Annotated in this window: 47 protein-coding genes and 2 pseudogenes (2 of these 49 only partly in view); 10 read left to right on the top strand and 39 right to left on the bottom strand. The window is 34.2% G+C overall.

The window, feature by feature from the left end; translation table 11 throughout:
* Positions 1–2,484: the 5' portion of a SusC/RagA family TonB-linked outer membrane protein gene (locus tag FHR29_RS25260; protein WP_260293015.1), read on the bottom strand. 567 nt of this gene lie to the left of the window's left edge; the window shows 2,484 of its 3,051 coding nt (coding positions 1–2,484); the start codon lies at positions 2,482–2,484; the stop codon falls past the left edge of the window.
* Positions 2,485–3,243: 759 nt separating this feature from the next.
* Positions 3,244–4,047, bottom strand: a complete 804-nt coding sequence (locus FHR29_RS25255; protein WP_183918138.1) for a LytTR family DNA-binding domain-containing protein — start codon at positions 4,045–4,047, stop codon at positions 3,244–3,246.
* Between the two features lie 130 nt (positions 4,048–4,177).
* Here FHR29_RS25255 and FHR29_RS25250 point away from each other — a divergent pair, with 130 nt between their 5' ends.
* From FHR29_RS25250 to FHR29_RS25240, 3 genes are all read left to right on the top strand, one after another.
* A complete protein-coding gene (locus tag FHR29_RS25250) occupies positions 4,178–4,438 on the top strand; it encodes a hypothetical protein (RefSeq protein WP_183918136.1) in 261 nt (86 codons plus the stop codon).
* 86 nt (positions 4,439–4,524) lie between these two features.
* A complete protein-coding gene (locus tag FHR29_RS25245) occupies positions 4,525–5,130 on the top strand; it encodes a Crp/Fnr family transcriptional regulator (RefSeq protein WP_183918134.1) in 606 nt (201 codons plus the stop codon).
* A 396-nt stretch (positions 5,131–5,526) separates the two neighbouring features.
* Positions 5,527–5,841: a hypothetical protein gene (locus FHR29_RS25240; RefSeq protein WP_183918133.1), complete on the top strand. Its 315-nt coding sequence runs from the start codon at positions 5,527–5,529 to the stop codon at positions 5,839–5,841.
* A gap of 63 nt (positions 5,842–5,904) precedes the next feature.
* On the opposite strand, the gene FHR29_RS25235 is transcribed toward FHR29_RS25240, so the two are convergent.
* The 3 genes from FHR29_RS25235 to FHR29_RS25225 are packed head-to-tail and all read right to left on the bottom strand — an operon-like array spanning position 5,905 to position 11,325.
* A complete protein-coding gene (locus FHR29_RS25235) occupies positions 5,905–7,284 on the bottom strand; it encodes a RagB/SusD family nutrient uptake outer membrane protein (protein ID WP_183918131.1) in 1,380 nt (459 codons plus the stop codon).
* 2 nt (positions 7,285–7,286) lie between these two features.
* Positions 7,287–10,466, bottom strand: a complete 3,180-nt coding sequence (locus FHR29_RS25230; RefSeq protein ID WP_183918129.1) for a SusC/RagA family TonB-linked outer membrane protein — start codon at positions 10,464–10,466, stop codon at positions 7,287–7,289.
* Positions 10,459–11,325, bottom strand: coding sequence for a hypothetical protein (locus FHR29_RS25225; RefSeq protein WP_183918122.1), 867 nt, complete (start codon positions 11,323–11,325; stop codon positions 10,459–10,461). The genes FHR29_RS25230 and FHR29_RS25225 overlap by 8 nt, the downstream gene beginning before the upstream one ends.
* A gap of 800 nt (positions 11,326–12,125) precedes the next feature.
* Between FHR29_RS25225 and FHR29_RS25220 the strand changes: the two genes are divergently transcribed.
* The 3 genes from FHR29_RS25220 (at position 12,126) to FHR29_RS25210 (ending at position 16,609) form a co-directional block, all read left to right on the top strand.
* A complete protein-coding gene (locus FHR29_RS25220) occupies positions 12,126–12,662 on the top strand; it encodes a hypothetical protein (protein ID WP_183918120.1) in 537 nt (178 codons plus the stop codon).
* 108 nt (positions 12,663–12,770) lie between these two features.
* Positions 12,771–13,181 carry a hypothetical protein gene (locus FHR29_RS25215; RefSeq protein ID WP_183918119.1) on the top strand — a complete coding sequence of 137 codons (411 nt, stop codon included), beginning with the start codon at positions 12,771–12,773 and terminating at the stop codon, positions 13,179–13,181.
* 617 nt (positions 13,182–13,798) lie between these two features.
* Complete coding sequence (locus tag FHR29_RS25210; RefSeq protein WP_183918116.1) at positions 13,799–16,609, top strand: TonB-dependent receptor; 2,811 nt, start codon at positions 13,799–13,801, stop codon at positions 16,607–16,609.
* Between the two features lie 292 nt (positions 16,610–16,901).
* Here FHR29_RS25210 and FHR29_RS25205 read toward each other — a convergent pair whose 3' ends face one another.
* Complete coding sequence (locus FHR29_RS25205) at positions 16,902–17,051, bottom strand: hypothetical protein (RefSeq protein WP_183918114.1); 150 nt, start codon at positions 17,049–17,051, stop codon at positions 16,902–16,904.
* A gap of 1,323 nt (positions 17,052–18,374) precedes the next feature.
* Between FHR29_RS25205 and FHR29_RS26905 the strand changes: the two are divergent.
* A pseudogene (locus FHR29_RS26905) lies at positions 18,375–18,629 on the top strand (ORF6N domain-containing protein).
* Between the two features lie 261 nt (positions 18,630–18,890).
* On the opposite strand, the gene FHR29_RS25195 reads toward FHR29_RS26905, so the two are convergent.
* A complete protein-coding gene (locus FHR29_RS25195; protein ID WP_168127765.1) occupies positions 18,891–19,280 on the bottom strand; it encodes an MmpS family transport accessory protein in 390 nt (129 codons plus the stop codon).
* A 457-nt stretch (positions 19,281–19,737) separates the two neighbouring features.
* On the opposite strand from FHR29_RS25195, the gene FHR29_RS25190 reads away from it, so the two are divergent.
* The 3 genes from FHR29_RS25190 (at position 19,738) to FHR29_RS25180 (ending at position 23,944) form a co-directional block, all read left to right on the top strand.
* Positions 19,738–20,907 carry a homing endonuclease associated repeat-containing protein gene (locus FHR29_RS25190; protein WP_183918111.1) on the top strand — a complete coding sequence of 390 codons (1,170 nt, stop codon included), beginning with the start codon at positions 19,738–19,740 and terminating at the stop codon, positions 20,905–20,907.
* 123 nt (positions 20,908–21,030) lie between these two features.
* Positions 21,031–22,677 carry a gliding motility protein RemB gene (locus FHR29_RS25185; protein WP_183918109.1) on the top strand — a complete coding sequence of 549 codons (1,647 nt, stop codon included), beginning with the start codon at positions 21,031–21,033 and terminating at the stop codon, positions 22,675–22,677.
* Positions 22,678–22,843: 166 nt separating this feature from the next.
* Entirely contained in the window at positions 22,844–23,944 is a 1,101-nt protein-coding gene (locus FHR29_RS25180; protein ID WP_183918106.1) for a nucleotidyltransferase family protein, read from the top strand.
* A 115-nt stretch (positions 23,945–24,059) separates the two neighbouring features.
* On the opposite strand, the gene gldN is transcribed toward FHR29_RS25180, so the two are convergent.
* From gldN to FHR29_RS25020, 32 genes and pseudogenes are all read right to left on the bottom strand, one after another.
* The gene (gene gldN / locus FHR29_RS25175) at positions 24,060–25,010 is read right to left on the bottom strand and encodes a gliding motility protein GldN (RefSeq protein ID WP_084825435.1); all 951 of its coding nucleotides are present in this window, start codon (positions 25,008–25,010) and stop codon (positions 24,060–24,062) included.
* Between the two features lie 13 nt (positions 25,011–25,023).
* Entirely contained in the window at positions 25,024–26,316 is a 1,293-nt protein-coding gene (locus tag FHR29_RS25170; protein ID WP_183918104.1) for an SUMF1/EgtB/PvdO family nonheme iron enzyme, read from the bottom strand.
* Between the two features lie 44 nt (positions 26,317–26,360).
* Positions 26,361–27,044, bottom strand: coding sequence for an outer membrane beta-barrel protein (locus tag FHR29_RS25165; RefSeq protein ID WP_183918102.1), 684 nt, complete (start codon positions 27,042–27,044; stop codon positions 26,361–26,363).
* Between the two features lie 254 nt (positions 27,045–27,298).
* Positions 27,299–29,698, bottom strand: coding sequence for a polysaccharide biosynthesis tyrosine autokinase (locus FHR29_RS25160; protein WP_183918100.1), 2,400 nt, complete (start codon positions 29,696–29,698; stop codon positions 27,299–27,301).
* 8 nt (positions 29,699–29,706) lie between these two features.
* Positions 29,707–30,489 (bottom strand): polysaccharide biosynthesis/export family protein, encoded by a 783-nt coding sequence (locus FHR29_RS25155; RefSeq protein ID WP_183918098.1) that lies wholly within the window; start codon positions 30,487–30,489, stop codon positions 29,707–29,709.
* 354 nt (positions 30,490–30,843) lie between these two features.
* Complete coding sequence (locus tag FHR29_RS25150) at positions 30,844–31,980, bottom strand: DegT/DnrJ/EryC1/StrS family aminotransferase (protein WP_183918096.1); 1,137 nt, start codon at positions 31,978–31,980, stop codon at positions 30,844–30,846.
* 5 nt (positions 31,981–31,985) lie between these two features.
* A complete protein-coding gene (locus FHR29_RS25145) occupies positions 31,986–32,588 on the bottom strand; it encodes an acetyltransferase (RefSeq protein ID WP_183918094.1) in 603 nt (200 codons plus the stop codon).
* Between the two features lie 11 nt (positions 32,589–32,599).
* Positions 32,600–33,205 carry a sugar transferase gene (locus FHR29_RS25140; protein WP_183918092.1) on the bottom strand — a complete coding sequence of 202 codons (606 nt, stop codon included), beginning with the start codon at positions 33,203–33,205 and terminating at the stop codon, positions 32,600–32,602.
* Positions 33,198–34,400, bottom strand: coding sequence for a glycosyltransferase family 4 protein (locus tag FHR29_RS25135; protein WP_183918090.1), 1,203 nt, complete (start codon positions 34,398–34,400; stop codon positions 33,198–33,200). Before FHR29_RS25135 ends, FHR29_RS25140 begins: the two co-directional genes overlap by 8 nt.
* 6 nt (positions 34,401–34,406) lie before the next feature.
* Positions 34,407–35,546 (bottom strand): non-hydrolyzing UDP-N-acetylglucosamine 2-epimerase, encoded by a 1,140-nt coding sequence (gene wecB, locus FHR29_RS25130; protein WP_183918088.1) that lies wholly within the window; start codon positions 35,544–35,546, stop codon positions 34,407–34,409.
* A gap of 14 nt (positions 35,547–35,560) precedes the next feature.
* Entirely contained in the window at positions 35,561–36,679 is a 1,119-nt protein-coding gene (locus FHR29_RS25125) for an NAD-dependent epimerase/dehydratase family protein (protein WP_183918086.1), read from the bottom strand.
* Complete coding sequence (locus FHR29_RS25120; RefSeq protein WP_183918084.1) at positions 36,676–37,098, bottom strand: WxcM-like domain-containing protein; 423 nt, start codon at positions 37,096–37,098, stop codon at positions 36,676–36,678. Before FHR29_RS25120 ends, FHR29_RS25125 begins: the two co-directional genes overlap by 4 nt.
* Positions 37,099–37,107: 9 nt before the next feature.
* Positions 37,108–38,145: a polysaccharide biosynthesis protein gene (locus FHR29_RS25115; protein WP_183918081.1), complete on the bottom strand. Its 1,038-nt coding sequence runs from the start codon at positions 38,143–38,145 to the stop codon at positions 37,108–37,110.
* 62 nt (positions 38,146–38,207) lie between these two features.
* Positions 38,208–38,390 (bottom strand): annotated as a pseudogene (locus FHR29_RS26725) (type B chloramphenicol O-acetyltransferase); the annotation flags it as partial.
* Positions 38,391–38,686: 296 nt separating this feature from the next.
* The gene (locus tag FHR29_RS25105) at positions 38,687–39,748 is read right to left on the bottom strand and encodes a glycosyltransferase (RefSeq protein ID WP_183918077.1); all 1,062 of its coding nucleotides are present in this window, start codon (positions 39,746–39,748) and stop codon (positions 38,687–38,689) included.
* Between the two features lie 73 nt (positions 39,749–39,821).
* Entirely contained in the window at positions 39,822–40,742 is a 921-nt protein-coding gene (locus tag FHR29_RS25100; RefSeq protein ID WP_183918075.1) for a hypothetical protein, read from the bottom strand.
* Positions 40,743–40,769: 27 nt separating this feature from the next.
* On the bottom strand, positions 40,770–41,891 hold the full coding sequence (locus FHR29_RS25095; RefSeq protein WP_183918073.1) for an EpsG family protein: 1,122 nt from the start codon (positions 41,889–41,891) through the stop codon (positions 40,770–40,772).
* 41 nt (positions 41,892–41,932) lie between these two features.
* Positions 41,933–43,135 (bottom strand): hypothetical protein, encoded by a 1,203-nt coding sequence (locus FHR29_RS25090; protein WP_183918071.1) that lies wholly within the window; start codon positions 43,133–43,135, stop codon positions 41,933–41,935.
* A complete protein-coding gene (locus FHR29_RS25085; protein ID WP_183918070.1) occupies positions 43,135–44,292 on the bottom strand; it encodes a polysaccharide pyruvyl transferase family protein in 1,158 nt (385 codons plus the stop codon). The genes FHR29_RS25090 and FHR29_RS25085 overlap by 1 nt, the downstream gene beginning before the upstream one ends.
* Positions 44,292–45,758: an oligosaccharide flippase family protein gene (locus tag FHR29_RS25080; RefSeq protein ID WP_183918068.1), complete on the bottom strand. Its 1,467-nt coding sequence runs from the start codon at positions 45,756–45,758 to the stop codon at positions 44,292–44,294. Before FHR29_RS25080 ends, FHR29_RS25085 begins: the two co-directional genes overlap by 1 nt.
* Before the next feature lie 8 nt (positions 45,759–45,766).
* Entirely contained in the window at positions 45,767–46,984 is a 1,218-nt protein-coding gene (gene wecC, locus FHR29_RS25075; protein WP_183918066.1) for a UDP-N-acetyl-D-mannosamine dehydrogenase, read from the bottom strand.
* Between the two features lie 3 nt (positions 46,985–46,987).
* The gene (gene wecB, locus FHR29_RS25070) at positions 46,988–48,106 is read right to left on the bottom strand and encodes a non-hydrolyzing UDP-N-acetylglucosamine 2-epimerase (RefSeq protein ID WP_183918064.1); all 1,119 of its coding nucleotides are present in this window, start codon (positions 48,104–48,106) and stop codon (positions 46,988–46,990) included.
* Between the two features lie 26 nt (positions 48,107–48,132).
* Complete coding sequence (locus tag FHR29_RS25065; protein WP_183918062.1) at positions 48,133–49,419, bottom strand: nucleotide sugar dehydrogenase; 1,287 nt, start codon at positions 49,417–49,419, stop codon at positions 48,133–48,135.
* 57 nt (positions 49,420–49,476) lie between these two features.
* A complete protein-coding gene (locus tag FHR29_RS25060; RefSeq protein ID WP_183918060.1) occupies positions 49,477–49,983 on the bottom strand; it encodes an ArsR family transcriptional regulator in 507 nt (168 codons plus the stop codon).
* A gap of 550 nt (positions 49,984–50,533) precedes the next feature.
* Complete coding sequence (locus tag FHR29_RS25055) at positions 50,534–51,502, bottom strand: glycosyltransferase family 4 protein (protein ID WP_183918058.1); 969 nt, start codon at positions 51,500–51,502, stop codon at positions 50,534–50,536.
* Between the two features lie 396 nt (positions 51,503–51,898).
* Complete coding sequence (locus tag FHR29_RS25050) at positions 51,899–52,810, bottom strand: NAD-dependent epimerase/dehydratase family protein (RefSeq protein ID WP_183918056.1); 912 nt, start codon at positions 52,808–52,810, stop codon at positions 51,899–51,901.
* A 163-nt stretch (positions 52,811–52,973) separates the two neighbouring features.
* Entirely contained in the window at positions 52,974–53,798 is an 825-nt protein-coding gene (locus FHR29_RS25045; protein WP_183918053.1) for a glycosyltransferase family 2 protein, read from the bottom strand.
* A gap of 151 nt (positions 53,799–53,949) precedes the next feature.
* Positions 53,950–54,774, bottom strand: a complete 825-nt coding sequence (locus FHR29_RS25040; protein ID WP_183918051.1) for a 2OG-Fe(II) oxygenase — start codon at positions 54,772–54,774, stop codon at positions 53,950–53,952.
* Between the two features lie 44 nt (positions 54,775–54,818).
* Positions 54,819–55,412, bottom strand: a complete 594-nt coding sequence (locus tag FHR29_RS25035; protein WP_183918049.1) for an acetyltransferase — start codon at positions 55,410–55,412, stop codon at positions 54,819–54,821.
* Between the two features lie 217 nt (positions 55,413–55,629).
* Entirely contained in the window at positions 55,630–56,442 is an 813-nt protein-coding gene (locus tag FHR29_RS25030; RefSeq protein ID WP_183918047.1) for a glycosyltransferase family A protein, read from the bottom strand.
* 17 nt (positions 56,443–56,459) lie between these two features.
* Positions 56,460–57,557 (bottom strand): EpsG family protein, encoded by a 1,098-nt coding sequence (locus tag FHR29_RS25025; protein ID WP_183918045.1) that lies wholly within the window; start codon positions 57,555–57,557, stop codon positions 56,460–56,462.
* 1 nt (position 57,558) lies between these two features.
* On the bottom strand, positions 57,559–57,671 hold the end of the coding sequence (locus FHR29_RS25020) for a hypothetical protein (protein WP_183918043.1). 1,033 nt of this gene lie beyond the right edge of the window; 113 of the gene's 1,146 nt are visible here — the last part of the coding sequence; its start codon lies off the right edge, out of view — the gene reads right to left on this strand; its stop codon occupies positions 57,559–57,561.

Raw genomic sequence — 57,671 nt, 5'->3', positions numbered from 1 at the left:
GAACAACCATTTTCCGTCGTCGTCAAAGCCTGCAAATCGTTTTCCAAAAAATTGGCCAACACGCTGCCCCTCGTAAGTCGTAAAAGCATCACCCAAAGCTCCAGCACCACCAATAGATCCGAATGTTTTATATTTCACGGTAAACACATCATTGGAATAAGAATCCAATACATTTTTCAATGTACTTGCCGTAAAATCCATGTTCCATTTAAAATTATCGTGATCAATGGCGCGATAGCTCAATGCCAATTCAATCCCTTTTGAGGAAAGGGTACCTACATTTGAATATATATTATTTCTAATATATGGCGGCTGCGGGGTGGTATAAGTATCTAAAAGATCGACTGTTTTTCGTTGAAATACATCAATAGACCCTGAAAGTTTATTGTTAAACATCGTAAAGTCAACTCCGATATTCGTCTCTTTTTTTGTTTCCCATCTTAGATTCGGATTTGGGTTGCGATCGGGTCCATAGGTTTCCCGATAGGTTTCATCCGGGAACAAATATTTTCCGCCACCGCCCAAAGTCAGCCGAGATGCGTTATTGGCAAAACCCGTATTTCCGGTTTCACCATATCCGGCGCGCAATTTCAAGTTATTGATAAAATCGACATCCTTCATAAAATCTTCATTGCTGATATTCCACCCAACAGAGACTGCAGGAAAGCTTCCCCATTTGTTATTCGCCCCGAATTTGGATGATCCTTCACGTCTAAGAATAAACTGAGCCATGTATTTATCTGAGAAAGTATAGTTTATCCTTCCAAAAAAAGCGATCAGCGTATTGTCATTCTTATAGCTGTCCATATTGGCACGGCCATCCCTGAGTGCCTGTCCCTCCGATAGATTATCCTCATGAAAATTATCGTTTATAAAACCCCTATTATCAGCACTTTGCCCCTCCTCTTTTTCATAGCGATAACTGTACCCGGCCAAAGCAGTCAAGCCATGCTTATCTGCAATTTTTGTATTATACTGTAATGTGGGTTCAAAAGCATACCGCTCATTCAGCAAATTGGATTTGGAAGCATATCCACCACCCGGATAATCTTGATCTTCTAATGACGCCTCACTGTCTAAGGCACGGTAGGCGCCGTCGATATAAGAATTACGTTGCACCGAACCAAAAACACTAGCCTTTAGTCCCTCCATAATATCAAGATCTGCTTTTCCATCCAACGACGACGTTTGTTGTTTCCGATAGCTCGTTTCGGTAAACAATCGTGCAAATTCGTTTGTACTTGTCCGGTCATAACGATAAGATCCATCGTCATTAAAATTTGAAAGTGTCGGGTTTTTGGTAACTTCACTCTCCCATCCTCCACCGCCCAGCAAGTTCGCATTATTGGTATTGGTAGCCATATTGAGCAAAACATTCAATCTGTCGTTAAATCCCTTTTGATTTATACTGGTCCTAACTGTATATTCCTTTCTTGAATTTTCTTTTGCAATACCTTCCAGATTTCGAAAATTGACACTACCACGATAGGTCGTTGACTCATTTCCACCGGACATGGACAGATTATGATTTTGTGAAAAGTTATCCTTGTTGATTAAATCATCAAAAAAATCTGTTGAATGTCCGAAATCCGGTTGTTTTATCTCTCCCGATGCGATCTTGTCCCTAAACTCTTGGGGAGTTAAAAAATCAGGCCTATTATAGACATACTCTTTTCGAAGATAATTGGAATAATTAAATTTAGCCTTGCCAGGCTTTCCTCTTTTTGTCGTAATAAGTATGACGCCTGCATTTGCACTTGTTCCGTAAATTGCAGCACCAGAACCGTCTTTTAAGACATCGACAGATTCAATATCATCCTGTTGCAGCAGATCGGGATTACCCCCCGGTATTCCATCGATAACAAATAAGGGACTCGCACTACCCGTAACAGAAATCGCACCCCGCAGCTGGGTCGCTACTCCAGAATTTGGATTGGATCCACTCCTGGAAACTTGTAGACCAGCTACCTTACCCTGTATCAAATCCAGAGGATTTCTTGCCCCGCTTTGGCGAAATTGATCTGCGCTGACGTGTGCGACGGATGATGTTACTTCTTTCAATTTTTGCGTACCATAACCGACAACAACCACTTCATCCAATTGACTTTGATCTGCTTCCATTCGTATGGAGACATTGGAACCTGTAACAGTGACTTCTTTCGCTTTAAAGCCGATGGAAGTCGCAACCAGCACCTCTCCAGACTTAGCCTCCAAGGAGAAATTACCCGATGCGTCTGACTGGGTACTTTTGGAAGTCCCCTTTACAGCAATTGTAACTCCTGCAACTGGCTTACCGTCACTATCAACTACTTTACCTTGAAGCTGTTGTTGGTTTGTAATTGATTCCTTAAATAAACTGTTCTCAAAAACAGTTTTAGAATTAGCCTGGGCTTGCTTGATGGTAGAAGCCAGGACAATAAGCGAGAAAAACAGCTTGGATTTTCCTTTCAAATGCGCCATTGTTTTTAAATCTACTTTGGTCATATATCTAGTTATTGAATTAGTAAAACGATTTAGCAAATTGACACAATCGTTCGATTTATAATTAATATTTCAAAATTATTACATTGGTATGGAGGTGCGTTTTGAATGAATATAATATCAGATTAACCGCGCCAATTTACAGATTCACGAAAATAAAAAACACGAAAAAAATGACATTTTAATTTAGCAAAATCGTTTTTATGTTTTAAACATAAATTACTCGAAATCAAATTGGTTTGCTATGCTACTTTAGTGTATTTTTAGTTTAGTGTGTAATTCTTACTTGAAAGTACGTAATAAAATGCAAGAGTCAAAAAAAATCATATCAATAGGATAATATCAGAAAAGCATAATTAAAAGAAAAGACCCATTATTACAGTTATCATAATCAATAGTGCTTAACTGTAGGATCTGTTTTCCATGTATGTTTTGATATTTTATCAATAAGTGTATGTAACAAGATACCTAATTCATGGTCTATTGAGTTAAGACCATCAGCGCACAGGTAGGGCAATTTCTTAGACCTAGAAAGCAAAAAAAGTTCAAAGGTCCACCAAGCCCCTAAAAACAATGGAAATATCCCAACGGGATGGTAAAGTTTATAATTACCTTTAAGATAATAATTAAAAACTAACTATCTTTCTAACATTTAGACAAGAAACACATTCAGGAAGAATTAAGACACAATAAGTAATACTAAAGTAGCAGTAACGAGCTAAAAATGCCATTAAACAATACGATTCTAGTAGTTATACTTCTTCACTTTATATAATCGGGCATCACCTTTTTAAGATATCTGTCGACAAATGGGCGACCAATATCCGTAATACTCAAATACTTACTTCCCACCACAATTCCATTCTTCTTAATCTTCTTGATATAACGTTTATTTACAATAGCCGATTGATTAACGGGAAATAATTGATCGATAGCACTGTATTGAGCATAAAATTTACTTAATTCCCAATTGACGGCCCCTAAAACGACGAACTGCTCATCAAGGCCCAGTCCATAAAAATTAAGATAATTGCCACTCCGGGCAATAAGGGCGACATCTTTCACCTCGACTCTTTTCCAGTATTTACCTTCCTTTTCATCATCTTTTATCACATTGCCCTCTTCATCCCGCTTGGATGGCACAGGCAGGTCTGCCAACATAAAATGGTCCATGACATCTTCCCTCTTCTTATTCTTTATGATGTTTCGCATCATCTTTTCAGTCAGTTCCATCACTTTCAATGGATCAATCGGTTTGAGCAGATAACCATCTACCAGTAGCTGATAAGCTTCCCATGCATATTGTTCAGATCGGGTACAGAACACCAAATGATGGCAATAAGACTGTAATAGCTTGACCGCATCAAGTCCGGAGCAATCAGGCATCTGGATGTCATAGAAAATTACGTCCACCTTTTCTTTTCTTTTGATCAAAAATTTTTGTGCCTCAGCAACAGAACATACGGAAGCCTGGATATCAAACAATCCGACATCGGTCAATACAGTTGCAGTGTGCAACAAAGCCTGCTTTTCATCATCAATCAATAAAGTAGATAATAATTTCATATCAGTGTTTTTAAAAAAATAGGTTAGTAAAGAAATTAAATATTCAAAACTTGGAAATAAATAAACTTCCGAGATTTTAAGGGTTAATTTTTTGAAATTAACCTTTAAAGTAATAATTAAATTTCATATAATGAAAAAAATAAAATTATTTTCAGCAATAGGGCTATTAGCATTCCTATCTATTGCAGCGGATTTTAATAATCAAAAATCAGACATACTCGGTAATAATCCAATCCAGATCTTTAAACTGCAGGAGCTGAGCACCCCGAGAGAATTACCCCATTTAAGAATTGCCAAGCCAAATATAAAACCTCTTGAACGCTCCAAGCCAAAGCTGCAGGTGCCCATCGCGACAGAGACAATCAATACAACGAAAGGAGGTACGAAGTAACGCAGTAATCTAACATTCTAACCACTTAACCTTCTAACTCTAACCACTTAACCTTCTAACTCTCTAACCAACTAACAACCAAAACAATGAAAAACGCTACAATTCTACATCAACAGGCCATTGAGCTTCTTCTAAAACATTGGAGTAAGTATGCTAAAATAAAAAAATCACATTTCAACTGGCTTTTAAACAATAGCACCTATCATCAACTTTCTGCCAGGGGAGTTTTATATGAAGCAGGAAGCCGAGACAAATTTGTCTTTATTGTTTGTGACGGATTGATTGCTCGGATTTATGAAGATGAAGAATCTGAAAAAACTAAAATCTTTTCGGTAGCTCTTCCCGGCATGGCCCTGATGACAACAGAGCATCTCTACTCAGATAGTCCCAGCCAGGGACATATCGTTGGTATAAGATCTAGCCATATCCTTGCATTGCCCTATGCCACAGTACATAAACACAAGAAAAAAGATGCTAAAGTAGAGACTTTAGTCGATGTCCTCAACAGTAAAAAGAAAAAACAGCTGGTGCAACTGCGCCGGTTGTCACTCATCCTAAATCCATCAGAGCGTTACCTCAGTTTTTACACACACATGCCAACTTTAAGAGCTATCCTTTCACAACGGGAAGTTGCGATGCTTTTATCGATCTCGCGCAGTACAATCCAGCGTGCAAATCGACGAATTCCTTAAAAGCTTCATAAATGAATCCATTAATACTGAAAACCAAGGATAATATGTAGCAGTAGCGCATCCAGCTGACCTCAACATAATTCTAGAAATTTGAAATATAAACAGATGCGGTATTCAACTGGCCTTCAGAAGTTCTAAAAAAGAAGAAGAATAGAACTTAGAAAGTGGTATTACCTCTCGGAATTGCAACATACCAGATATACAAATTCCATTGCGGAATTATACTACGAAAAGAGCATTTGCCGAGACATAATAAACCAACAGTTGAAATTGTAGATGTCTATTAAAAAAAGACGTATGAGAACATTATTAAAAAGAGCCATCGGCATAACAAGTGTGTGTGCCCTGGCAGTAGGAATGGTATTAGGAGCAAATGCCTTTACGAAAAAAGATCGTGTGAAGTTACACAAGGTCGTCGAGGAAGTATTACAAAATGAAACTTGGTACTTTACCGGCGGTTCTAGTGATAACCCAACAGACCCTAATTTATACACACAGACTCCCCCTACAGATGGTTGCTTAGCACCATACCAAAAAGTTTGTGAGATACAAGCTCCTAATGATGGGTCGGATAAACCAAAAATGGATGCTCCTATCAACCCATCAAGTTCTGAAACCGTCGAAGAACAAATAGAAAGTGCACATAGTTCGCTCTCTTCTCCTTCAGGTCCGCAGACCAACAGCACAGTGACTGCGTTTAGATCTAACTAAAATTTATGATCGATACGTAAATAACCAGGAAGCATCAAGAGTCTTCCTGGTTATATTAAACAATTATTGTCTTGGATTTTGCTTCAATCCTGACATCAAAACCACATCTTTAGGTATTGGATAAGTAAATCTTAAATCATTAGGTTTCAATTCATATTGCTTCACAACGCCAGTAACAGCACTGGTGCGGCGGAGGATAATTCCCTGATTGTCAAATTTATTTAGTCGTCTCACATCCATCCATCTTACTCCTCTGAAAAATAATTGTTTTCTCCTTTCATCTAGCACTATATTCATAACCTCATTCCTATCCAGTCCAGCAACCGGAAGTTGTTTATAAGATTGAGCTTTATATCTTTTTACCCGCAATTCATTCAAAACATCTAACGAACCAGCCAACATTCCTTTTCTTGCAAGAAGTTCAGCCTTATTTAAATACAGTTCATCAACTGATAATCCGGCAAAAAAAGAAGTTCGAAAACCAGTATAATACCCCTTGAACGAAATTTTTCCATTTGCATTTACAGTAAAAAACAGTGCCTTTCTCAGATCATCATCTTCAAATGAATTATAAAATTGATCTGAAACAAATGTTCCATTTGAAAGTAATATTGCAATGGTCCACGGCGAATAAGCTTGATATATAATTTCGGGGTTGTCGGCTTTAAAAGGATAAGCAATCTGATCATTGATTTTACTATAATCCAATAATTCTTTATTTATTAAAAGAGCACTATCAGTCATCATTTCAGCCTTATCATATGCAGCCATAGAAAGGTAAACTCTCGAAAGGCCAGCCATTGCTGCACACTTTGTCGCCCTAGTTTTATATGATGACCTTTCAGGAAGATGATCTTTTGCAGTATTTAAGTCTAAAAGAATTTGTTCATAGGTTTTTTTTAATGATGATCTTTCAATTTTTTCAGCAATATTTGCCGTATATTTCAACGGCAATCCCAATTGATCTGTGGACAAATTTTCATCGTAAGGTTGGCAAAACAGCTGCGAAAGATAAAACATAAACATGCCACGCACAAAATGTGCTTCTCCCAAAACCTGCCTATATAATGTTTCATCACTTACAGGAACTTTATTAATGCTTTCCAATACAACATTAGCCACCATGATTGCTTCGTAAGGCTTGACCCAGCTCGATGGATCAGTCGCCTCATCATTAGAATCCCATAAATAAGTATCCTGCAAATAAGAGGCTATATTCCCCAATTCTACGTCATCAAGATAATAATCTGTATTCCCCACTTCTGTCAACCCAGGGTAGCCCTGATTTATTATAACTTCATTATCCAACAGGGCCCTTAAGTCATTTAAACTTTCTGGAGTAGAAAAACTATAATCGGCCTTTTCATCCAGAAAATGTTCACACCCCTGTATAATGGGTAAAATGACAATAATTAAAAATAATCCCAATTTAATTCTTTTCATAACTAAAAATTAATGTTAACACCTATGCTGTATATTCTATTTTTTGGTACAAATGAATAATCTGGGTCCAGATCTGTTTTTGCGGACCGCCATATTAATCCGAGATTTTGCCCATTTGCATAAGCTTCGATTTTATACTTATTCGCGACATGGAAACTATACATGAGCTGCAGATCATTTAACCGAATGAGATCACCTTTTAAGATATTAGGCTCTGAGTTGGCATAGAACTGGTCTCTTACCGAGTTAGCAGGATATATCATGGACGGTACCGAAGTAAAAGCCTCATCACCTGCCTTTTGCCATCTCATGCTATAATCAGAGTGTGTCACCCAATTGTTGAATAGGCTAGCATATTGAATCGTTTCTTTTTGAAAGTAATGTCCCGATTTAAATAATAAATTGAAAGATAAACGCCACTTATTGTAACCGAATTCATTCCTAAAAGAGCCATACACTGGAGGAAGAGCAGTTCCATAATGTATTAACTGATCCAATGGCACACGTGTCAGATTTCGATAATCTTTAGATACTTCACCATTGAGCAGCCCCCTGGGATCGCCATTTTCCGGATCCAGGCCACTAAAAGAATAAGCAAATACCGGATATAATGAATATCCCAATATTGGGCTTACCGATCTACCGGTATTTGAAACATAGCTGGAGCTTGCATTGACAACACCATAATAAGTCGTTACTGTATTTTTGTTCCAGGTCAAGAGAAAATCACCTGACCAGGAGATGTCCCTCCATTTCAATCTGCTTCCAAACTGAAGATCAACACCTTTAGTCTTAATAACACCGATATTTTTGGTCAAAGAAATAAATCCATGTGTTGGATCTATAAGATCAGGAGATAATAAATCGGTTGATTTTTTAAAATACGTTTCTACTGTACCCGAAAGTTTTCCATTCCATAGTGAGAAATTAACTGCAAAATTCGTTTGTCTTATTTTTTCCCATTTTAAGTCCGCATTAGGAAGTGAAATCACCCGGGCTCTATTCAGGTCTGAGGTCCATGTAATTGATTTGGCCATGTATTCCATAATAGGATAAAGCGAAGCTACTCCCCCTGAATTTCCACTGTAACCATAGGTTGTTGCTAATTTTAAGTGATCGATCATTTTTATATGCTTTAAAAAATGCTCTTTCCCAACCTGCCAGGAAAGTCCAGTCGACCATAAAGGATTCCATCTATTATTGGCATTAACACCAAAAATATTAGAAGCATCTTTTCTCGCAGAAAAACTTGCCGTATAGCGATTTGAATAGGTGTATGAACCATTGAAATATGTTGAAACAAAACGGTTGATGTATTTACTGTTTGTTTGAAAACTTGGTATTTTAGCATTTCCGGACAACGCATCATAGATCGGAAAAGCAGTCACATAGTCGACTAATTGACTTGTTTGTTTTTCTTTTTGAAACCCATAAATCCCATTCGATACCGAAACGGTAGATTTATTCGAGAGCTCCATACCAGCAAGCAGATGTATCTCATGCTTATTGAATACCGTATCATAATTAAGCTGAAACCTACCCTTATGTGCCTCCATATTAGCGGTATTATAACGCACAACATCTCCTTTAGGCAGATTATAAATCAACTGCCCTTCCTTTATAACAGTATACCTATTTACCTGATTTCTGGTATAAAAAGATTCCTGATTGTAATTAACCTCATTTCTTCCAAGCTGCTTCTCATAATTATAAAGCAGATTAATTTTCAATCCTTTTGTTACGCTATATTTTAGTTCATTTCCAACCATAATATGAGAAGCATCCGATATTGAACGCGTCGCATTAATTTCTTCATATGGACGATACCCCCAATCCATAAGTCCTTTATTATTTTGACTCTCGAGATACATCGGGTTGTACTGAAAAGGTATGCTTAAAGGCTTACCTGTATCATCAAATAAAGATGCATAGGGATAAAGTCTCGTTCGCCCCCCTTCAGGGCTTAACGGATAATTTGGAAAACTCCCGGGCCGATTTGATTGACTTAGTGTTAATGTTAAAGATGGGATCAATGTCAATCGAGAGGTAGGATTTATCTCTCCTATCCATCGAATATTAATTCTCCCTGCATCTGAAGTAATTTCACTGGCTTTATTATTTTGATACCCTACAGACAATCGAGATGCGAAAGCTTGTGACCCCGAAGAGATTGTGGCATTTACCTGATTATCTAATGCTAAGCGATAAAACTTATCAGTCATCTCTTTCCTATAGTCCTTATACTTATAGTTCCCAATACGAATTTCTAACTCCTCAAGTGTTATCTCTCCTTTTCTTAACTGCTCCAACAATAGAACTACCGGAGAAAAAATAGTCGTTTTATTATTTCTATTTGATAATGCATTAGTGTAAAAACCATGGTCATACAGATCCCTCTCAACCTCAATAAATTCAGTGCTGGACATACCTGGTTGATAAAACAGATTAGGTTTAGAGCCGATAAAGGAATTATAGCGTACAGCCACGGCAACCTTAGCCATTTTAGCAGCACGCTTTAGATTAATAACAATAACACCATTCCCTGCTTTAGCTCCCCAAATAGATGTGGCCGCTGCATCCTTAAGTATAGAGACCGAAGCAACCTCAGCAGGGTCTATATTAGAAAGATCTCCTTCATAAGGAAAATTATCAACTATAATTAAGGGCTGGTTACCCGAAGAAAAACTTGTGAGACCACGAATGTTAATCTTGCTTACCCCCGATCTATTATCAAATTGAAGACCTGGAGCCAACCCTTCTATTTTATCCAAGACACTTAATGTATTTCGCCTGTTTAATAATTTTTCATCCAGTTGAACAAAACTACCTGTCATACGATCTTGTGGGATTTTTTGGTATCCTGTATTTATTTCTACCAGATCAAGTGCATGCGATCGATGAACCAACATCATTAGATGTGCACTGGGTTTTTCTTTCAATAAAGTATCTACCGTTTGATAAGTCTGATGAGAGACTACAACATACAGTTCCGGTAACTGGGTTAATATATTAAATTCTCCTAACGCATTGGTTATATAAGACTTCCCTGCATGTTTATCTTTAATGGTTACTCCTGGCAATATATTGCCTTGTTTATCTACCACCTTTCCTTTGAACATAGATTGCGGAAATACAGCCGATGTAACGAACAACAGCATTAAACTGAAGATGGACCTAATCATTGTTACCGCTCCTTTCTATAAAAGGAATGACATCTTGATCCAGCAGATTCAAATTGGTTATCAGACCTACCCTACCGGCAGGTGTAATCCATATATACAAGGGATAACCCAAAGAAGCAAAACCATTATATAAGTAATCATCGGCTATTATGGATTGAAAATCATGCATTCCATAATCTATATATTTTTTTGTTCGATAAAATTTCTGCAGATCTTCAAGCTTATTCCATTTAGGAAGATTGTTGACCATTACAACATCTAGCTGATCCTTATATTTCTCTTTTGCTTTAGTTATAGATTCTTGATGTCTTAGACAAGCACTACACCCTATATACCAAAAATCCAGCACAAGTACCTTGCCTCTATGCTGCTGCAAAGTCCGTCTTACTGTATCACCGTTTATAATAAAAAGATGTTCTTTATCCCAAAACTCCTCTGGCAAAAAATGACCTACGGTCCACGGAGTAGATTTCCCATCAGCCCCGCTGTCCTTGCGGGGCGTCTGAGCTGATAAACTAAACATATTCAACATACCGATGACCATGATAACTGGCAACGCTATTTCTTTAATGGCTCTCCAAAAGCATAATATCAAGTTCAATAAATATAAAGCTGCGTAGATCAGCCAATAGATCGTACCGAGGTTATATAGTTGTTCATTAAAAGACGATCTTTGCATTAAATGATTGCTTTGATCTCCTTGATGAGTGAAATTTTTCAAAGTATTTATATTTTGGTCTGTTTTAGTCTGTAAACAAACTGATAACTCGTTATCAGAAAACATTTCTTCCTCTGGGGACAGCGCATAGCTTTCCCTTTTGCTATTTTTTAGCATTCGATTAAGTGTTACGTTAAGCATAGTTTAGCGGGCTGGACTCTAGAAATCCAGCAACCTGCTATTAACAGCTTAACAGTTAAAAAATAAGATGGAAAAAATGCAATAATATGTCTTCAGTACGTATTAAAATTTTTCTTCGTGATTGCATTTTATATAATTCGAATAAAAACCGATTCATATTATACAGAAAATCTATACAAATAAAAGCTTAATCGTTGTTTAGCAATAAAATATTCGTTACTTTTAATGTGTGAAATTTTAAGGAATCGAAATTCTATTGCTTTTGCGCTGATTGTGAAGCTATGAATCGGTAAAACCAACAAGGGATCGGACAGTTAAAATGGTTCTATATTATTATTGCCATTTTTCATTGCCCATCACAGGTAGATACGCCCTTTTGGTTTTAATGGATGACAAGCTATTCCGGTTGTCGGAGCTTGTTTTTTATCAACGCATTGATAGCGCTATGCCCTGCCCGATCCTGGATCGACAGACGTAAAATTGGATTTCTGGACTTTCTATTTTTCATCATTATTCGGTTAATAAAACATTGGTTAATGAAAACAAAGTCTCGTGCGGAAGGTAATGAAGGCCTTATATAAAAAGGCTAGCCTCTACTATCTTTCATTGAACATCCGGTACGGCAAAGAACCTCAACACAAATCCAGATAGGGAGGCTAGCCCCTTCTATTTGTAAAAGTACAAAAAGTATGGGGGTTCGCAAACCCTACGTCTCGTGTTGTTGAAATTTGCCGTTTCGATGCTCGAGACTCTAATCAGTGAACTGATTGTAAGACAAATATAATAATAAAATAAATGATTTGGAAGTTTTTAACCAAATAATTGAAAATAAATATAAGATGGGCTATTTAACACCGTTGGGAAGTTTTTTATTCAAAAACAAAATCACACAAAAGTATGTTGCTGACTCTACGGGCTTTAGTACAACAAAAGTCAGCAAGCTATACATAGAAAAAACAACTTTACTTTATGCAGATGAGTTTTATAAGATAATGAAATCTACAACATTAGATTTTGACTATTCTTGTGAAGAAATTTTTAAAAATTCAAATAAAAAAGAGTTTAGCAATAAATGGGAATCAAAGCTTGGTATGTTACTTTTTGATCATTTCAAACCTCAAAACTATATTGAACATAATACTGGAATTGATAACGTGAGACTTCATAAACTCCTAACTGATCCTAAAAAACGACCTTACGCAGAAGAGCTAAATAATATTGCCAAACTAATGGGGATTAAATCAAGCCAACTTTTCGACTACTTTTATGGAGATGGTGAGCGGCCAGTTATTGGCTTATTACCGAAACCAGCCGAAGGAAATAAATCGGCTAAATAAACTTATGCTTACAAATCTTGAAGTCGCAAAATGCGACCTCAAGTTGGGGAGAAAGAAGATCTGCACATAGCAATCCATAACTGATTAGAGAAATTAAAATAAAAAATTATGTTCATAATTGATATCCGTTGGATTTTTAAAATACTTTTAAACTTGGCGATCCTTATTATTATCGGCAAGTTTTTTTATGCACCATATGAACCTAAGCTACAAGGTACCAATCTAGTATATATACTACCATGTGCCGGGATTCTAAGTAGCTATTTTTATCTGGCCGCTTGGTTTGGCTGGAAGAGAGGATTTCAAATACTACTCTACATCGCTGGATATTTTATGTTTATGGGTTATTTTGTATTAAAAAATTCATTACCAAAGTGGTTGGACTATACCCTAACGCTTTTAATATTAGTCTTTATCGGTTATAGTTGTTACCGCATCATCAAGTACTTGATCAGCCTGATAAAAAATATAAATATCCGATATAAAGCTTATAAGATGCGTAATAAAAATAGAGGTTGATATAGTTAATATATATTGGCTAATAGCTCTAGGATTCCCCCTTAGAGCTATTTTTCTTATTATTTTTTGACATTTTAAAATCAATTTTTAATTTTAAGAGTCGAATTGTCGAGTTAGTAGCCAATGTTTAATTTTAAGCCTCAGGTTGTATTAGTCTGAGGCTTTTTAGTTAGTAGACGAGAGAGGATTATAGTGTGCTATAGAAAAACTTGAGGACATTTTCATCCCATATGAATATCCTTTAATGCCAAAACCATATTCTGAGTTAGATCTTCCTTCATATTCCATGGCGATTCAGTTTCATTGACTATTCAAAAGTTTATAATCATGAAGCAACAAAGTTTTTAGTATAGAATTTAGTTAACAAATGTTAAAATTATGTTTATAAATTATAATGAGTTAAACGGTAAAAATCTGGAATTAAAACAGACACATCGCCTATCGAAATTATTAATTTTAATAGACATGAGATTACAAAAAGGCATATTCAACTGATTTTCAGAAAGGAAACACTGACAAAAACTTATGTAAGCTAATTATTATCTTTTTATTAAATATGCAAACGTTAATTTATAAATACTAAACTATCTATAGTTTTACTGCCATATTTATAAATTATGAAAACGAATATACTACTATTAGTCCTCAGTTTTATCACATGTCAAATCTATGCCCAAACGTCGGGCATTAAGGGGAAAATCGTCGATAATCAAGGTCCACTTCCTGGTGTATCTATCAAAATAGAAGGCACATCAATAGGGACAAGCACAGATGTCAATGGGGAATTTAGGCTCTCCAATATTAAACAAGGCAGCTACCCGTTACTTATTTCATTTATCGGATATAATAGTCAGAGGCAAAATATAACATTAGAAAGTTCTGATATCAATAATCTTGGTGTTGTGGAACTATCTTCTAATCAAAATGAATTGAGTACCGTAAATATTACGGTCAATCAATCCCGAAGAGCAACAGAGGCACGAGCTTTGAATATGCAGAAGATGTCGAACCGCATTGTCAACATCATTGCTTCCGATGGTATCGGAAAATTACCAGACCGCAATGCGGGTGAGGCCGTGCAACGTATACCTGGAGTGGTATTGGAGCGGGATCAAGGGGAAGGACGGTTTATCTCATTACGTGGACTACCTGCTGAGTGGAGCTCTTCTACAATCAACGGTAACCGAATTCCAACAGCAGAAGAACAGACAACATCACGTTCAACGGCATTTGACTTTTTCCCATCCGAATTAATCCAGTTTGTTGAAGTATCTAAAGCGATCACTCCAGATATGGATGGTGATGCGATGGGCGGAACAGTGAATTTTATTACTAAAACTTCACCTGATAAAAAAACCTTCGATGTGTCTTTGGGCGGCGGTTATAATGATTATGCCCGTGGCGAAATATACAGCGCAAATATTTTATATGGAAACAGGAGTAAAAATGACCGCTTCGGATTTATTGTCAATGGAAATATATGGAACAGAGACTGGGCAACCCATAATTATGAACCTCGTTTTTCAGATCACAAAATCGCTCGCATGGAGCTTCGCGATTACTATGGTACACGGAGAACATTGGGATTTAATGGGGCTGCGGATTACAAATTAAGTTCGAATTCAAAAATATTTATACGAGGAATCTATGGATCTTTGAATGATAATGAAAAACATAATAAGCTTAGATTACGCTATGAAAAAAATCGCGCAGAAGCGCAGAGTATCAATAACGAACTGATAACACGTTTGTACGGGGGAGATATTGGAGGAGAATTTCAATTGGATGCCAATACATCTTTAAATGTACAGCTTTCACACTACAACAATAATTTTAATTACGGAAATATCCCAAACAAAGATTTCCCATCCTACCTTATTGTACAATACAATCAAGAAAATGTAGGTTACACAGGATTGGATGAAAAGAAAATGGCTTCCTATTTAATCGATGGCGGCAGCATTGATCCTTCGTCTCCACAGACCCTTCTCCCGAACGCTAATGCGGTGAATGACAATAGCAAATACCGGTTCAATTCGGTACAGATGGAAGTGCACCATATCAATGAAACGGATAGGATAATCGCACAGGTAGACTTAAAAAGAAAAATCAATAGCCGATTAGAGTTAAAAGTCGGAGCCAAATACAGAGATAAATTAAGAACAGAACGCTACGAACTTCCGACCTGGATATGGGATGATAAGGGAGGCACTCAACCTGCTCCTTTGTACACGGACCTTAATCTGGAGTCCAAACCAAATACAGATGCTTACATGAAAAATGTCGGCAACCAGTTTGTTGGTATATTCCCTCAATTTATAAAAACACAGGATATAGCAGGATTTTTTAATCAGCACCGTGACAATTTAAAAATAGATTCTACCAATTCTGCATTAGTGGCAAATGGCGTACAGACTGGTTCTAATTTTGATGTTTATGAAAAACATACAGCAGGATATGCGATGATGACGTTTAATGCATCTAATAAACTTTCAATTGTGGGTGGACTTCGAGCCGAACACACCAATTTGAAAGTTGAAGGATGGTTATATGAAGCCGTTGAAGGACAACCAAACTATAGAGGGAAACTTACTCCTCAAACTAAGAAAAACAACTATACGGTCCTATTACCGATGCTACATGTGAAATATACGCCAGTTGAAGATTTAAATCTAAGAATGGCGGCCACAAAAACATTTTCACGACCTGATTTTGGATCGCTGGTTGCTGGCGGATCGTACAAAGTTCAGGATAACACTTTTTTCTATGGTAACCCCGGACTTGTTCCGATCAAATCCTATAATCTTGATTTTATGGGTGAGTATTTCTTAGATAATGTTGGAGCTATCACCGCAGGTGCTTTCTACAAATTGATAAAAGATCCGATTTTCCAAGGCAGTCAATTTTATGATGAATTTGAGGGTAAAGAAAATGTGCGTGTCATGCAGGACCAAAATGGTGAAAATGCACATGTAGCTGGCTTCGAGCTTGGAATAAGTAAAAAACTGGATTTTCTTCCTGGGTTTTTATCGGGTTTCGGAATTAACACCAATTATACGTTTGTACGTTCGAAGATGCAGATTATCGGTAGGGACGATAAAACGCGTATTCCGGGTCAAGCTAACAGTCTTTTTAATATTGCTTTATTTTACGAGAATAACCGACTGCAAACGAGACTGGCTTTAAACAATAAAGGTGCTAATATTGTAGCATTTGGGGCCGATGCTTCATATGATGAATACTTCGATAAAAATACTACGATGGATGCTAACATTTCTTACCGCGTCAATAAAAAGATCTTAATATTTGCTGAAGCAAATAATTTGTTAAATACGCGTTTTAAGTACTATTTAGGAGTACCTGAGAGACCTAGTCAAGTGGAGTATTATGGTATAAGAGGGCAAATAGGTGCAAAATTTAGTCTTTAATACCAAAAAAAATAAAAAACATGCATTGCGAGAGTCCTATAATAGAATTACGAAAGCAAGATCGGGGAAGGAAATTGAAAGATAAGATTAATCTCTTGAAACTTAAAATTTAATAAATTGTAAATCTTAAGTGCTCTTATTTGATTTTTCAGCTATCTATAATACAATAGAAAGGACTTCAATATTTTTGAAGTCCTTTCTAATTAAATCAAATGTAAACCAAAACTCACTTATTTATGCAAAATAAAGATGCGAAATTGGTAATCGGCAACCATTTGATATTTTATCCGTATTACAGGTGATAACGAATCCCTACAGAAAGATAATTGATATCCACAGCATCCTCAAATGGATAGTATTTCACTTTGTAACCTGCAAAGACCGTACTTTTAACAGCGTCAAAACGATAGGAAACTCCAATTGTTGGATTTATATTGAGCAATTAGCCACAACAATGGGTCTGTCTGCAGTTAAACCCAATATAGGTCTAAAATTTGACTCAATCAGTGTTCAGTTTCTTATATTCAAGAATGGTTGGATCGCTGCTTTAACAAGCATAGAACCAAATACCCCTAACCCTGGCCACGGAGTCATACTACATGCTATCAAAAAAAACGCCTGCGTTTGGAGGCCCGCCCTGCAGGCAGGAAGCCCGAGGGTATACCTACTAAAAATGGTGATCTACTACAGCAGGAATGATAAGGGAAATATCCTGTCGTTAAATAATCTTTACTATCGCCCTAGCGCCAACATAGAAAAAAAATCATAACCAAAAAATAGTATTTAAAAAAATGCAGTTTGATAACATTCTGCCTGTTCAAAACTTGCGAACGTCAGTTATAGGATTACCTGTCGCAGATGAACGAAAGGAAAGTGAGGGATAAAGACTATTGATCTTCGCAAGCAGATAAGAATCAATAACAAGTGTAAATATTACCTGCGTTAGATAAACGAGAGTAAATTTTCACTATTTTTACTACTATAAACCTTATACCGATAAAATTTAGCAAAAATTACTAATAATTCATATTAATAGCGCAAGTACAGGTAAGTCTACCTATAAGCAAAACTGGACATTATAACTTAAAATCTAAATGTCCAGTTTTTTATATAATAAACTGGACAAAATCATATATTCGATGTAATAAAAAGGTATAAAAACTACTGATTAAATAACATTCACTCTAGATATACTTCCTAAAGGCTATCTTTTTACCTATACTGATTTTACTACAGAGGTGAATAAGAAGATACCAGTACATCAAATTGATTTTAACGAGGTTGCTTTAGCAACAACCGGTTAATATCATCTTCATAATTGGAAAGTATTTCTAAAAGCATAAGCTATCCTTCTGTTTTGGGTAAATCCGGATCGTTTATCGTCACTTTTCTAAGTATAGGTAGGCATTCCGTAACCAATAGTCGGGATACCAATTGAATCCAAATAAGGTGAACTGTACCAACCTTAAAAATATTTTATAAGCTGTAATCTTTTTTGTCCTATTTTCATAATGCCTGTTTTTGTTTTCAAAAAAGTACTCCACCTCGAGACCCTTTCATACTATTTTGATTTTTTTACGACAAAATTAGTGTGTAGAATAAAAACAAGAAATTTAGCTTAGATAAGAGGTATAGAATAGGCATTTAAACTAAAACTGAATTAAGCTACTAGTTTTAGATGATCCAATATTAGCAAATAAATTATATCCTTGATAGTATCATATCATACTATCAAGGATGGAAACTCTGTAGACACAAAGTAGTTATGGATAGTGATTTTGCAGAATTATATGGGGTTGAAAAGAAAAGATTAAATGAACATGTACGGTTCAACTTAACCAGATTTGCTAAGAACTTCATGTCCACATTAACTATTTAAGAATTTGAAATCTTAAAGTCGCAAAATGCGACCTCAAGTTGGGGAGGAAGAAGATCTGCGCCAAATGTATTTACTGAATTCGGTGTTCTCATGTTATCCAGCGTAATAAACAGTGAACAAACAATTCAGGTAAGTATATAAATATGATAATTTTTGCTCAAATAAGACAACATTTAGCTGAACATAACGACATGAACCTTAGAAACTGGTAATAAAGAAGAAATTTTTTAGGCGTGGGAGAAAAGTCTATTTTAGCATTTTTTCAAAATACACGTATCGAAATCAAATACCCTAACACAAAGAAGACCAAATGAATGAAACATTCGGTCTTCTTTATTAACATACTATATCAAACTTATTATTATACCTTAGATAAGATGAATAATAGTTTTTGTACGAAATTTATTTCAACGATACATTAGTTGTCAATATCTTCCCTGTTGACACCGGGTTTTCTTTTACCACTTTTCCATCAATTAATATCTGCGCTTTTAAAGTAGATTGATCAGATGGTCCAACAGCATTTGCACTGATCATCGTGGTTTCTTCATTGTTTGTCACAATTTCGCTTGTCCATGTCGATCCAAAATCACCTGTTTTAGTTACAACAGAATTATCAGAATAATAGACAATTGTTGAAATATTAACACCCTCTGAAGCAATCAGCTTATACTGAACCTTAGCTTTTCCACCTTCTGGAGCAGGATCATCTTTATCACTACAGCCTGTTAAAGAAAATGTTGTAGCACCAACTAACAATGTTAACAAAAATAAATTTTTTAGCTTTTTCATATATTTAATTTTAAATCTAGGCTTTTACAATTTTCGTGCCTAGGAGATTTTACTATCTTTTTAAAATCATATTTAAGCTGTTAAGATTACTGATCTACTACAGCAGGGATGATAAGGAAAATATCCTGTCGTTAGATAATCTTTAATATCGCCCTTGCGCAAACCTCCAAAAAATAGTGTTTAGAAAAAACGCAGTTTGGTGGCATTCCTGCCAAAGCATCTAGTAATCTTCTAATCACCTCAACTTTTAGTTATCTCAACTTTACCGTAAAAAAAAAGTCTATCTTGTCTAACTACTAAATACTATAATCTAATTACTATAGAGTAACCAACTAACCTTTTAACTATCTAACCTTCTAACCATTTCATAGCAACATTTCATTTTAATAAAGAAAAATATTATCTTTAATATTCGCATTTATAAACTTATTCTATCAACTAATATTTTCAGTACGATTTGAATCCAACACAAGAAGAAATCATCGCAGAAGCTTTTTCGATCGTGAACGAATTTTACAATAAAAACGGCAGAACGCCTGTTCGTCGTGAAATGGAAAACCTCAATACGATGAGCCGCCGTTATTTTGGCACCTGGAACAATTTTATTGCAGCCGCAGGACTACAGCCTAATGTCAAAAAAACAGAAGCTATCGTCAAAGCTGAACTATTTGCCCAATTACATGATTTCTATCAAACGAATAAGCGCATCCCCATGCGTAGAGAATTTTCTTCAAAATCAGGAAGTATCCACAAGTATTTCGGATCCTGGAATAAATTTATCATTGCAGCTGGATACGATGCAAATGATCGACGAATTCCTTCGAAAGGGAAACTAAAAAACTCCTTAGTCCGTTATTACATCAAGCACCAGCGATCGCCTGCGATATCAGAATGTGTAAAAAGTAATGGACTCTATAATAGCAGGTCCTATTTGACCCATTTTAATGTTATTGCGTGGGCTGATGTCTTGGAATACGTTGGACTACCACCATACTACCGGATCACCACGATGACCGAAGAAGAAGCGAAAGAAAACGTTATTAAACTGATCAAAAAGCACCGGATTAAATATGTAAAAGATTATCAACGTTTAAAACCGGAAAACTATCCTTCGGCATGGTACGTTAAGGAAAAATTTGGGTGGAATAACTTATGCTATATGGCGGGGACGAAAATCCCATTAACGAAATTCAGTATAAAAGATCATTACCTCCTTTTGGCCAAGAAATTAGGAAGAACGCCCACTGTAAAAGAACTAGAAGCTAAAATGGGTGTGACTTCAGGAGCTATGACCTGGAAGCTTAATCAACCTTTAAATGATTTTATTCATTCCATTGGCCAAATTCCAAGCAACAAGACACCTGAGCGCTGCAAGCTAACTAAAAAACAATTGGCCGAGCATTACAAGACAGAAAGTATCCTACATGGCTTTGAAAATGGTATCCCCCGTAGTAAGCTGTTAGAACTGACCGGATACTCCAGGGAAGTTTATGAAAAGCGGTTTCATTGCATGGGCGGCCTCCGTCTGGTTTGCGGTTTTAAATTAAATGCCAAAGGTCAACGGCACTATACCGAAGAGGAATTACGCAACATCTTAAATAAACCTAAATATGTCAGACAACGTTAAATACAAGACATGTAAAATAAATTTTTCACTAAATCCATATCCTATCCAATTAATAAACAGCTAAAATCTTAATTTTGCTGCTGTGGTATAAAATTTGTTATCTCCACTGTTTTATAAAATCTCATGAAGAAAAATTTTTTATTGAAATTTATAGTCTTAGTAGTTTCGTTTATAATTACAATTATTGGTAAAAACGAAGTTAAGGCACAAATCAAAAATCAGCCTTACTCTTACCAGTTTTCTCAAAAAATGAATAACGTTTTGTATTCTCCAGAAACACGTTTACATACATCATCCAAACCATTCATATATTCAGACGAATTATTGTTAAAGTTTGATTCTATTCAATCAAATCAGACAATAACTTCCGACAACTGGCTGATGCGTAAGCTTTTCAACGAACATCTGATTCAAGTCGAAAAAGATGAATACAGCCTATATGCTGACGTTCTTCCCGAAATAACAATCGGAAAAGATGCGTTTGGAGATAAAAGAAGAACCTCGATGAATTCTTTAGGATTTCAAGTTGGTGCAACCGTAGGAAATAAATTAACTTTTTACACTAATTTCACAACAAATAGAGCAGTATTTCCTCAGTATTTTGATGAATATATAAATAACAACAAGATAGTTCCCGGACAAGGAACTACCAATTTTGGCTCGGGAAATAAAAAAGATTGGAGCAATACCACGGCTAGTCTGACTTATGCATTTAGTAAACATTTTCAGGCAACTGCAGCTTTCGATAAAAACTTCATTGGTGATGGTTACCGTTCAATGTTATTATCAGATTTCTCCTCTAATTATACCCATTTAAAACTTACAGGTACAATTGGAAATGTTCAATATACTTCCGTATGGGCATATATGAACGATCCGACCAATAAACTTTCAGATCCAATATATGCAACAAATAGTTATGGTGATGGTAAGAAATGGGGGGTATTTCATTACATAGACTATAATGCAACAAACCGCTTTTCAATAGGTTTTTTCCAAGCAATCACTTGGGCAAATCGTGACGCAGCTGGTACAAGAGGCTTCGATTTCACATATATCAATCCAATCATATTTCTACGTCCTGTAGAATCGAATAATTCGACTTCTCCAGATAAAATGTTTTTAGGTTTGAATTCTAAATACAAACTGTTCAAAAACATTACTGCATATGGTCAATTCTTGCTTGGAGAATTTTCGGCTAAAGAATTTTTTGGAGGAAATGGTTATGCTCATAATAAATGGGGGGCACAGTTAGGAGTAAGAGGTTATGATATGTTGAAGGTTAAGAATTTAAATTTTTTACTGGAATATAATACAGCTAGACCCTACACTTATGCGCATTTTAACTCCGGATCAAACTACAGTAATAATGCAGAACCTTTAGCGCACCCTTTAGGAGCGAATTTTAGAGAAATTATAGGTTTAGCTAATTATGTATGGAAGAGATTTGACTTTTCTGCTCAGCTAAATTATAATCAAAAGGGTTTAGATCTTGCGGATGGAACAAATATGGGTGGAAATATATTTCAATCTTATAATACAATTCCCAACCAGTATGGTAACCATATCGCTCAAGGCATTAAAAGCCAAGTGGTTTATGCCGATGCTAAGGTTGCATATATTCTCAATCCTAAATATAATTTAAGATTTGAAGTAGGGTACACACAACGTTATCAAAAAACTCATTACGAGACACCTACTACAAATAAGTCAGGGATCTTTAATATTGGTATTCGATCTAGTTTTAAATCCATGTATAGTGATTTCTAACTTTTAATATTAAAATAAAGGATATTCTGCCGACCTTCTTTGGAAATAGAAGCACTTATTGGCAAATTATCATGAGAGAATTTTTAAGATTAATACTTATCTTCTAAATTATTAAGAAAGCAGTAAAAAATAGTTATTTTTGAGATCAATAATACTTTAGAAGTAGATGGACAATAGACTTAAAGATATTTTTTTTCAATTATTACGCATCGGACTCTGGGGTAGGGAATCGCTAGTACTTGAATCACCATTATCTGAAACAGATTGGTTACAGCTTCGCTCCTATGCTATGAACCATACTGTCGAAGGATTAATTTATGATAGCTTTACACATCTTAAAGAGGATCAACTCCCTCCACAATCCCTACGAATAAAATGGACGGTTCGTGTCGATCAAATTGAACGTCATAACACAAAGATGAATGAGGTTATTGCTTCTCAATATACCGCCTTCACAAATCAAGGACTTAAGCCCATATTACAGAAGGGACAAGGTGTTGCAGAATGTTATGATATTCCTAAACACCGTATGTCAGGTGATATTGATTGGTACTTTGAAAACAAGGGTTATGAAAATGCGAGGACAATTATAAAAGAAAAAAAACTTAATGTCAGAGATACTGCTGGATTTAGTTTAGATTATGACTGGAATGGTATCCATATTGAGCATCATAAAAAGCTCTTTGATATTGGAAATCCCTTTAAATATAATTATCTACAAAAACTACAATTAAAGTATCGTCATAGGCAGCAAGAATTATTAATTAATGAAGTACCAATCAAACTACTTGCTATCGAGCTTCAGGTATTTCAGGTAAATGCACATATCTTAAAACATTTAATATTCTTTGGTATAGGATTGCGACAAATATGCGATTCAGCACGATTATATCACACTGTTGCTTCACAGATTAATACTGAAGAATTAAAAAAAATTTATAAAGACACAGGAATACTAAAGTGGACACATTTACTACACATTATCTTAGTCAAATATTTGGGGCTAGAAAAAGAAAAGATTCCATTTCCCTATCCCGAAAAATGGAATGCAGATTGGATGATGGATGAAATCTGGCAGTCTGGAAACTTTGGCTATCACGACAAGCGATATGAGGATGGGAAGGTCACGGCTGTTTCCTTACAACCAGACGGAGCATATCGGCTTTGGGCATGTTTCAAAATGTATTTTAGATATGCACCACTAGAAGCGTTTTTCTATCCTGTAATGCAAGCCTATTCAAGATTCTTTGGCAAGGATAAAGATTAATATAAAGACATTTTTTGAAAAACTCTTAATATTATTTTGTACAATCGAATATGATATAAAAAAATACATCCTTAAAATATAAGGATGTATTTTTTTTGTAATACTATAGCTAAGCTTACTTTTTCTTTACTTTTTTCTGTTTCTGAGCATTCGGAATAAACTCTTCCAAGTTTTCTTCTTTCACCCCTTTAGGACTTGTCCACAGTTTCTTTTTATATGCATCGATCTTTTGTTCGATCTGCTGTGCATCTTGCGCTTGCTGTGCTTCATCACCCAATTTCAAAGCTCCGGCAGATGACTCACGGATGATGGTACTTGCATACTTCTTTTGAACGAATAAGTCATCCATCGTCATATCGTATAAACCTTTATCCGGATCTGTAATATCCACTTTAACCAAGCTGTAACGTAACTGCGGGAAATACAACCAAAATGCAGGAGTAGAACCGACCGATTCCGCTAATTCAGCAGAAGTTGTAATATTCATCAGCGGAGCAACGCCAATAATACGGCTCTCCAAACGGCTACGCTGTTTATCAAAAAAGATATCTTCTTTAATACGGAACTTAGTTACGCGGGTAGGATCAAATTCATTTAAGGTCATCTTTGAATCGATCTGGTTTCCTTCATCATCAAAAATTGGAACCAATACACTATCCGTAAAACGGGCCATACCTTCGTTGGCACTCATTCTACCTTTAAAAGAATCATCATCAGGACTATATAGAGACAATTTACCCGTTTCGATAGATTTCATAATGATCTCCATTAATGAATTTCCAGGAGTAGCGAGAAGCGCATTTTTTTCATCTTTCAAATCAATATCACGCCATACCCTCTTATAAAAGCGAATATTTTTCATGTTAATCTCTGGATAAGCGAAAGGAACCGCATCCTCCAGGTTATTGGCCTGATAAAAACCATCCGTTGTTGGTATAGTGTCCATTAAAACTTCTCCTTGTACGGCAGTTGTAACCTGTTGTGATTTCAAACTATCCGGTATTTCTTGTTGCGCAAAGACCGGTATAAATCCTAAAGCCATTGCCATTGTTATAAATATCTTCATCTGAATTTATATTTTAAAATTTTCTAGTCTTACTTTGGATCGTTGGCATCTCAAATGCCGACATCACGCAACGGAAACCGATGTAAGAGTGCGGCTCATAGTCTACTGAATAATTACGGGTATCCGTATTCAATTGCTCACCATTATCTTTCCATGAACCACCACGTACGACCTTTCTTTTCAATGCATCCGCATCTTTTTCATCTGCATCATACAAAAGAGCAGGATTTAAATCGTTCACAAAAACCATTGCAGAAGGACTAAAAGCATCCAAAGTCCATTCCGAAACATTCCCTGCCATATTATAGATTCCAAACGCATTAGGTGTGTAAGACTTCACAGGAAGGGTAAAAGTTGCGCCATCACGAGAATAGGTACCATCACCTTGCTTAAAGTTTACAGCAAGCTTTTCTTTACCTTCAGATCCATCAATTGTCATGCGTTTAGTAGAAGAAGTATCACGAGGATCCAATTTACCTTCAGCGGCATACTGCCATTGCGCTTCTGTAGGAAGACTTAAAGTCAATTGATAACCACTCAAATACGAGTTTTTCATTAAAGTTGCCATAATTTCCTTACCTCTCCAATCTGTAAATGCGCGTGCCTGTCTCCAGGTCACACCAACTACTGGGTAATAATCAAAAGATTGGTGGGTAAAATAATTGACATCAAGGGAAGCGAGCTGCGCATTTGGAAAATCAGAAGACCAGATTTCTTCTACCGGCATCACTGGAACCGTATCGGTCACATATACCTTTTTAATATTCCCCTTTGTCTTTTGATAAGAGAAACGGTAGCGTAACACCTCTGGATTTAAAGTGCGCTGAGAGCCTCTCATTTCGAGCATTGGTGCTAAGCGCTCACGGATAGTCGGATCATTGCTTTTCCAAATTGGAGAAGCCTTCTTTACCTTTTTCCAGTCAATTCTTCTTTCCTCTCCCTGTTCACCAGTATTTAAAAAGTACTGATCATCATTCAGATAATCGGTTACGGCGATTGAATCCGCTACCCAGTTGATAAATTCACGGTATTGTTTATTGGTCACTTCTGTTTCATCGATAAAGAAAGCACTTAAGCTTACGTTTTTACCTGTATCAGCAGTATCAAGAGAGCTCTTAAAAAGAATAGTTCCAGAAGGTACATAAACCATTCCCGGAGGCGCTGGCATTTCGCCAGCACGAAATGCGGCAACTTTAGGCGCTTTATATATAGATGAGCTTGATTTACAAGCCTGCATAGACACTAAAACTGTTAAAATAAACAGCCCGAATGTAAATATCGGATAGTGTTTTCTCATTTTATTCATAATTGCGGTTGTTATTATTTATAGAAGAGTAAGTTTAGATCAAATTAGTTACGGTTGAAAAAGGCATATTTTACACCAACAGTCATCACGCCATATTGATCGTTACTTTTGTTTATGATACCATCGATGTTATCATTGAAACTTAATCCGTGCTGATAGTTTACATTTATAGCCCACTTAGGACCATATAAGGTGCGTCCAAAAGGGATATCCACACCAACATTTAAAGGAACAACAAAGTGAATACCTGATCGGTCTTCAGCGATCTCTCCTCCTATATTGGAAATAGCTTCTCTGTACTCACTGCTAAAATCTGTTGAAATACGATTTTTCATCAATCCAGCACCAGCTCCGATATAAACATTCGATAAGATACGTTGAAACGTACTTGCTCCCAAAGTATAATAACTATAATTATCGGGAAGATCCATAAATTGACCTAATCTTAACTTTGCGTTCACGTTACCTGCATAGTAGCTATTCTTGTAGGAATTCTCCCCACTCTCACCCGTTACTTCACCTTTCTGCGCCTGCAATCCGACAGATACAAATGGGCTTAACAAATAGTCCCCTTCTCCGTACCAAGCAAAATTTACTTTTGAATTTTTCAGATCGGTGAGACCGTAAGAAACTCCTGCCCCAGCCCCTATACTGATAGGTCGAGAAAACTGGGCTGAAGCAGTCATAAGACAGCCAAACAAAATAAGAGTAAAAAATAGTTTTTTCATTGTATGAGTTGATTTATTAGTTATTATATATTTATATTATGAAACGAAATTATGGTCACATTGTTGTTATCAACTATACTACAGAATTTCAATTCCAAATCTGTTTTATTGACACTCCACGTACAATTTTTGAGCCATATTTTATAAAATAACTTATTTTATCCTGCTTTTTCAACTTTAACCAAGATAATAGCAAAAAAATTGGCGCATTTCTATTAAAAAGAAAAGCGCCAATTTTTAGGATATTTATTATTTTATTTAAGTCTCAATATAGTTTTCAAATTTGCCCAAATTTTCGCAAAACCAGTTTTTTTAGCACCTTTGTCACCATAACCGTAACCGTAGCCATAACCGTAACCATAACCACGTGCAAAGTCCACATCATTGACGACTGATGCTAGATTTTTTAATTTACCATCTATATATAATTCGCGTGGAACCTGTAGCAAACGTTTATCCAAGAAATTAACACGAGAAACATATAATGTTAAATCAGCGTTGTGAGATATCAATAATGTATCTGTTACTAGACTTACTGGGGCGGTATCCACTAAGACATAATCATAGTTTTCTCGCGCGTACTTAATTACATCATCAAAATGTCCATTCATCAATAATTCAGCAGGATTTGGAGCGATGTAACCAGAATAGACAACATCAAAATCGTAATTTCCAGGTTTCTTGATGATAATATTGTTCACGTCCATTTCTGGGTTAATAAGAAACTGTGTTATTCCAACATTAGTATGCTGTAGATGCGATAATCCAAGATAATCCAAAACTTTAGGACTCCTGATATCCGCACCAATTAAAAGCACTTTCTTGTCAGACATCGATAAAATCTGAGCAAGATTGGTCGTAACGAAAGACTTTCCCTCCCCCGAAATTGTTGAAGTCACAAATACGACTTTTGAAGAATCTTTCTTATCCGCACCGAACATAAAGTTCATATTCGTCCGTAATATACGAAATGCCTCCGCTAATGATGAGCGATCATTTTGATGAATAACAGTATCTTCTGAACTTGGTATTTCACCCAATACCGGTATTTTCACAACATCTTCAATATCTTTACGCGAATGAATTTTATTATCCAGTAAAAATTTAATGTATAAAACGATCAAAGGAAGGAATAGACCTATAAGTAATGCTCCTAAAAGAACAACACTTCTTTTAGGAGAAACTGGAATATTTGTACCATAAGCAGCATCAATAATTTTTAAATTATCGGGTTTTGCGGCGGCCTTAACTTCACTTTCTTCACGTTTTTGCAACAATAACAAATAAAGAGATTCTACAATTTGTTGTTGTCTAGAAATCTTCTTAAATCCTTGCTCCTGATTTGGAATGGAGTTAATTCTTCCCCTGATTTCATTCGACTTACGCTCAATATTATTTAATGCTAATTTCGTTACCTGTTGGTAGTTTTCTAAAGAACGACGAATATTATTCCGATTCTCCTCAATATTTTGATTAAGAGCAACGACTGTAGGATTTAAGTCCGAAGCAGATTTTAATAAATCATCCCGTTCTAAAACTAATTTATTGTAACCTTCAATTGCTGCTCCAATAGACGCGTCCTGCAGACCGATATTCGAAGGTAACAACTTGCCTTCTTTTTCTCCCTTCAGGAAGTTGTTCATATGATCGACTAACTGCAATTGTGTGCGGTATTCTAAAACCCTTTTATCATTTTCAGAAGCATTCTGAAGAAATACACCTGCTTCTGTGGCCATATCTACCATAGAATTTGCGGATTTAAAATCTGCAGCCTCTTCATCTGCACCAGAAAGATCTTTAGAAATCAATAACAGACGCTTATTAATAAAATCAGATGTAGCTCTGGTCGTTCGCATTTTATCATTGGTCAAATCAGCATTGTAAATTTCAATTAAACTGTTTAATATGAATTCAGCCTTTTTACCTAGTCGAGATACCATAGAAAAGTTGACAATATATGATTGCATCTCACTACCTGGCAGAATACTAATATTACTTCTTATAGCATCTACAGCTCTATTTTTTGGAACGATTGTTATTTGATAATCAGAATTAGGATTTAGTCTTGCAATGTTATTAGTCTTAAAAACTACCTTATTATAACCAATTTTAACTACTTGATCAAAAGTACAATTTATCTTTTCCCCCGTACTTAAATCTGTTATTTGTAAATGTTTTTTATCTTGCAACTTCAGATCAATATTTAAGCGTACAGTATCAGTACTCCCTTGAGGCTGAATGATAAAAGGCATATCTTTCTCTAGTACCTCACTTGACCTAATTTGTCCCTTTAAAGTGTAAATAATATTCAAATTGTGCAGGTCAACAACTTTTCTCATTAACCTTCTTGAGGAAAGTACTTCTATTTGATCTATAACAAATGCAGCCCTGCTACCACCAAATCCCATACTACTACTTAATTCTGCAATACCTGCCAACTCACCTGCGGATCCGCTTTTTTCATCTTTCAACAAAATTTTCGCGGTGGTCCTATATGATTTTTCAGCATAACGAAGATACACAACAGCAATTCCTACCGAAAGGATGACTGTTAATACAAACCATTTCCAATAAAAGGCATATTGCTCAAAGAGCTGTCTTAAATTCAACTCTTCGTCTTGATTTTCTTTGATATGTTTTGATTGATATTCCATGGGTATTTTTAACGTGTCAATACTGAAATTACTGTAATTATAAGGCCTGCTATTGAAATAATAATATTCGTATTAGCCCCTAATTTAGAATTATTGATTTGTGACTTATTTGGTTCTACATAAATGACATCATTTTGTACCAAATAATAATAAGGTGAGTTTAAAGTTTCTTGTTTAGTTAAATCCAACCGATGCATCGATTTTTGTCCATTTACTTCACGGATTAATGTCACATTCTCGCGTACCCCCCGAATTGTCATATCTCCTGCCATACCCAATGCTTCCAAGATGGTTACACGTTCAGTAGGAATAATAAAAGATCCAGGTCTTGCAACCTCACCTAACACTGAGACTCTGAAATTATTAAAATTTATATTAACCCCTGGATCTTTGATATATTGTCCCAATTCCGTACGTATTTTATCAATGGCTTCCAAACGTGTTAAACCTTCAATATGTACTTTTCCTAACATCGGCAAAGTAATATCACCGTGATGATCAACGGTATAAGTGGGTCGAAGTGCCAGATCAACTCCCTGTGTTAAATTACTTGATGACATTGTACTCAAAGGATTAAATGGTGCCGTGACTTTTGGGTCCGCAGCTGTTACAACAATAGTCAAAATGTCGTTTTTCTGTATCTTGGGAACAAATTGTTCATAACCAGAAATTATCTGTGTTGAATCAGGTTGCAAATACACCATATTTTTACGTGATCCACAAGAACTAAAAATCATTAGAGACATTGTAAACAATGCTAATGCTAAACCATACTTTGATATTAATCGCATGTTCTATTCAAATTATAAGATTTATTTTTGCTATTTAATAATAACAAAAATATATTATTTTCCCCATACTATGTTCAATATTATCATTTAAAAAATGATAGTTCGAAAAACGAAGCTTATTAGCAAATATAATGCCCAATTCATAATATTTATTACACTCATTTCAAGACGTTAAAGATCTTATCTAAAAAAAGAAGAAATTATTAGTATTTACTCATTTCAATTCAGAACTAATAATTATGTCAAAACAAAAATTCAACAGAAATACTAAAACCAGAGTACTTCAGCAATACTAAAAAGCCAATGTAGTAATACTATATATAAAAAAGTCTTATACTGCCAACATTTAAGTATTTACTTAGCTAATAAATTATTGATAGTGATGCTTATTCGTTCCCGCTCTTCATGTGTCAAATTCGATCCTGAAGGCAAACATAAGCCTTTATCAAACAGCTCTTCAGCTATCTTGTCGCCATAATACGGTGTATCTTTAAATATAGGTTGCAAATGCATCGGCTTCCATAAAGGTCTTGATTCAATATTTACTGCTAGTAAAGTTAATCGAAGCTCTTCGCGGGTGATACCCGCTACACTAGGTTCAATTGTTATTGCCGCTAACCAATGATTCGAATAGAAATCTATTGAAGGTGCGACAAATACAGTTATGCCTTTATAATTAGAAAAAAGCTTGACATAAAAATTCGTCATTGCACGACGTGCTTCTACGCGTGAAGCCAATACTTCCATCTGACCACGACCAATACCTGCACAGATATTTGACATACGATAGTTATAACCTATATGTGAGTGTTGGTAATGAGGTGCATCGTCACGAGCTTGAGTTGATAAGAAAACAGCTTTATCTTTATCTTCTTTAGAATGACAAACCAATGCACCTCCACCAGAGGTTGTGATGATTTTATTTCCATTAAAGCTTAATACACCAAATTTTCCAAATGTACCACATGCTTTACCTTTGTATGTAGAACCTAAAGCTTCAGCAGCATCTTCAATTATTGGAATATCAAATTCTTGAGCAACAGTCAAAATCTCATCCATCATGGCCGGCATGCCATATAAGTGCACCACAATAATCGCCTTGGGCTTTTTTCCTTTTGCTATCCGATCAACTATTGCTTCTTTTAATGCTTTCGGACACATATTCCACGTATCCTTTTCAGAGTCAATGAAAACAGGAGTTGCACCTTGATATGCGATTGGATTGGCAGAAGCTGAAAAGGTCATTGATTGACAAATGACCTCGTCACCATAGCCCACTCCACATTCAATCAAAGCCAAATGCAATGCCGCAGTACCGGCGGATAATGCTGCTACCTGAACATCTGCACTTAGAAAATTCTGTAAATCCTCTTCAAAACCATTTACATTCGGTCCTAGAGGTGCTACCCAATTTGCATCAAAGGCTTCATGGATGTACGTTAATTCATTACCACCCATATGTGGGGATGAAAGCCAAATTTTATCTGACATGATATCTAAAATTTATCGTTGTGTTTGTTGATTATTCTTCCGGGATTTCCTACTACTGTAGATCCATCTTGTATATTTTTTATAATGACAGCGCCTGCACCTATTGTACACCACTTGCCTATTTTTATTCCTTGAATAATGGAAGCTCCAATTCCGATATGTGTCCCTTCTCCGACAACCACATTTCCTGCCAAAGCAACATTTGGAGATATGTGGACAAAATCTTCTATAACACAATCATGATCTACAGAAGCATTTGTGTTAATAATACAATGTTCACCGATTTGAACATCTGCATTTATTGCTACTCCAGCCATCACAACCGTCCCTTGACCTAGTACAGCACGTTTAGAGATATTACTCCTTGGATGTATAAGATTGATATAACTAAAGTTGGTAGTACTAGTAACAATTTTTTGACGTATTTTATTATTACCAATGGAAATGGCAACTTCTATATTTTGAGTCGGGACTTCACGGAAAACGGGATATCCTAATAAATTTATTTTACTAGGATCTGAATCAATGAAGCCATCAATTACTACAGCATTGCTTTCAGCGATTTCCGCAATAACTTTACCATGTCCACTTGCTCCAAATAAATACATATTTTTAATTGCTAATTGTTTCCATTAAAAGGTTCTATTGTGACATGCCCATCTGCAGAAATACCTTCGCTTTTGAATACCTTTTTAAAGGTTGTAAAAAAAACTTTGAGATCAGTTGCAAAAGAAACATGGTCTACATACCAGACGTCTAATTCAAATTTTTTCTCCCACGAAATTGCATTTCTTCCATTGACTTGCGCCCATCCGGTGATCCCCGGTCTAACCTCATGACGACGTTTTTGAGTCTCCGTGTACAAGGGCAAATATTGAATCAAAAGCGGTCTTGGTCCAATTAATGACATATCGCCTTTTATGACGTTAATTAATTGAGGAATTTCATCCAATGAGGTTTTGCGAACAAAAGAGCCAATCGCTGTTAAGCGATCTACATCGGGCAATAAATTCCCTACAGGATCCTTTTTATCGTTCATGGTCTTGAACTTGATTATCTTAAAGATTTTACTATCTTTTCCAGGACGAGCTTGAAAAAAGAAAGGCCTACCATTATTAGCAAAATACAATCCAATAGTGACTATTACAAAAATTGGTGAAAGTATAATTAAGCCACATAAAGCTGTAAAAAAGTCAAAAAAGCGTTTAAAAAAATTTTTATACATTTCTTATCTTCTCCATAATTAATTTATAAGATTTATCTACAGTATAAGCGCTCAATAATAGTTTTTCCGCATTACTACCAAGAATTTCTAAATCGTCACTTAATAAACTAGTAATTGCATTTTTCATCTCTTCCAGATTTCCTGATAAAACTTTATATCCACAGTTTGCAAATTCAATGATATCACCAATATCAGTATTAGAATCAGTTGCAGCTATAACAGGCATCTTCATTTCTAGGTATGAAAGAAGTCTCGAAGGAAAATTAGGAATAGTAAAATTCTTATCAAGAAAAATTAACCCAACATCGCATGATGCTAATAATTTATCATAGTCGTCTTTCGGTAACTTTTGCAATAATTTTGCATTAGTGGGCTTTCTATCATCAAACCACTTCTTGATCATAGAAAATTCTGTACCATCGCCAACAATTAAAAAGAAAACATCATCAATATTAATATCATCAATTGTTTGTAATAAAAAATCGAGCCCCTGTGGTTTCCCCAAATTACCTCCATATACAAATACTTTTTTTTGTAAAGGTATTGCGTACTTTGCTCGAATTACATTCTTATCATTCTCGGAATAATTATACGAAATCGGTTCGATAGTATTAGGGTTAACTTCAACTTTTGATGAAACAATAGTTGGATTATATTTTATCAGAAACTCAACGTTTGCAGGAGACATACATCCAATAAAATCTGAAATATCGTATAATTTTTTTTCTTTTTTAACAAATTGTGAATGAAGAAAACTACCTTCTCTCATCAAGTTCATATCAACTGCATTTTGTGGAAAAATATCTTTTAGCAGTAAATAACTAAAAGCTCCATCTCTTTTCTTAATGAATTGAATGACCTTTGCAAAAGTTATTGGAGGAGTAGAGTATAAAACCATATCAAACCTCTTATTTGCCAAATATTTTTTAATAGCAAAAAGATATTGGTATTCAATTGCTAAAGTACCAATACCCTTCTCAACAATATTAGTTTTTTGAATATTAAACGTCTTAACTTGAAGAAGAGATACTCCATTTTTTTGAGTAAAATTAGTTGATATTCCTTTACGCCTTTCAACGGGAGATACAATTGTGACATTATGTCCCTCATTTCGGAACTTGCGTAACAAATCTTGATAAATACCTCTTTCCTCTACAGAATTTATCTCTACTAATGTTAAAAATATAATATTCATTTTGTTTTAAATTTCTTCCGACCAAACCGTTCTTTTAATATAATCCGTATAAGAAATAATAATACGAACTACCTTTTGAGAAACATTTGGCATCGAATAGTCCGCAACCGACCTAAAGTTTCTTTCTTCACCTACTTGCTGTTGCAATACCTGTGTTAAGCCTTGTAAGATACGTTCAGGAGATAAACCAACCATCATAACGGATGCTTCTTCCATTGCCTCTGGACGTTCATGTGCTTGACGAATATTTAGGGCACGGAAATTTAAGATCGAAGATTCTTCTGAGATTGTTCCAGAATCTGATAATACTGCATAAGCATCCTTCTGTAAAGCATTGTAATCATGAAAACCTAGTGGTTTCAGGAATTGGATCTCAGGACGCATTTCAATTTGCATCTTATCAATCATATTCTGTGTACGAGGATGAGTGGAAACAATGATCGGATAATGATATTTTTCAGCGATAGCATTTAGAGAAGTCATCAATCCTCGGAAATTTTTCTCGGAATTAATATTCTCTTCACGATGTGATGATACCACAAAAAATTCACCTTTCTTCAAGTTTAATTTTTCTAAAACTTGAGATGCATTAATTTCAGGTAGGTAATGATGTAATACTTCAAACATCGGTGAACCAGTTTTGATAATACGATCTGCTGGCAAACCCTCGCGTAATAAATACTCACGTGCAATATCTGAGTATGTTAAATTGATATCTGAAGTATGATCTACAATTTTACGGTTTGTTTCTTCTGGAACACGCTGATCAAAACACCTATTTCCTGCTTCCATATGGAAAATAGGAATATGACGTTTCTTTGCAGGAATAGCACATAAACAAGAATTAGTATCGCCTAACACTAAAAAAGCATCAGGTTGTAACTCTTCTAATAATGGATCTATTTTAATTAAAATATTACCAACTGTTTCTGTTGCTGTTTTTCCCGCAGCCTCTAAAAAATAATCAGGTTTACGTAAACCTAAATCTTCGAAAAAGATTTGATTCAATTCGTAATCGTAATTCTGTCCAGTATGGACTATAATATGTTCTACTGCATCAGAAGCATCAAGTGCCGCTAATACTCTTGATAGTCTAATAATTTCTGGTCGTGTACCAACGACCGTCATCACTCTTAATTTTTTCATGATATGTTTAACGCTTAAACAGTTTCAAAATATGTATCTGCATCCTCTTGATTAAAAGGTTCATTGATCCAAAAGATCGTATAAAGCTCTTCCTCTCCTATATTTTTAATATTATGGGTATACCAAATCGGCATATCCACATACGCTGGTTCTTGGCCATCTAAATAAAAATCCATTACTTCATCCGTATTGATCTTTCTGAGTTGGATAAGAGCCTTTCCTTTGATTACCGCAAATCGCTCAATCTTACGGGTATGGTAATGGTTTCCTCTTGTTATCCCCGGCACAGTTGTCGAGAACGAACATTGTCCACCAATTCCTAAACGAATAACCTCTACAAAAGCACCTCTTGGATCTATATGTTGTGTGAACTTTACAGGAAAATGTGTTGCGTGGTCAATATAAGTACGGTAAGTATTAAATAGATTATGTTCAAAAGTATTATTTATCACCGGAATTTCTCCACCATCAAAATATTTTGCTTTGTAGTCATTTAATAATGCGAGTACTTCAGATACTTTTTTAGTCGCAGTTGGTTCAATTAATAATTCTGCTATACCTTCATTACTTCTAATACTCTTAATGATCGTATCTACCAATTCTTGCACATAAATCAATTTCACTTCACCGTCTGTTGCAATAGTAGGTATTTCACCATGCGTCAGTTGGTAACAAAAAGTAGCTACAAAAGAATTATAAAAAGGTTTACCAAAAGCACCAAATACATTTGGAATAATTAATCCTGTCGCTTTTCCTCCGCTAGCTTTCGCCCATTCCACTAATGCTTCACGGCCTGCTTTTTTAGATTTTCCATATAGATTATCACGCTCCTCTTGGGTCGAAGATGAAATTAATACATGTGCTTTCGAATTTGTTCTTTCTAAAGCGTCAACCAATTTAACGGCCAAAGCAACATTGGTATCGTGAAGCACCTGATCTGATTCATGACGATTGAGGGCTGCTAAATGTACAATTACATCACACTTAGTCACAAAATCATCTAGATCTTGTTCCTTCTCGAAGAAATCCTTATTAAAATCAATTCGCTCAAATTCTTCTGGGAATAATCCTAACGTATTATATAAATGACTTCCAACAAAACCATTTTGGCCTGTAATTCCTATTTTTATCATTTCTTATTTATAAAATAATCCAACGGATATGTGTAATCGTCTTTAGGTGCATTTTCTATTCCAAAGTCTGAAAAAACCAATAATTCTGAGTTTTCTTCCAATGCTTGAAAAGCAGTTGCATAGCCAGTGGATAGATGCAAAACTCTATTTTCATCTGTACTTAAAACCAAGCGCTCAACTGGTAAATCTGAAGAAGCAGTTTCCCAATTATCAATTTTTACAGTATCAATGGCAAAAGAACCTGAGAGAACGTAGAACCACCGTTGCTCAACACGATGAGCTCTCCACCCTCTAATTAACGATAAGTCTACATTTTTGATAATGTAAAATCTTTTTACCAAAGACATATCAAAATCATTCACAAAGCGAATTTGACCTCTGTCATCTTTGGCTATTCCACCCTTTATAAAATCAATCATAATAATATATTAGTATGGATATTGCATTACGTCCTCACCAAAAACTTCTTTTCTGATGAGCGGTAATGTTGAAATTAATTTTTTGAGACCTTCAACACCTTGTTGTTCTGTATTGTGAGAATGATAATCTTCAATCTTAGAAACATCTTGCTCACCTTCCGAGAAATACTTAGCATAGTTTAAGTCTCTATTATCGGCTGGAACACGATAGAAATCGCCCATATCCTCGGCTTTCATCATTTCTTCACGAGTACAAAGTGTCTCATAAAGTTTTTCACCATGACGTGTACCGATTACTTTAACAGGAACTTCTTTACCAGTCAATTCAATCAAAGCTTTAGCTAAATCTCCAATTGATCCCGCCGGAGCTTTGTTCACAAAAAGATCACCTGGATTAGCATGCTCAAAAGCAAATAATACTAAATCTACAGCATCTTCAAGAGACATAAAGAAGCGGGACATGTTTGGATCCGTGATGGTAATAGGCTCACCTTTTTGAATCTGATTAAGGAACAAAGGGATAACAGATCCTCTTGAAGCCATCACATTTCCATAACGAGTCAGACAAACAACAGTTTCTGTCAAATTACGAGCCTCAGCAACTGCAACTTTCTCCATCATAGCTTTAGAAATACCCATCGCGTTGATCGGGTAAGCAGCCTTATCAGTGGATAAACAGATTACTTTTTTTACACCATTTGATGCTGCTGCACGAATCACATTTTGTGTTCCTTCCACATTAGTTTTGACTGCCTGCATAGGAAAAAATTCACATGAAGGCACTTGCTTTAATGCTGCTGCATGAAAAACGTAATCAACACCTCTAGTAGCTGGTTCTACAGAAGAATAATCGCGTACATCACCAATATAATATTTGATCTTATCATTTTTATAAAGGTTACGCATATCATCTTGCTTTTTCTCATCACGAGAGAAAATACGAATTTCTTTAAAATGATTCGTTTGCAAAAAACGATTTAAAACTGCTGTCCCAAATGAACCTGTTCCGCCCGTGATTAATAAAGTTTTTTCTTTGATACCTTGCATTATTTTGTGTAGTCGTTAATAGTTATTCTTAAATTTTCTTCTAACATCTTCTTATGTTCAAAGATTTCCTCATTAGTAAATCTATATTTAATAAACTTAGCTGGCATCCCACCAACAATGGTATAGGGTTCGATATCTTTGGTAACCACCGAGTAGGCTGCGATAATTGCACCGTCGCCTATTTTAACGCCTCTATTAATGAAAGCTCCATATCCTATCCATACGTCAGCACCCACAACAGTTTCCAAATCAGCATCTCTACCTGCGAAGATCATAGGCTTTCTAGGATCTTTATAAAAATGATCTCCACCTACGATCTTTACCTCTGGCGCAAGCATTGTATACTTTCCAATTTTGACCTTTGGATATATAACGCAACCAGGACCGATATATGAGTATTCCTCAGCATATAGATCATTTGATATTTTTGATGTCCCTCCCATATAGAATGTTTTGTGTACATTCTTCAATCTATAGTAAAATCTAAAAAAAAGCATTTTTAAATTTCTATATATTTGACGGATTGATAATTTCATTCAAGCTAGTTTAAAGAGTCAGTAATAGCTTTCTTTATTGCGTTCGCCATCATAGTAGGAGTTCTATTAGTAATATAGTGATCATATGCATTATTATTCATTTTATGAACTAATTCACTATTATCAACAATCCATTCCATAACTTTAGATAATCTTTCATTAGCATCATATATAATACCATTATATCTATTTTCAATATTAAATATTTCCCCTCCAGTAATGGCATCACGCCTCGTCACAAAAGATGTTCTATTTCCCATTGAGTTAAGAACTGACAACCCTGCTTGATTTGGTGAGATACAAACAATCGATTGGTTAAAAATCTTAGAAAGTGCTTTGGGATCATAAATACTTCCGAATAAAACAATTTTATCCATCATATTTTTCTCTTTAATAAATTCTAAAACTTTTTGTTTCTCAGGACCATCTCCTACAATTAACAACCTTGGACAATCATTTCTTTCTTCATACAAATCGCTATACGCCTCTAATAATTCATTAAGTCCTTTCTGCGGATAAAGCGTTCCTAAAAAAAGAAAATCTTTTTTATCAACAGGATTATAATCTGATAACTCAACTTGGGTAGTATTGTGAGCAACAAATAATTTTGTTTCACGGATTCCAGCTTTTATATACCTTTCTAGTGGGTAAGAGCTGTAAAATATTGTAAAATCAGATCTTTTTGATATAAAATACCTTAAATTATCCCATGTTTTCTTTGAGTCAAAATTATTCTCATAAGAAGCTGTCACTCCTATTCCCCAATAACCGATCTTAAACTTTCTGTTTCTTTTTAAGCATAATAACATAAGACTAATCCACCTTATATTAGAGATACCAATAATTACATCGTATTGGGATGCGATTTTACTCAAGTTATCTTTATGTATTTCGAATGGACCAACCTTTTTAACTGGCAAATACCTGGTTTTAAAAGAATAGGACTTATCTACAAATTTTTCATCAGAATAACCTACAGTTAGATCAAATTCTTCATCTATCAGTTCAAATATCTTTTCTCGGTAAGACCATATTTTATTGTAAACTATTAGAACTTTTGGTTTCATCTATTTTCTATTATAATTTCTACTGTATTAATAAAAAGCGTTCGTCCTAAATTAGGAACTGGAGCAAGCAAGCTTATTTAGTTGCTCTGTAGTACTTTTTAAAAATATCATAATCATACTTTTCTACATCTACTACTCCTTGATATTCTTTTTCAAGAGCAGGATATTTTTTTCTATTTAAATAATAATACTTTTGACTGTCCCACCAAATGACTCCGCTCACTTTCTTTCCTGAAGATACGCGAGAACTTATCATTGTATAATAATTTTTAAAAATATCTATTGGGATCAGAGATAGAGCTTCATTGCTTTTACCAGAATTTCGTTTATGCCAAATAAACGGATATACTTCTTTATTATACTGTTTTGCAAGTTTTAAAGCATAATCGAGATTAACGTACAGATGATCTCCACTTCCTCTTTCTGTCAAGGGTAATTTTACATTATATACTTTAGGGCTAGCATTATAAATATACAAAGAAGGTGCTATAACATCCACTTTCTTAAAAATTGGGAGCAATCTTGTGTTAATTTTTCTCCAGTTAGCATTATTCCCATTAAAAGTCCTTACAGGGAGGCCATAAAAGCCCCATTTTAAATTTGGACGCATTTGCTTGGCAATGTCAAGGGCTTTCAGAAACTGCTTAATGATCATTTCAGCCTTTGCATCGCTTGACCCGGATAAGGCTTTAAACGCTAAGCCTTCCCAATCAATAATAGCAATCCCTTTACTATTTAAATTTGTCCTTTTTTCAATATGCTCCTTAAACATTTTGACATCTAGATTCAATCCATCTGTAGTAACCTCTTTTTGGTAGAATATATTAATTTGCGATAGTTTCTCTTGTTTTATATATTCTTCCTGAGAAGGATTTAAACCTGCTATTGCTATATAAAGTTTTGGCTCAGTTTGACCAAAAGATTTTATCGACATTAACACTAATCCTAAGCATAATAATAATGTGTTTTTTCGTATTTTTTTTTTCAATTGCATGAGATTATTTATTAAGCGTGCAGAAAATCAATTTGAATAATTGCGAGATTGATCTTTGATCGTTTCACCAGTTCGCTTATTATATTCCTTTTTATTAAACTCATCCCTATAATTTCGGGGTAAATGATCTGCTGATAAAATGTAATAAATACTATTTGTGTATGGAATATATTGATAACTTGTCCATAAGGTTTTAAAAATGGTAAGCCCAATCAATAAATAAAGTATATATTTAAATTTAAAACTGGTAGATTTTATTATTATTACTAAACACACAGCAAAAAATAAACCAAAATACAGAGTTAACCTGAATCCAGTCGGAAACACCATTAAAATACGTGAAAGGAACATATAAAATAGCGCAAAGAAGAATAGTATATCACCGTATTTATTTTCAAGAATTATCTTCTTGTGATGTAATAAAACAAAAAACAAAAAGAACATAATTAATGAACCTAATGTAAATACAGCATCACTCGATTCTGCGACATAAATATTTAGTAGCTTATATGCAATAGCAGGAAACTTAGAGGCAAAAAAGCTTGAAAACTGATTGATTATATGTGGAAATAAACTGACAAGACAAGCAAAGAAATACCAAACAAATAGAGTGGTATTTGACTTATTTATTATTTTTTCTCTAAATATTACAAGTAAAGATAAAGCTATTGGAATGATTAAAGAAATGTGAAAGAAAAGGCACAATAATGCTACAGAAATAAATTTAAGATATTTTCTATCGATTAAATATCCTGTTGCCAAGACTAATATAATAGACCCCGTCATAAATCGTAAAGGGTTATCAACCAGCATAAACAGAAGATTATAATTTAACATTATAGCTAAAGCGACGAATTCACTAGTAGTAAATCTCCTGACAAACTTCAATACCGAATATAAATAGACACATTTGATAATACCTAGAAAAAGCCAAAAGTCTGGTATAAATTTTCTTACTAAATATATTAGATAATAAAAGCCTTTCTCATAATCCTTATCTAAAAGGTTTTTATCATATTCGTACGTATATAATTGCTCATAATGTCTCCAGTCTGTTCCAATTGTATAGCCAAAACATAAAAATATATATATCCAAATCAAAAAAAGCTTCTTGCCTAATAAGTGCTTTTGACCAGAAAGGTTGTCCATTACAATGCACAATATAAAAGTAATAATATAAAGCACCATTACTATAACTTATTATACAGATCCAAAATATTCATTTTATCATATGCCTCATTAAAGCTACTACTTTTTAGCTTGCAATTGCTATAGTCTTCATGAATTTTCTTTAACTCTTCGAATATACCATCAATGTCATTTATATCAGCGAAATACTGTACATAATTTTGCTTATATAAGTCGTTTAAAACCCCTATCTGCGGACTAATGCTAAATATTGGAATATTATTAGACATATAATCACCGACTTTTGTAGGCAAAAAGATACCCTCTTCACACGGGGCTTCAATAATTAAGGCAACATCATAGCCCTTCAATAAATCTAAACTTTCCTTATATTCAACTGGAGGCAATAAATTTATATTCCTGCTGTATTTTGAATTTTCCACAAGTTTTATTAGATCATTATCAAATATTCCTATAAAATCAAGTGTAATGTCATTAACAGTTCCTTTCTCCAATAAAAATCGGAAAAATGCTTCTACAATTGGTTTAGGATTACGAGGAGAACGAACATTGCCAGCATGGACTAATTTCAAGGTTCCAATATCTTTCTGTTCATTTAATGATTGTTCATAGGCTAAATGTGGAATTATAATCGATTTTTCCTTACTAGTATTGATATAGTTTAACATATAATCTCTAAGTCTTTCATTAGGGAAAATATGTTTATCAGCAAACTCCATCACTTTGATAATTTTTTTATAATAAAATGGCATCATAGCATTAACACCATGTCCATAAGGTAAAGGATATTTAATAGAAGGATAAGGATCATTCCATGTTGAAATCCACTTTAATCCATACTTCTTCTTTAAGTAATATCCGATTAATAAACTTGGAGAATCCTTAGTAATCACAAAATCATATTTGACATCTTTAAAAAAACTTTTATTGTTAAAGATCACCTCATAGGCCCAATGTGCACCTTTAAAAACTGTACCCCAAATAAGGTATACTAAAAGATGTTGAAATAGTGTTTTGATATTCAATTTATTGTCTACTTCTACTATAATATTCCTTTTAATTTTAACGTTTAAACTATCCAAAGTTTGAGATGAAGGATAATTATCCCACTTAATTTTTTTTGAAATTAAATCAATCTCATAACCATTATTGCTTAATAACTCCAAAAGCTTAATATTAACAATTGCCTCTGGGGAATTAACTGGGTATGAGCTTGGAGCTATAAAAAGTATTTTCTTTGACATTACGCTTGATTTTTTAACACATTGGAAATTTCAGTAATCATAGAATTAGCTCTAGTATTTAAAATTTGATAACTATTTCTTATTTGATCTTGATGTTCAGAATATGTTGATGATATATTTTCTATATTGATATCTATATCACTAATTTCATCTTCAGCATTCCAGTAATAAAATCCATTTACCTCATCACTAAGCGCTTGGAGTTTTGGATCTATTCCTAAACAAACTGTAGGTATACTTAAATTTACAGCAAAAATTGCTGCATGATATCTAGACGTAAGTAATACATCGCATTCGTTGAGACAACTATAGAAATTTTCAAAAGTATAATCCATTGGATGCCAAACTATTAATTCCTCAATTTGAATATCTTTAAGGCTAGTAATTTTAGCTACTAAATCCTCATCCTTATCCTTTGAAAATAAAAATATTTTAACTTTTCCAAAATTTTGAGTAGACAACCAATTCAAAATTTTATCATTGATAATATTTCCAACATCGCTATGGCTCCAGCTCCTGAGGACAATTCCTATTTGTAAAGGTGCGTTAGGCTCTCGATAATGACGAAGTTCATACTTTTTTCTAAACAAGTCAGTTAAACAAAGATCTGCGCCAAAAAAATAATCTTCTACCTGCCATTTCTCAAGATAAGCTTTTGATAATCTATCTCTGCAAAAAATTTTATCATATTCCTCTAACTGTTTTCTAACGGGCAATTCATCAGATAAAGATTCAAATGGACCTAGACCTATACCCAGCGCTATTTTTAAAGAATAGTCGGAATGTTTTCTAAATTTAGATCTTAAAAGTCTATAAATTAACATTGGTTCTAGCAAAATAGCTTTAGCATAAAGTGTTAATTTAGAGCTAAAATTATTTTTTTTATTACTGTTTTCAAATGAAAAAAATTGAGTACCACCTCCTAGAATATAAATATCTGATCTTTCGAATTTCGAAGCAGCAAGACTTAAGAATTCGACATCATTGTACATTTCAGTAAGATATTTCTCCTTTTTACAGACAATCTTTATTTCATATAATGGATTTACTTGTTTAAGAAGTTCCATTACCATTTCTAAAAGCAAATCATCGCCAACATTCGCATCACCATACGCTCCTTTTATAGTGACTCCTTTTCTTTTATTTTTATCTGTCATTATGAAAAACTTTTTGTATACTTTCTATACCATTTCCAAGTCGTAAAACAAATGATTATTATACTTATAATCAATAGAAATCCCCTAATAATCATAGATGTATCCAAAGCAAATAATATAAGAGCTGAAAACAAGATCCCCATATATAATAGGTTATTCCATGTTAAAACAAGTTTTCTATCAACTAATTTGTTCTTAATAAAATACGGTATAAATAGTAAAGTATTTAATAAATATGCTATCAAAAATGCAGCAGCCCTTCCTATAGCGCCATATTCAACAAAATAATAGCTCAAGCTTACAGCTGCTATTCCCCAAAAAGCATTACTAAAGACACTAAACCACATAAAGTTTCCAGCTGCAAAATTTCTTGCTATACCCTGTTTCTGAGAATTAACTACTGTAAATATTGAAACTAGAATTGTCGTTATGTACATGTCTTTATTATGATACTGCCCCCCAAAGAGAGACGAAAAGACTTCGGGCAAAAATACAGTTGGTAAGCAGATCATTAGTCCAAAAAAGAAAGGATGAATGATATTAAGAAAATCAAACTTTTTATTGCCTCCATTAAAATTTTTCATTGCATAGGGATAAAACACTTGTCCAACTACACCTAATAAAACCATGGAAATTTGTGAGTAATTATTACTAGCATTGAAAATTCCCATTTCATATAAACCATTGGAATTTCTTTTGATAAGAATACTGTTACAAACCAATACAATTGGATTAACCATTAAATTACTAATAAAAGCTGGCAGACTAAATTTTACTATAACATCAAAGTTATTTTTAATATTATTTAAGGAAAATCTAACACCATAATTTTTACAAATCCTTCTCAATAAAATAGCTGAACAGAACCATATTGAAAAACTTGTAATAAGTAAAGCAATGGCAAAACCAGTAACACCATAGGTAGTTGTCAGATATATAATTAAAGGAAATGATAGCAGCCCATTAACTATATTTACAATTGAAATAGATTTAAAATCCTCAAATCCAGCAAGAGCACCAGTTTGCAACCCATTTAATGAAGAGAAAAAGACTGCTATTGAGCAAAATAACATTGGAGTTGTAATCAAAGAATTTCCAGTCAGAAGTTCACAAAGTTGCTTATTAAATAGCAAGGAACTTACTAATACAAGAATTGCTAAAACAAATGAAAATATTCTCACCAAAGAGAATATTTCACTTGTTTTGCTGATATCTTTTGACAGGTTAATTGCTATATATTTTGTAGCAGTTACACCGAAACTTGCTAAACTAAATAGTGAAAAAGTTGTAATATATGATTGTAATACACCTATATTTCCAAAATCTGCAACTGAAAGATTTCTTGCAACATAGAACATCGCGAGAAAACCAAAGCCCTTAGATGCAACACTACCTAAAAAAGACCAAAAAACACCCTTAACTAATTTATTAGTGTACAGTGATTTAGCAATATCTTTTAAATTCATCAGCAGTATTAATAAGTTTTATTAGTGACTCCACAAAAGTCTATTACAATCTTATTATTATCAATTTCTAAGGTCTTGAATTCATTATGAGCTACTAAAAACACGATAATATCCGCTTTTTCGATAGCAACATTATAAGCAGTTAATTTAAAAACCTTATGTTCATGAACATTAGGTTCAACAATAAACATATCTGCATCTCCTGAATCTTGCAACACTCTCTCTGCAATGTGAATTGCTGGAGATTCTCTTAGATCATCAATATTTGGTTTAAATGCCAATCCCATAATAGCAATGGAAGGTTGACGACCATTTTTAATTTCAAATTCTAGACGAGCTGTTTTGACTTTCTCTGCACACCAAAAAGATTTATAATTGTTAGTTTCTCTTGCTTGGGCAATCATACGGGATTCCATCGGGAAATCTGCGGTTAAAAAGTATGGATCTACAGCTATACAATGACCTCCTACACCACAACCTGGTTGTAAAATATTTACACGAGGATGCTTATTTGCTAAACGGATTAAATCCCATACGTTTATGTCTGCTTTATCGCAAATTAATGATAACTCATTAGCAAATGCAATTTGGGAATCACGAGAAGCATTTTCCGTTAATTTACACATCTCAGCAGTACGTGCATTAGTTTCATGTAGTTCACCTTTTACAAATTGACTATAAAAGTTTAATGCTTTTTTTGTAGACTCATCATTAACACCACCTATTACGCGGTCATTATGTACCAATTCATACATCACATTTCCAGGAAGAACACGTTCAGGACAGTAGGCTAAATATATTTTACCTTCTAATTCTGGTCGCTTAGAAAAAATAAGTGCCATCATTTTTTCAGTAGTCCCCACTGGCGAAGTTGATTCAATAATATACAAATCTCCCTCTTTTAATAATGGGATAATACCTTCTGTTGCAGCTTGTACATAAGAAATATCAGGTTGATGATCACCTTTAAAAGGAGTTGGCACAACTACAAGATAGGCATCTGCTTCTATAGGTTTCGTCCCAGCTTTTAAATAACCCTCTGATACAGCTTTAGCTACAGCTTTATCCAACTCAGGTTCCACAATATGTATCTTTCCGGCATTAATTGTATCAACGACATGTTGAGAAATATCAACTCCATAAACAGGAATTTGATTATTTGCAATCAAAGCAGAAGTGGGCAATCCTATATATCCCAGTCCAATGGTAACTACTTTTGGATTCATATCTTATTTTGTGTTTTTTATAAAATTAGCTATTCTTTGACATGCTTTACCATCTCCATAAGGATTGTGCAACGCTGTCATTGTATTATAACGTTCTGTATCGCTCAATAACGATTCACACTCTTTTACAATTAAGTTTTTATCTGTACCTACCAAAATAACGGTACCTGCATCAACAGCTTCTGGTCTTTCAGTAGTATCGCGCATTACTAATACCGGTTTACCTAAACTTGGCGCTTCCTCTTGAACACCTCCAGAATCAGTGATAATTAAATAAGATTGATTCATTAACCATACGAAAGCTGGATATGCCAAAGGATCTATTAAATGAATATTTTTAATACCTGATAAAATTTCATATACCGGTCCTTTTACATTTGGATTTAAATGAACAGGATAAATTATCTGAACATCCTCATGATTTAAAGCGATCTCTTTTAATGCTTCACAGATATTTATAAAACCTTGACCATGGTTTTCACGTCTATGACCTGTCACTAAAATTAACTTCTTAGATGGATCAACAAGTTGTTTCAAAGTTTCAATTTCCGCATTTTCTAAATTCTTGACGCGTTCAGAACTATCAATTAATGCGTCTATAACTGTATTTCCAGTGACTAGAATAGCATCTTTATTAATATTTTCATTCAACAAATTTTGTTCAGAAGCAGTGGTAGGTGCAAAATGAAAATCAGCAATCCTACCTGTCACTTGGCGATTGATCTCTTCTGGAAAAGGAGAACGCTTATTATGAGTCCGAAGACCAGCCTCTACATGACAAACTTGAGCGCCAGAATAAAAAGCCGCAATACCAGCTGCCATTGTGGTACTGGTATCACCATGAACATACACATAATCAGGTTGATACTCTTCTAAAATCGGTTTTAAACCCGTAATAATATCCGCTGTCAAGGAATATAAATTTTGATTAGGCTTCATTAGATCCATATCATAATCTGGCGTAATATCAAAAAACTCTAAAACCTGATCTAACATTTCACGATGTTGTGCCGTTACACAAACTTTTGTATCCAATTCTGGATGCTTTTGAAATTCTTTAACTAAAGGAGCCATTTTAATGGCCTCTGGCCTAGTTCCAAAAACAATAAGATTTTTTTTCATTGTAAATATTTATACTAGTTTAAATTTTATAATCTGCCATCAACTTGAGATCTGTCCAAGCAAGCTTTTATATCAAATAATACAGATTTTTCCTTCCTTAAAATTGCTAAATCCATTATCAGGAATTCATTATGAGAAACCGCTAGTATGATAGCATCATATTGAATATCCATATCCAAAGAGGATAAAATATCAACCCCATACTCATGTTTCACTTCTTCTTGATTCGCCCAAGGATCGTAAATATCAACCTTAACACCATATTCTATTAATTCGTTGTACACATCAACCACCTTTGTATTACGAACATCAGGGCAGTTTTCTTTAAAAGTGATCCCTAAAATTAATGCATGTGCAGTGCTAACATTAATATCCTTTTTAATCATCAATTTTACAACTTTAGAGGCTATAAATTCTGCCACAGAGTCATTAACACGTCTACCGGATAAGATTACATTTGGGTGGTAGCCCAACTGAACAGCTTTATGCGCTAAATAATAAGGATCAACTGAAATACAGTGCCCCCCTACTAATCCTGGTTTATATTTAAGAAAGTTAAATTTAGTACCTGCGGCTTCCAAAACATCATTGGTGTCTATTCCAATTCTATCAAAGATCAAAGCCAACTCATTCATAAAAGAAATATTAACATCTCTTTGAGCGTTTTCAATAGCTTTAGATGCTTCCGCAACCTTAATGTTTGGCGCTTTATGCGTTCCAGCTGTTACAATAGTTTTATATAATTGATCCACCTCTTCAGCAATCTCAGGTGTTGAGCCGGATGTTACCTTTTTAATTGTTGTTAGTGTATTCACTTTATCACCAGGAACGATACGTTCCGGCGAATATCCCACGTAGAAATCTTCATTAAACTTAAGTCCGGAAAACTTTTCCAATACAGGTACGCAATCTTCTTCTGTACAACCAGGAAAAACAGTTGATTCATAAATAATAATATCACCTTTTGAAATCACCTGTCCTAACATTTCTGTTGCTTTAAGTAGCGGATTCAAATTTGGGGCATTATAACGATCAATGGGAGTAGGGACAGTCACAATAAAGATTTGAGCATCTGTTAAATCTTGTACATTACTAGATGCTATATATCCTTTTTTAAAAGATGTATTTTTTGCCAAAATTAAACCAGCATTCAATTTTGATAAATCTGCTTCTAAAGTTCGATCTTTTCCTTGATTTAATTCACGGACCCGTTCTTTACTAATATCAAAGCCAATGACGGGGAAATGTTGTGAAAATTCTAGAGCTAGCGGTAATCCAACATAACCTTGACCAATAATTGCTATTTTTTTCATGTAAATGCTAATTTCTAATATTATTAACTTTCAACAAGACATCTTTATTCAAAACTCTTATTTCGTAAATAAATTGATACTATGCGCCTCTATAGGCAGCACATTGAAATATAGTTTTATGTCCTTATTTAACTTTACTCCAACCTTCGCCGCTAACTGCAATAAATATGCCTGATTTAAATCTTCACCTAAAATTAAAACCTCAATTTCTCCCGAATCTAGCCCTTTAGCATAATCACCAATCAAGCTTACAGACTGAATATCACCAGATTTATCAAGAACATGATCAACTATCTCATCGATTCCCAAAAAAGTGTGAATTAATTTTTGAAGTGGTTTAAATAAGGAGTGCTGTGTATTAGCGCGATAAAAAATTTTGTTTCTGTCTGTATTCTTATCAAGATATCCAGCTTCTGCCAACTGATTCAATTCTTTTCGAATAGCATTGGTAGATTCTTGAAATTCATCAGCCAGTCCGCGTAAATAACCTTGGTTATTTGCCGAAACAAAAAATTTGATCAGAAGTTTTAATCTCGTTTTTGAAGTTATTAGCGAGTCTAGCATAAGGTTGATTAGTCTTTGAGTAACAAAAGTACTCATCAAGAATTAAATCTCCAAATTAAAAATTTGTTAAGAATTTTTAAAGTCTATGATCTGCGATAATGATGAGTGGTATAAACTACATACTATTTTTTACAAACCAGCTTTTAGCTAGCCCTTAACCCCAATAACCTTTCACTCTTCCAAAACTTGAATCATCCCTGCATTAGAAAAAGGATTGTACAGTATAGGTGCAGATGAAGTGCAACTACGAAAAAAGTAATAGTAGGTACGAACAAAATTCGTAAAATAATAACCAAAAAATAAGCAGCTATTATAAAAATAGCCGCTTATCTGACTGTGTTTAACAAAGTTTATATGATAAATCCTTATTATCGGAGTCATAACACAATTATTGACAAATCGAATCCCTCCTCTTTCATCTTGAGCAATACCGCCTATAATGCTTTTAATCTTAATTTACTAAAAAAGATACTAAATAATTGCTTCCTATCTATAAAGAATTGGATAATTTTGTGCAACAATAGTAGATAGAGGGAAACTTAAACCTTGATTATTTAGCTAATTTGAGTACGTATTGTCTGATAATGTAATTCTTCAACGCTAAATACACTGCACTTAGGGATACTACAATCAAAACTGCAAAAAACCATTTAATCTTACCGTCAAACTGAGCAAAATAAATGACTGCTATACCTAAAATTAGTTGAAGAGCGCCATACATTCCCGATATTAGTAACCTATTGTAACCTGCTTCATTCGCGAGATACTGATACAAATGTGTTCGATGACCCTCCATAATATTCTCTCCAAGATATAAACGACGTACAATAGACCAAACGGCATCAACACCGTAAACCGCAAGAAATAATATGTAAATAAAATCACCTGTTTTAAATATCAAAGTACCTAAAGCAAATAATAAGATATATGCAATTCCTACGGAACCGACATCACCTGCAAAACATTTTGCTTTATTGCGAAAGTTAAAAAATGCGAAAACGAGAATTCCCATTAATGTATAGATAAGAAAATCTTGTGCTATAAATTGTACCGTTTGATTCACATAGTATAAAAGTACACAAACGACTAGGCTATAAAGAGCTGTGATACCGTTAATACCATCCATAAAATTATAGGCGTTTATTACTCCCACAACAATAACGAACGTGACAATAATATAATACCAAGGTGGAGAGAAAATTCCCATCTGGAAAGCCAGCAATAAAACAGAAGTAAAATGAATTGCCAATCTTAACCGTGTAGAAATTTCTAAAATATCATCCAGAAAAGAAATGGTCGCCATAAGTGTTAAACCTAGCATAAACCACGGATATGAGAATCCAGATTGAATAAAAAATATAAGTATAGCGATATAAAAAATAATCCCTCCTCCGCGCAAAGTAATCTTACTATGCGAAGAACGCTGATTGGGCTTATCAATAATATTGAACTTATCGGCTACCTTGAAATACAAAAGCTCGAGTACAAATAATAATATAACGGTAAAGATATACGCCATAAATCTAGTTAACATTTAAAGGTGCAAATATACTTATAATTGCTTTATATATTTACTTAACGTTAAATCTATTTAAAACGTTACAGGCAATTTGAAAAAATTCTCAATTATGCGATTTTAAAGCATTAAGAGCCATATTTTTAATTACGAGCTTTGTAACAATTCGTATTTACTATTGATGTTCTTACGAAATTTGACTAACTGGAGACTTGAGATCAACCTCATCATACTATTACAACCGTTTGATTCAAAAAATTTAGATAAATAAAATCTATTATAATTAAGCAGAGGTGATATATTAATAAGACTTTAAAAATTCTTAAAAATAATCATCTCATGTAAAATAAATAACCGCTTTTATAGAATTCTAAAATTTCCTCTCAAGAAAGATTAAGTTCATTTTTTTTCGCCAAATGATCTGATCGTTATCTCTAATCCTTTTTGAGCAGTTAAAGGTAAATTACTGATCGTAAGCGTATTTTTTATATGTTTGTTTGAAATTAACAAATTACTTGTCATCTTTTTTAACCGTCTTGTATTCAACGGAATCGGAATTACATCACCAATTTTAGCAAGGCCTTTTATCAAAGATTTTGGGATCGAGAAATTCATGGTATTTTTACCTGTTACATTCTTAATAACATTAATAATCTCGGCCGTCGAGATGGGTTCATCATCTGAAATATGATAAATACCGGTTGCCAATTTATGGTTATGCTCAACTATTTGCTCAATAAAATAACAAAAATTTCCGATCGAAATAAACGACCGCTGATTATTAAATGCAGCAAGAGGATAAGGTACCCCTTTTGAAATGAACTTATACAATAATCCTAAATTTCCCTTGTCACCTGGCCCATGTACCATTGGAGGACGAAGGATAATCAATTTTTTATCTGATGGTAGTTCTTGTTTGAGTAGCCATTGTTCAGCTGCTCGTTTAGATTTTCCATACCAAGAAACTGGGTTGCATTCATCTTTTTCAGACAGAGCTTTATCTGACTCGAATTCTTCTAGTGCGGCAAGAGAGCTTATGTGAATTAAAATCTTTGCATTGGATGATAAGAAAATTTGGAAAGCCTTCTTGGCAAGTTCAACATTAGCTTGAAAATAATCATTCTCTGTTGCAGTACCACTATGATCATGAGCTTTACCAACTAAATTAATAATGAAGTCTGCAGTAAAGCTTTTATTCATTACATCAAGATTACGCATAGACAAGAATTCAAGGTCAAATATTCCAGCTAATTGATCACTTATATTTTGGCCTATAAAACCGCTTTTCCCACCTAAAATCAATATTTTCATACTATTTCTTATCATAACATACATTTTTCAATAATGTATCAATTCTTAACAGTTCTACGCTCATAACTATCAACCTCTACCTATGTTAGGTGCAAGTTTACACCACGCTATCAAATACATCATAAGAACCCAGAATATTCAAATACCCCTATGACCTATTGTATTAAGATTTCAATCTCTCAAGAATTGATTTATTAATCCATCTTCTCTTTTTATCAAAAAACCACCCCCATTTATTAAAATAATATATTGCGGATTGCATTCCAATTTTCGTTAACCGCCACGACTTGTGCGATCCTTTTTCAAAGTGATGATAAATATGCACTTTGGGATAAAAAACGGTACGGTATCCTCCATCAATCAATCTGCGACACAAATCTGTTTCTTCTCCGTACATAAAAATACCTTCATCAAAAAGGCCAATCTCCTTAAGCGCAGACATACGCAGATACATAAAACATCCGGAAAGGTATGGCACATCCATAACTTTATTATAACCCGTAAACCGAAGCTCAAAAATATTATTTCTTTTCTCGACGATATCTTTAAATGGATTAAACCTCCGGCCGATCCAATCGTATGGAGTGGGCAAAAGTTTGCAAAGGTGCTGAATATCATTATTGGGGTACAATACCTTTGGCATAATATTACCAATTTCACGATTGTCTTCCATATATTTGGTCAGCTCTTCTAAAACACCTTGTTCGTAATAGACATCTGGGTTTAATACAAGATGGTAGTCGGCATTATCGCGAATTGCTAATTTGACCGCAATATTATGAGCGGCACCGAATCCCGGATTTGAAGGATTATGTATATAAATGACTCTTTCATCATCAATAATATTCTTGAGCTTATCAGTTGGTGAATTATCTATCAAATAGAGTTTTACATCCAGATCTGTCTTTAAAAATGAATCAATAGCAGCCCTCAGAATCTGCTCGTCATTCTGATATAAGACTATCGAGCCATTAATATTAACTTTCATTTATATATTGTTTTTCATTCCACTAAAAAAGTGAGTATAATACAAAGCATATGAACAAACTTTTATAACCATTTACAATTCTTTTATAATATAGAATTGTAAATGGTTAGTGCAAAATATTCCGCAAAATTATAGCAGTGTTATTTAAATATTACTGATTATCTTCTTTCTTTTTATAAATATGGTCAGTTTTAACTATTCTCTTCCCAGTAATTTTTCGAACCGTCTGTCTAAGAAAAGCATCTGCTCGGAGAACTACATTCTTTATTGGTTCCTCTGGTCGACCATAGAAAGAAGTGACATGAAAGTATTCACTTGATTCAACCGGCTTTTCAGAAAAATAATAATTAGAAACACAACATCTTTTTTCATCTACAACAACTTTACTGACAGAATGAATAGAAGTTTTATTTGTGATCATTAACACTAGTCTATTAGATTTTGAAAGAATGACGCGGCTTTCTCCTTCTACTCCTTTATCCCATAATTCAAGATTTCCTCCATTTTCCAATCTCCAATTTGGCGATACATAATATAACAAATTAAGCACTCGATAACTTTCTCTATTATTATCATGCGAATTATCTAGATGAGGATTTAAGAAATTACCTTTTGACATTAGACTAATTCCTCCTGCATATAAATTAGCATCTGGTTCCATATCCTTAATTCCCGTAATCTCTTCGACAATTTGAACAACTCGTTCGTCTTGAAAAGCAAAGACAATCTCCTCTAAAAGAGGGTTATATAAATCCATTTGTGCAGCAATTCGCTTATTTTCTCTTAATGATTTGTATATTTTCATTTCCTCTGGAGAAGGGAAAGCAGCATATATTTCTTGTACCAAATCTTCAGGAAGTAAATTATCTATCGCGCAAGAGTTTATCCGACCTTTTTGATTAAACTCTTCTTTTAGAGCGATAACGTTTGCTGACAGCTTTTCAGCTATTAAAGTAGCATACTCATACCTTTTCATATCATTAAATTATATTAAATACCTAAATAAAAACCAAATCTAACTTAAGACGTAGCTTCCCACTGTTCTTTTTCAAAATTGTAAGCTTTTATAACTCTAGCAGGACTTCCTACTGCAATACAATAATCAGGAATGTTCTTGGTTACGACAGATAATGCCCCAATGATTGAACCTTTACCAATAGTAACACCAGATAAAATACAGACACCCTCACCAATCCACACATTATCACTAATAATCACAGGCTTAGTTGGACGTTCACGACTATTAGGAGTAGATAATGGACTATCCTGATTAGGTCCTGAATAAGTACCATGATTTAAATCGGATATAAATACACGACTCGCTATTAATACATCATTTCCAATATCTACACATTCACCAGCAGCAATATGTACATGATCATTAATTTGTACATCATTTCCAATGTGGAGACATTTTCTTTTGGGGTCATGAATTGGATGAGCTTCAAAACGACAACCAAAGCCAGTTGTCAAATTTTTCCCGATATTAATTAAATAATTATTCCTCACATCAAAAGGTAATCTAATTAATCTAGCTTTAGGATAAAATATTTTTGTAAAAAGCAGTGAAAAAATTAGCTTTATACTTCCGACAACACCATAACGTTTATACATATTCAACTTAAACAATTAACAAATCAACCAATCTTTTGATAAACAAAAGAAAATTTTTATTCCAATAACTACAGTTAGTGAAATTATTATAACTTAAACAAATACAAATATAACAAATAAGGGGAAATTCAATTCTGATGAATAAGTATTTTAATAAAAGCACTTACACATACTGCATATTTTTTTATATAGAATAAAACTACTAGAAAATGAATATTTAGTTTCTTTTACTCCTTATTTTAACAATCCACACCCTTCTCATATATTTCATTATAGAGAATAACGAAAACAAACCATATTTTGCGACATGAATAATACCCATCGAATAGGCCAATTTGATATTCTTAAGCTCACCTTTCTCCATTGCCCATAAGTTACTGGATAACCCAGACTCTCCAAAATGATGCTTACGCCCACCGGTTATTACTAAACTTTCATTTAACAAAAAACAATTATACTTATCTGCTATTCGGATAAAATAATTACCTTCCTCAGCATACCTTTGGGTTTCATCAAAATAACCAATATCTTCTAATATTATTCTTCTAAAAATAACGGTTGGAGTTACGAAGACAAATTTTAACAAAAGATCCTTTGCCGATATCTTGCTTAAATTATCCAAACGACGAAAACCTATGCGATCAAAACGTTCATCATTTCTAGTAGTGCCTAAGAAATCAATTTTTGGGTTTTCAAATAAAACTTGTAATTGTTTTTCTAATTTATTAGGTAGCCAAACATCGTCCGAATCCAATAAACATATCCAGTCACCTTTACAGCGCTTCATGCCTTCATTTCGAGCACGTGATACACCACTATTCTCCTGACTCACTAAAACAATTTGTAAATCTTTATGTTCCAAAATATAAGATTCAACCAATTGTTTTGAATTATCTATAGAACCATCATTCACAATTATAATTTCTAAACTTTCTTTCCAGGTTTGTTCATAAACACTATCCAAAACCCCTATTATTGACCCAGAGGCATTATACATCGGAATAACAACCGATACTTGTACGTTATTCATTTTACATTAATTATAAATTACCCAATCTCTACCGGCAATTCTTTGTTAAAAATTGTTTTATACGGAACATATAAATCTTCATAAAAAGAAACATTGCTTTTCAATCGCATTAAATAAAACAGCATTATACATAAAAGCACCAAATTACGGTTAGATCTATATTCAAAACGCAAAATGAAATATGGAATCATTAAAAACTGAAAGTATTCGTAATACTGAGACATACGAGCTACAGACACGGATACTGGTGTTACTATGATAAATAGACACATCCCTACAAAATATATATTGAGCAAACCGCGAAATGTTACATTCTCTTTATACAGGTCATAATAAAAACCGACGATTAATAGTAAAAGTAACACGCGATAACTTGACCCAATTAACATAATCTGAAAAGCTGAACGAGTTGTGTCTTCCGCATATTCAGAACCTGCTTCAGCATATGCAATCGCTTTTTCGGATATGATACCCAAATTGATCATGCCTAAAAAATTTAAACCAATTCCAAATATTGCTGAAAGAAAGAAAGACACTGTCATTCCAAGCAACAGTTGTTTTCGCGTAAAGGTTTTATTATATATAAAATATGCTGGAATGAATAATATAGCGGAGCGATGAAAAGAAAAGGCAATTAAAACACAGAGGAGAAATTTCCAGAATTTTCTTTCTGCAATGAAAATAAATGAAAATAAAGTGATTGCTAATGCCACATTAAAACGAACAAAAAATATGGAGCCCATATAAAATCCAAACCAGATCATTAACGAAACAAAAGGGGATATCGAGTATTTCTTAATGATATGGAAATGTAATCCATAAATTATAATTGCTTGTAAAATAAGAACAATAGTATAGTTATCACTGAACGACGCAACGAAATAGTTGAGATAATAAAATCCAGGTTCAAATGCTAATAAATAGAATACATTATCTACATTTTCAAATAAATTAATATATGATTGCCAGTCTGTTCCCCGCTCCCACCTTATACTTGCTAATACAAATAGTATGAAAAATGGTACAAATAAAATCTTCCGTAAAAGTGCAGAACCTCCGTTAATTTCAAAGAAAGCAAGTAGGGCAATTAAAATATAGATTAGATAGATGTACATTTTAAACTATTAATTTTATATGCGCACAGCTGAAAATCTTTCTCGCGTTTTCTAAATTAAAATAAAACTGTTCGACTTCAATTTCGTGGCGCAGAACTCTTTCAACAATAAGAT

This window comes from Sphingobacterium sp. JUb56, from assembly GCF_014191365.1.
GTDB lineage: Bacteria > Bacteroidota > Bacteroidia > Sphingobacteriales > Sphingobacteriaceae > Sphingobacterium > Sphingobacterium anhuiense.
The sequence above is the reverse complement of the archived record's forward strand: the minus strand, read 5'-3'. Positions and strand labels throughout refer to the sequence as shown.

Coding starts and splice junctions, on each gene's coding strand:
- FHR29_RS25165 (WP_183918102.1), bottom strand. CDS start 27,044: ATGAAAAAACTATTTTTTACTCTTATTTTGTTTGGCTGTCTTATGACT.
- FHR29_RS25145 (WP_183918094.1), bottom strand. CDS start 32,588: ATGTATTTATTTGGAGCAAGTGGACATGGTAAAGTTATTGCGGAAATC.
- FHR29_RS25195 (WP_168127765.1), bottom strand. CDS start 19,280: ATGAAAAAGCTAAAAAATTTATTTTTGTTAACATTGTTAGTTGGTGCT.
- FHR29_RS25235 (WP_183918131.1), bottom strand. CDS start 7,284: ATGAAAAGAATTAAATTGGGATTATTTTTAATTATTGTCATTTTACCC.
- gldN (WP_084825435.1), bottom strand. CDS start 25,010: ATGAAGATATTTATAACAATGGCAATGGCTTTAGGATTTATACCGGTC.
- FHR29_RS25065 (WP_183918062.1), bottom strand. CDS start 49,419: ATGAAAAAAATAGCAATTATTGGTCAAGGTTATGTTGGATTACCGCTA.
- FHR29_RS25170 (WP_183918104.1), bottom strand. CDS start 26,316: ATGAATAAAATGAGAAAACACTATCCGATATTTACATTCGGGCTGTTT.
- FHR29_RS25155 (WP_183918098.1), bottom strand. CDS start 30,489: ATGCGATTAATATCAAAGTATGGTTTAGCATTAGCATTGTTTACAATG.
- FHR29_RS25045 (WP_183918053.1), bottom strand. CDS start 53,798: ATGAAAGTTAATATTAATGGCTCGATAGTCTTATATCAGAATGACGAG.
- FHR29_RS25050 (WP_183918056.1), bottom strand. CDS start 52,810: ATGAAAATATTGATTTTAGGTGGGAAAAGCGGTTTTATAGGCCAAAAT.
- FHR29_RS25025 (WP_183918045.1), bottom strand. CDS start 57,557: ATGTACATCTATCTAATCTATATTTTAATTGCCCTACTTGCTTTCTTT.
- FHR29_RS25230 (WP_183918129.1), bottom strand. CDS start 10,466: ATGATTAGGTCCATCTTCAGTTTAATGCTGTTGTTCGTTACATCGGCT.
- FHR29_RS25245 (WP_183918134.1), top strand. CDS start 4,525: ATGAAAAACGCTACAATTCTACATCAACAGGCCATTGAGCTTCTTCTA.
- FHR29_RS25115 (WP_183918081.1), bottom strand. CDS start 38,145: ATGCAAGGTATCAAAGAAAAAACTTTATTAATCACGGGCGGAACAGGT.
- FHR29_RS25105 (WP_183918077.1), bottom strand. CDS start 39,748: ATGAAACCAAAAGTTCTAATAGTTTACAATAAAATATGGTCTTACCGA.
- FHR29_RS25125 (WP_183918086.1), bottom strand. CDS start 36,679: ATGATAAAAATAGGAATTACAGGCCAAAATGGTTTTGTTGGAAGTCAT.
- FHR29_RS25225 (WP_183918122.1), bottom strand. CDS start 11,325: ATGCTTAACGTAACACTTAATCGAATGCTAAAAAATAGCAAAAGGGAA.
- FHR29_RS25055 (WP_183918058.1), bottom strand. CDS start 51,502: ATGGCGTATATCTTTACCGTTATATTATTATTTGTACTCGAGCTTTTG.
- wecC (WP_183918066.1), bottom strand. CDS start 46,984: ATGAATCCAAAAGTAGTTACCATTGGACTGGGATATATAGGATTGCCC.
- FHR29_RS25150 (WP_183918096.1), bottom strand. CDS start 31,980: ATGTCAGATAAAATTTGGCTTTCATCCCCACATATGGGTGGTAATGAA.
- FHR29_RS25035 (WP_183918049.1), bottom strand. CDS start 55,412: ATGTATAAACGTTATGGTGTTGTCGGAAGTATAAAGCTAATTTTTTCA.
- wecB (WP_183918088.1), bottom strand. CDS start 35,546: ATGAAAAAATTAAGAGTGATGACGGTCGTTGGTACACGACCAGAAATT.
- FHR29_RS25090 (WP_183918071.1), bottom strand. CDS start 43,135: ATGTCAAAGAAAATACTTTTTATAGCTCCAAGCTCATACCCAGTTAAT.
- FHR29_RS25100 (WP_183918075.1), bottom strand. CDS start 40,742: ATGCAATTGAAAAAAAAAATACGAAAAAACACATTATTATTATGCTTA.
- FHR29_RS25250 (WP_183918136.1), top strand. CDS start 4,178: ATGAAAAAAATAAAATTATTTTCAGCAATAGGGCTATTAGCATTCCTA.
- FHR29_RS25120 (WP_183918084.1), bottom strand. CDS start 37,098: ATGATTGATTTTATAAAGGGTGGAATAGCCAAAGATGACAGAGGTCAA.
- FHR29_RS25160 (WP_183918100.1), bottom strand. CDS start 29,698: ATGGAATATCAATCAAAACATATCAAAGAAAATCAAGACGAAGAGTTG.
- FHR29_RS25185 (WP_183918109.1), top strand. CDS start 21,031: ATGAAGAAAAATTTTTTATTGAAATTTATAGTCTTAGTAGTTTCGTTT.
- FHR29_RS25210 (WP_183918116.1), top strand. CDS start 13,799: ATGAAAACGAATATACTACTATTAGTCCTCAGTTTTATCACATGTCAA.
- FHR29_RS25140 (WP_183918092.1), bottom strand. CDS start 33,205: ATGTATAAAAATTTTTTTAAACGCTTTTTTGACTTTTTTACAGCTTTA.
- FHR29_RS25030 (WP_183918047.1), bottom strand. CDS start 56,442: ATGAATAACGTACAAGTATCGGTTGTTATTCCGATGTATAATGCCTCT.
- FHR29_RS25060 (WP_183918060.1), bottom strand. CDS start 49,983: ATGCTAGACTCGCTAATAACTTCAAAAACGAGATTAAAACTTCTGATC.
- FHR29_RS25255 (WP_183918138.1), bottom strand. CDS start 4,047: ATGAAATTATTATCTACTTTATTGATTGATGATGAAAAGCAGGCTTTG.
- FHR29_RS25135 (WP_183918090.1), bottom strand. CDS start 34,400: ATGAATATTATATTTTTAACATTAGTAGAGATAAATTCTGTAGAGGAA.
- FHR29_RS25040 (WP_183918051.1), bottom strand. CDS start 54,774: ATGAAAAGGTATGAGTATGCTACTTTAATAGCTGAAAAGCTGTCAGCA.
- FHR29_RS25180 (WP_183918106.1), top strand. CDS start 22,844: ATGGACAATAGACTTAAAGATATTTTTTTTCAATTATTACGCATCGGA.
- FHR29_RS25215 (WP_183918119.1), top strand. CDS start 12,771: ATGTTCATAATTGATATCCGTTGGATTTTTAAAATACTTTTAAACTTG.
- FHR29_RS25095 (WP_183918073.1), bottom strand. CDS start 41,891: ATGGACAACCTTTCTGGTCAAAAGCACTTATTAGGCAAGAAGCTTTTT.
- FHR29_RS25080 (WP_183918068.1), bottom strand. CDS start 45,758: ATGAATTTAAAAGATATTGCTAAATCACTGTACACTAATAAATTAGTT.
- wecB (WP_183918064.1), bottom strand. CDS start 48,106: ATGAAAAAAAATCTTATTGTTTTTGGAACTAGGCCAGAGGCCATTAAA.
- FHR29_RS25085 (WP_183918070.1), bottom strand. CDS start 44,292: ATGACAGATAAAAATAAAAGAAAAGGAGTCACTATAAAAGGAGCGTAT.